The organism is Alkalimarinus coralli (genome assembly GCF_023650515.1).
GTDB lineage: Bacteria > Pseudomonadota > Gammaproteobacteria > Pseudomonadales > Oleiphilaceae > Alkalimarinus > Alkalimarinus coralli.
The window spans coordinates 1,255,343-1,312,601 of sequence record NZ_CP096016.1 but is presented as its reverse complement, the minus strand read 5'-3'; the positions used below and the strand labels follow the sequence as shown (position 1 = coordinate 1,312,601).

The 57,259-nt window shown below is 44.8% G+C and carries 57 protein-coding genes, 2 pseudogenes and 1 riboswitch (2 of these 60 cut by a window edge); of the genes and pseudogenes, 20 read left to right on the top strand and 39 right to left on the bottom strand.

From position 1 onward, the window contains the following. From MY523_RS05805 to MY523_RS05740, 14 genes are all read right to left on the bottom strand, one after another. On the bottom strand, positions 1-1,192 hold the 5' portion of the coding sequence (locus tag MY523_RS05805) for a succinylglutamate desuccinylase/aspartoacylase family protein (RefSeq protein ID WP_250657852.1). The gene continues 386 nt to the left of window position 1, outside the view; the window shows 1,192 of its 1,578 coding nt (coding positions 1-1,192); its start codon is at positions 1,190-1,192; the stop codon falls past the left edge of the window. 2 nt (positions 1,193-1,194) lie between these two features. Further along, positions 1,195-2,136: an alpha-L-glutamate ligase-like protein gene (locus MY523_RS05800; RefSeq protein WP_250657851.1), complete on the bottom strand. Its 942-nt coding sequence runs from the start codon at positions 2,134-2,136 to the stop codon at positions 1,195-1,197. Between the two features lie 14 nt (positions 2,137-2,150). Continuing rightward, positions 2,151-3,677: an inactive transglutaminase family protein gene (locus MY523_RS05795; RefSeq protein ID WP_250657850.1), complete on the bottom strand. Its 1,527-nt coding sequence runs from the start codon at positions 3,675-3,677 to the stop codon at positions 2,151-2,153. Between the two features lie 24 nt (positions 3,678-3,701). Beyond that, a complete protein-coding gene (locus MY523_RS05790) occupies positions 3,702-4,214 on the bottom strand; it encodes an ATP-dependent zinc protease family protein (RefSeq protein WP_250657849.1) in 513 nt (170 codons plus the stop codon). 231 nt (positions 4,215-4,445) lie between these two features. Continuing rightward, entirely contained in the window at positions 4,446-4,754 is a 309-nt protein-coding gene (locus MY523_RS05785; RefSeq protein ID WP_250657848.1) for a putative quinol monooxygenase, read from the bottom strand. A 56-nt stretch (positions 4,755-4,810) separates the two neighbouring features. Next, the gene (locus tag MY523_RS05780; RefSeq protein WP_250657847.1) at positions 4,811-5,170 is read right to left on the bottom strand and encodes a MerR family transcriptional regulator; all 360 of its coding nucleotides are present in this window, start codon (positions 5,168-5,170) and stop codon (positions 4,811-4,813) included. A gap of 186 nt (positions 5,171-5,356) precedes the next feature. Continuing rightward, a complete protein-coding gene (locus MY523_RS05775; RefSeq protein ID WP_250657846.1) occupies positions 5,357-7,402 on the bottom strand; it encodes a DUF8754 domain-containing protein in 2,046 nt (681 codons plus the stop codon). Between the two features lie 74 nt (positions 7,403-7,476). After that, positions 7,477-9,165 (bottom strand): AMP-binding protein, encoded by a 1,689-nt coding sequence (locus tag MY523_RS05770; protein WP_250657845.1) that lies wholly within the window; start codon positions 9,163-9,165, stop codon positions 7,477-7,479. Positions 9,166-9,347: 182 nt separating this feature from the next. Next, positions 9,348-10,376, bottom strand: coding sequence for a helix-turn-helix transcriptional regulator (locus MY523_RS05765; protein WP_250657844.1), 1,029 nt, complete (start codon positions 10,374-10,376; stop codon positions 9,348-9,350). Positions 10,377-10,797: 421 nt separating this feature from the next. Continuing rightward, positions 10,798-11,883 (bottom strand): TIGR01620 family protein, encoded by a 1,086-nt coding sequence (locus MY523_RS05760; RefSeq protein WP_250657843.1) that lies wholly within the window; start codon positions 11,881-11,883, stop codon positions 10,798-10,800. Beyond that, entirely contained in the window at positions 11,880-13,337 is a 1,458-nt protein-coding gene (locus MY523_RS05755; protein WP_250657842.1) for a YcjX family GTP-binding protein, read from the bottom strand. The genes MY523_RS05760 and MY523_RS05755 overlap by 4 nt, the downstream gene beginning before the upstream one ends. A 245-nt stretch (positions 13,338-13,582) precedes the next feature. Then, positions 13,583-16,288, bottom strand: a complete 2,706-nt coding sequence (locus MY523_RS05750; protein WP_250657841.1) for a DEAD/DEAH box helicase family protein — start codon at positions 16,286-16,288, stop codon at positions 13,583-13,585. A 30-nt stretch (positions 16,289-16,318) separates the two neighbouring features. Further along, positions 16,319-16,657 carry a low molecular weight protein tyrosine phosphatase family protein gene (locus MY523_RS05745; protein ID WP_250657840.1) on the bottom strand — a complete coding sequence of 113 codons (339 nt, stop codon included), beginning with the start codon at positions 16,655-16,657 and terminating at the stop codon, positions 16,319-16,321. A gap of 81 nt (positions 16,658-16,738) precedes the next feature. Continuing rightward, complete coding sequence (locus tag MY523_RS05740; protein WP_250657839.1) at positions 16,739-17,368, bottom strand: GDSL-type esterase/lipase family protein; 630 nt, start codon at positions 17,366-17,368, stop codon at positions 16,739-16,741. Positions 17,369-17,870: 502 nt separating this feature from the next. On the opposite strand from MY523_RS05740, the gene MY523_RS05735 reads away from it, so the two are divergent. From MY523_RS05735 to MY523_RS05725, 3 genes are read left to right on the top strand one after another with little or no spacing between them, the layout of a single operon-like run. Next, entirely contained in the window at positions 17,871-18,455 is a 585-nt protein-coding gene (locus MY523_RS05735) for a nucleotidyltransferase domain-containing protein (RefSeq protein ID WP_250657838.1), read from the top strand. Positions 18,456-18,476: 21 nt separating this feature from the next. Continuing rightward, entirely contained in the window at positions 18,477-18,893 is a 417-nt protein-coding gene (locus MY523_RS05730) for a hypothetical protein (RefSeq protein WP_250657837.1), read from the top strand. A 33-nt stretch (positions 18,894-18,926) separates the two neighbouring features. Further along, positions 18,927-19,385, top strand: coding sequence for a hypothetical protein (locus tag MY523_RS05725; RefSeq protein ID WP_250657836.1), 459 nt, complete (start codon positions 18,927-18,929; stop codon positions 19,383-19,385). A 37-nt stretch (positions 19,386-19,422) separates the two neighbouring features. Here MY523_RS05725 and MY523_RS05720 read toward each other — a convergent pair whose 3' ends face one another. Together MY523_RS05720 and MY523_RS05715 are read right to left on the bottom strand one after the other, a co-directional pair. Beyond that, the gene (locus tag MY523_RS05720; RefSeq protein WP_250657835.1) at positions 19,423-20,601 is read right to left on the bottom strand and encodes a BaiN/RdsA family NAD(P)/FAD-dependent oxidoreductase; all 1,179 of its coding nucleotides are present in this window, start codon (positions 20,599-20,601) and stop codon (positions 19,423-19,425) included. A gap of 148 nt (positions 20,602-20,749) precedes the next feature. Continuing rightward, positions 20,750-21,673: a haloalkane dehalogenase gene (locus MY523_RS05715; protein WP_338021739.1), complete on the bottom strand. Its 924-nt coding sequence runs from the start codon at positions 21,671-21,673 to the stop codon at positions 20,750-20,752. Positions 21,674-21,818: 145 nt separating this feature from the next. Next, positions 21,819-22,071: riboswitch (cobalamin riboswitch) on the top strand. 43 nt (positions 22,072-22,114) lie between these two features. Between MY523_RS05715 and bluB the strand changes: the two genes are divergently transcribed. Continuing rightward, positions 22,115-22,897: a 5,6-dimethylbenzimidazole synthase gene (gene bluB / locus MY523_RS05710; RefSeq protein ID WP_250657834.1), complete on the top strand. Its 783-nt coding sequence runs from the start codon at positions 22,115-22,117 to the stop codon at positions 22,895-22,897. A gap of 15 nt (positions 22,898-22,912) precedes the next feature. On the opposite strand, the gene MY523_RS05705 is transcribed toward bluB, so the two are convergent. Genes MY523_RS05705 through MY523_RS05695 form a run of 3 tightly spaced genes read right to left on the bottom strand, consistent with a single transcriptional unit; the run spans position 22,913 to position 25,991 of the window. Further along, positions 22,913-23,422, bottom strand: a complete 510-nt coding sequence (locus MY523_RS05705; protein ID WP_250657833.1) for a YchJ family protein — start codon at positions 23,420-23,422, stop codon at positions 22,913-22,915. Next, a complete protein-coding gene (locus tag MY523_RS05700; RefSeq protein WP_250657832.1) occupies positions 23,412-24,683 on the bottom strand; it encodes an MFS transporter in 1,272 nt (423 codons plus the stop codon). Before MY523_RS05700 ends, MY523_RS05705 begins: the two co-directional genes overlap by 11 nt. A gap of 21 nt (positions 24,684-24,704) precedes the next feature. Further along, entirely contained in the window at positions 24,705-25,991 is a 1,287-nt protein-coding gene (locus tag MY523_RS05695) for an HD-GYP domain-containing protein (RefSeq protein WP_250657831.1), read from the bottom strand. Between the two features lie 508 nt (positions 25,992-26,499). Here MY523_RS05695 and MY523_RS05690 point away from each other — a divergent pair. The 6 genes from MY523_RS05690 to MY523_RS05665 all read left to right on the top strand — a co-directional run bounded on the left by MY523_RS05690 (position 26,500) and on the right by MY523_RS05665 (position 33,307). Beyond that, positions 26,500-27,531, top strand: coding sequence for an NAD-dependent epimerase/dehydratase family protein (locus MY523_RS05690; RefSeq protein ID WP_250657830.1), 1,032 nt, complete (start codon positions 26,500-26,502; stop codon positions 27,529-27,531). A 190-nt stretch (positions 27,532-27,721) separates the two neighbouring features. After that, the gene (locus tag MY523_RS05685; RefSeq protein ID WP_250657829.1) at positions 27,722-28,771 is read left to right on the top strand and encodes a methyltransferase domain-containing protein; all 1,050 of its coding nucleotides are present in this window, start codon (positions 27,722-27,724) and stop codon (positions 28,769-28,771) included. Positions 28,772-29,136: 365 nt separating this feature from the next. Then, positions 29,137-29,946, top strand: a complete 810-nt coding sequence (locus MY523_RS05680; protein WP_250657828.1) for a motility protein A — start codon at positions 29,137-29,139, stop codon at positions 29,944-29,946. Positions 29,947-29,996: 50 nt separating this feature from the next. Then, positions 29,997-30,713: an OmpA/MotB family protein gene (locus MY523_RS05675; protein ID WP_250657827.1), complete on the top strand. Its 717-nt coding sequence runs from the start codon at positions 29,997-29,999 to the stop codon at positions 30,711-30,713. 65 nt (positions 30,714-30,778) lie between these two features. Then, positions 30,779-31,393: a PhnA domain-containing protein gene (locus MY523_RS05670; RefSeq protein ID WP_250657826.1), complete on the top strand. Its 615-nt coding sequence runs from the start codon at positions 30,779-30,781 to the stop codon at positions 31,391-31,393. Between the two features lie 108 nt (positions 31,394-31,501). After that, positions 31,502-33,307, top strand: a complete 1,806-nt coding sequence (locus MY523_RS05665) for an ABCB family ABC transporter ATP-binding protein/permease (RefSeq protein WP_370301392.1) — start codon at positions 31,502-31,504, stop codon at positions 33,305-33,307. Between the two features lie 34 nt (positions 33,308-33,341). Here MY523_RS05665 and MY523_RS05660 read toward each other — a convergent pair whose 3' ends face one another. Further along, positions 33,342-33,707 carry a translation initiation factor Sui1 gene (locus MY523_RS05660; RefSeq protein WP_250657824.1) on the bottom strand — a complete coding sequence of 122 codons (366 nt, stop codon included), beginning with the start codon at positions 33,705-33,707 and terminating at the stop codon, positions 33,342-33,344. Positions 33,708-33,859: 152 nt separating this feature from the next. On the opposite strand from MY523_RS05660, the gene MY523_RS05655 reads away from it, so the two are divergent. Next, a complete protein-coding gene (locus MY523_RS05655) occupies positions 33,860-34,342 on the top strand; it encodes a DUF1499 domain-containing protein (RefSeq protein WP_250657823.1) in 483 nt (160 codons plus the stop codon). A gap of 86 nt (positions 34,343-34,428) precedes the next feature. Here the strand turns inward: MY523_RS05655 and MY523_RS05650 are convergent, their stop codons facing one another. Beyond that, entirely contained in the window at positions 34,429-35,694 is a 1,266-nt protein-coding gene (locus MY523_RS05650) for a hypothetical protein (RefSeq protein ID WP_250657822.1), read from the bottom strand. Between the two features lie 398 nt (positions 35,695-36,092). Here MY523_RS05650 and lexA point away from each other — a divergent pair, with 398 nt between their 5' ends. Next, positions 36,093-36,701, top strand: coding sequence for a transcriptional repressor LexA (lexA, locus tag MY523_RS05645; protein WP_250657821.1), 609 nt, complete (start codon positions 36,093-36,095; stop codon positions 36,699-36,701). After that, the gene (locus MY523_RS05640) at positions 36,698-37,198 is read left to right on the top strand and encodes a cell division inhibitor SulA (protein ID WP_250657820.1); all 501 of its coding nucleotides are present in this window, start codon (positions 36,698-36,700) and stop codon (positions 37,196-37,198) included. Before lexA ends, MY523_RS05640 begins: the two co-directional genes overlap by 4 nt. Before the next feature lie 105 nt (positions 37,199-37,303). Here MY523_RS05640 and MY523_RS05635 read toward each other — a convergent pair whose 3' ends face one another. After that, positions 37,304-37,726, bottom strand: coding sequence for a type II toxin-antitoxin system VapC family toxin (locus tag MY523_RS05635; protein ID WP_250657819.1), 423 nt, complete (start codon positions 37,724-37,726; stop codon positions 37,304-37,306). A 1-nt stretch (position 37,727) separates the two neighbouring features. Next, on the bottom strand, positions 37,728-37,973 hold the full coding sequence (locus tag MY523_RS05630) for a type II toxin-antitoxin system Phd/YefM family antitoxin (RefSeq protein WP_250657818.1): 246 nt from the start codon (positions 37,971-37,973) through the stop codon (positions 37,728-37,730). Positions 37,974-38,221: 248 nt separating this feature from the next. On the opposite strand from MY523_RS05630, the gene MY523_RS21795 reads away from it, so the two are divergent. Continuing rightward, on the top strand, positions 38,222-38,350 hold the full coding sequence (locus MY523_RS21795) for a hypothetical protein (protein ID WP_256469606.1): 129 nt from the start codon (positions 38,222-38,224) through the stop codon (positions 38,348-38,350). A 177-nt stretch (positions 38,351-38,527) separates the two neighbouring features. Here the strand turns inward: MY523_RS21795 and MY523_RS05625 are convergent, their stop codons facing one another. After that, on the bottom strand, positions 38,528-38,770 hold the full coding sequence (locus tag MY523_RS05625; RefSeq protein ID WP_250657817.1) for a hypothetical protein: 243 nt from the start codon (positions 38,768-38,770) through the stop codon (positions 38,528-38,530). A 96-nt stretch (positions 38,771-38,866) separates the two neighbouring features. Beyond that, positions 38,867-39,388 (bottom strand): DUF6586 family protein, encoded by a 522-nt coding sequence (locus MY523_RS05620; RefSeq protein ID WP_250657816.1) that lies wholly within the window; start codon positions 39,386-39,388, stop codon positions 38,867-38,869. A gap of 228 nt (positions 39,389-39,616) precedes the next feature. Between MY523_RS05620 and MY523_RS05615 the strand changes: the two genes are divergently transcribed. The 3 genes from MY523_RS05615 (at position 39,617) to MY523_RS05605 (ending at position 43,279) form a co-directional block, all read left to right on the top strand. Then, a complete protein-coding gene (locus tag MY523_RS05615) occupies positions 39,617-40,978 on the top strand; it encodes a DUF1329 domain-containing protein (protein ID WP_250657815.1) in 1,362 nt (453 codons plus the stop codon). 269 nt (positions 40,979-41,247) lie between these two features. Next, the gene (locus MY523_RS05610; RefSeq protein WP_250657814.1) at positions 41,248-42,300 is read left to right on the top strand and encodes a response regulator; all 1,053 of its coding nucleotides are present in this window, start codon (positions 41,248-41,250) and stop codon (positions 42,298-42,300) included. Positions 42,301-42,310: 10 nt separating this feature from the next. Beyond that, entirely contained in the window at positions 42,311-43,279 is a 969-nt protein-coding gene (locus MY523_RS05605) for a sensor domain-containing diguanylate cyclase (protein WP_250657813.1), read from the top strand. Between the two features lie 118 nt (positions 43,280-43,397). On the opposite strand, the gene MY523_RS05600 is transcribed toward MY523_RS05605, so the two are convergent. The 11 genes and pseudogenes from MY523_RS05600 to MY523_RS05550 all read right to left on the bottom strand — a co-directional run bounded on the left by MY523_RS05600 (position 43,398) and on the right by MY523_RS05550 (position 52,118). After that, positions 43,398-44,285, bottom strand: coding sequence for a Dyp-type peroxidase (locus MY523_RS05600; protein WP_250657812.1), 888 nt, complete (start codon positions 44,283-44,285; stop codon positions 43,398-43,400). A gap of 407 nt (positions 44,286-44,692) precedes the next feature. Further along, the gene (locus MY523_RS05595) at positions 44,693-45,424 is read right to left on the bottom strand and encodes a Fic family protein (RefSeq protein WP_250657811.1); all 732 of its coding nucleotides are present in this window, start codon (positions 45,422-45,424) and stop codon (positions 44,693-44,695) included. Positions 45,425-45,441: 17 nt separating this feature from the next. Beyond that, entirely contained in the window at positions 45,442-45,933 is a 492-nt protein-coding gene (locus MY523_RS05590) for a hypothetical protein (protein WP_250657810.1), read from the bottom strand. 10 nt (positions 45,934-45,943) lie between these two features. Next, positions 45,944-46,309 (bottom strand): hypothetical protein, encoded by a 366-nt coding sequence (locus MY523_RS05585; RefSeq protein WP_250657809.1) that lies wholly within the window; start codon positions 46,307-46,309, stop codon positions 45,944-45,946. A gap of 118 nt (positions 46,310-46,427) precedes the next feature. After that, entirely contained in the window at positions 46,428-46,799 is a 372-nt protein-coding gene (locus MY523_RS05580) for a nucleoside deaminase (protein ID WP_250657808.1), read from the bottom strand. 15 nt (positions 46,800-46,814) lie between these two features. Then, a protein-coding gene (locus MY523_RS05575) for an IS3 family transposase (RefSeq protein WP_250655574.1) occupies positions 46,815-47,983 on the bottom strand; the annotation gives its coding sequence in 2 pieces (ribosomal slippage) (positions 46,815-47,722 and positions 47,722-47,983; 1,170 coding nt in all). Positions 47,984-48,044: 61 nt separating this feature from the next. Continuing rightward, a pseudogene (locus tag MY523_RS05570) lies at positions 48,045-48,131 on the bottom strand (nucleoside deaminase); the annotation flags it as partial. A gap of 150 nt (positions 48,132-48,281) precedes the next feature. Beyond that, the gene (gene htpG, locus MY523_RS05565; protein WP_250657807.1) at positions 48,282-50,189 is read right to left on the bottom strand and encodes a molecular chaperone HtpG; all 1,908 of its coding nucleotides are present in this window, start codon (positions 50,187-50,189) and stop codon (positions 48,282-48,284) included. A gap of 132 nt (positions 50,190-50,321) precedes the next feature. After that, on the bottom strand, positions 50,322-50,753 hold the full coding sequence (locus MY523_RS05560) for a PaaI family thioesterase (RefSeq protein WP_250657806.1): 432 nt from the start codon (positions 50,751-50,753) through the stop codon (positions 50,322-50,324). Then, positions 50,753-51,259, bottom strand: a complete 507-nt coding sequence (locus MY523_RS05555; RefSeq protein WP_250657805.1) for a PaaI family thioesterase — start codon at positions 51,257-51,259, stop codon at positions 50,753-50,755. Before MY523_RS05555 ends, MY523_RS05560 begins: the two co-directional genes overlap by 1 nt. 154 nt (positions 51,260-51,413) lie before the next feature. Next, positions 51,414-52,118, bottom strand: coding sequence for a DUF599 domain-containing protein (locus MY523_RS05550; protein WP_250657804.1), 705 nt, complete (start codon positions 52,116-52,118; stop codon positions 51,414-51,416). A 311-nt stretch (positions 52,119-52,429) separates the two neighbouring features. Between MY523_RS05550 and MY523_RS05545 the strand changes: the two genes are divergently transcribed. Continuing rightward, on the top strand, positions 52,430-53,977 hold the full coding sequence (locus MY523_RS05545; protein ID WP_250657803.1) for a M48 family metalloprotease: 1,548 nt from the start codon (positions 52,430-52,432) through the stop codon (positions 53,975-53,977). Between the two features lie 47 nt (positions 53,978-54,024). On the opposite strand, the gene MY523_RS05540 is transcribed toward MY523_RS05545, so the two are convergent. Then, a complete protein-coding gene (locus MY523_RS05540) occupies positions 54,025-54,915 on the bottom strand; it encodes an alpha/beta fold hydrolase (protein ID WP_250657802.1) in 891 nt (296 codons plus the stop codon). Positions 54,916-55,142: 227 nt separating this feature from the next. Here MY523_RS05540 and MY523_RS05535 point away from each other — a divergent pair, with 227 nt between their 5' ends. Beyond that, on the top strand, positions 55,143-55,718 hold the full coding sequence (locus MY523_RS05535) for a hypothetical protein (protein WP_250657801.1): 576 nt from the start codon (positions 55,143-55,145) through the stop codon (positions 55,716-55,718). Here the strand turns inward: MY523_RS05535 and MY523_RS21910 are convergent. Continuing rightward, positions 55,685-55,858, bottom strand: a pseudogene (locus tag MY523_RS21910) (helix-turn-helix domain-containing protein); the annotation flags it as partial. The gene MY523_RS05535 and the pseudogene MY523_RS21910 sit on opposite strands and share 34 nt — an antisense overlap. A 57-nt stretch (positions 55,859-55,915) precedes the next feature. Next, entirely contained in the window at positions 55,916-56,311 is a 396-nt protein-coding gene (locus tag MY523_RS05530) for an acyl-CoA thioesterase (RefSeq protein WP_250657800.1), read from the bottom strand. Between the two features lie 874 nt (positions 56,312-57,185). Between MY523_RS05530 and MY523_RS05525 the strand changes: the two genes are divergently transcribed. Next, positions 57,186-57,259, top strand: partial view of an IS110 family RNA-guided transposase gene (locus MY523_RS05525; protein ID WP_250657799.1) — the 5' end (the start) only. Its footprint extends 970 nt past the window's final position; the window shows 74 of its 1,044 coding nt (coding positions 1-74); it begins with the start codon at positions 57,186-57,188; its stop codon lies beyond the right edge, outside the window.

Below are 57,259 nucleotides of genomic sequence, written 5' to 3'. Positions count from 1 at the left end.
CACTTTCAACTTGTCCTTCTTGAAGCCTTAATGATTCGCCTATTTCCAGTGTCACTGCGGGTATCCCCGCCTCTACGGCTGCATGGCGGAGCATCCCCGGGCTTCCGGCACCATGAACAACAACCATTTCATCAAAATTTTCAGTGAACTTCACGACCAGCGGGTTACTCATATCTGCACGAAGTTGGGGTAAGTTTGTTCTCCTGAGCGAGCCTGTATGTAGGTCAACTAGCGCATCACAGTGAGCAATAACTTCATGGTACAGCGAATACGCAATACGGGACGCCAGACTCCCCTCTTCATCACCTGGAAAGTGGCGGTTCAAATCTCGACGATCAACCAAATACCTGGAACCCCGTTGAAAGCCTTGCAGGTTAACAATTGGTACACCGATAATACTACCACTTAACTTATCTGGGTTGATGTCATACATCACTCGCCTGACAACCTCGATCCCATTTAGTTCATCGCCATGAATTGCAGCAGTCAGGCAGAGCGTATTACCAGGATTTTTGCCATTAACAACAAGAACAGGTACTGGTAAGGTCAACCCGGTAATGGCCACTTCAGGCGACCATGCCAGCCGCGTTGAAGTTCCAGGAGGAACCTTCGCTCCAAGCAAAATCAGATCTTTAGCTTGCTGTTTGGCATCATCAGCGTCCTGTTTAGCGGACTCTGTTTTTCTATCAGACGGGACGTTAATTTCGGAAGACAGCTCCGCATCCGGCAAATCACTTTTCACCGTACCGTAAGAGTTCTCTTCACTTCCAACCAGTGCTTCCGAACCATCCTGAGCTCCTGGGGGCAACCCCTCGGTTTTACCTTGCAGGCTCTGCTCTACCTTTTCTGAACCTTGATCAGAAGCAACTGACTGCTTTTGAGTGTTTTTAGACTCATCATCGATTAGCACTTTCTTTTTGGGGCTGGTTTTTTTAACCTTTTCAACCACTTTGGGAAGAGGTGCAACCTCTTTAAGATCTACATTAGGGGCAACATAGCTAGCCGGTAGCTCTTCTTCCTGCTTAGCCATCTCAGGGCTCAGGTTCTCGCTAATCTCATTGTCAGCAGCAAGCAACGGCTGCCCCAGCCAGAAAAATAACAAAGCAACCCAAGCCACTCCTGACGGGCTGCTCAGTTGCACTATATTCTGCCGAAATAACAACTTTTTTATAAACGAATAATAACCCTTCATCGCTATAACCCTTCTGCTAACGCCAGACGTTCCTCAATACTTTTGGGAAGCTGCTTAATATTTTCTACTTTTTCAAGTTTCTTTAACAGCCCCGCCTGATTTGCCAACTGTACATTAAGGCCCGGCCGCGCATTCAACTCGAGCATCAGAGGCCCCAAATTACGATCCATCACAATATCAACACCAAGGTAACCTAGCCCTACCGTGTCAGCACAGTGCACCGCAATATTCAGTATCTGCCTCCAATGGGGTATCTCAATCGATTCAACAGAGTGTCCGGTATCAGGATGGTGAGTCAGTGTTTTGTCATGATGCACGCCAGAGCAGCTGACCCCACTGGCAATATCAACGCCAATGCCCATCGCCCCCTGATGTAAGTTTGCCTTGCCATCCGACTCTCTGGTTGGAAGCCGTATCATCGCCGACACAGGCACCCCCCTGAAAACGATAACCCTGATATCCGGCACGCCTCGAAAAATAATGTGCTCAAAAAAAGGATCAAATTGAACACAGTATTCAATAATAGCCTTATCAGGAATCCCCCCCAAGCTATACATTCCGCTAAGAATATTGGACACATGGTGCTCTAGGGATTCCAAAGTGATCGGTTCTCCACCAGCCTTACGAAAACCGTTCCCCATTCTGCCTGTCACGACCATAATCCCGTTTCCACCGCTTCCATGAACAGGTTTGATCACAAATTGACTATACGGCGCCAACATTTTTTCCAGATCTCTCAGTTGGTGCTGGATTTCAACAACGCCATATAGCTCTGGTACTGCTATCTGGTTTTTAAGAGCGAGCCGCTTAGTCAACAGTTTATTATCAACCAATGGATACAGGCGTCGAGGGTTGTAACGCATAATAAAGTCAGCGTTTCGCTTGTTCATCCCCATGATGCCTTTTTGGCGCAGTTTGCTGGGTGAGACAAACCAGCGTGGCATGCTCAACATTCCCATCATTTGTCCTCTGCAACAATAGCCCGAAAACGTCTCAGTTCAGATAAGCGATAACCAGTATAACGACCCATTAACAAACAAAGCGACAACACAACAAGTAACAATTCTGGGAAAACAAACATCGCGTACATTAACTGCTCGTTAGTCATCACGATATATCCAAGACAGGCTACAAACATGCTTCCCAAGCCTTGCAGCATCGCTTCTTTTGCGCCGTTCTCTTCCCAGACAATAGACATTCTCTCAATTGTCATGGCAAGAATAACCATTGGAAATAACGTCAGTGACAGAACCCGTTCAGCACCAAACTTGGTCGAGATCAAACTGATCAACACCATTAGAATAACCACAATGACTAATATTGATGCCAACCTGGGTATGAGCAACAGCATCATTCGCTCCAGGTAAAAGCGAATCATCAAGCCTAGAGAGACAATAACGGTGAATAAAAAGAGCCCCCAATATAATTGAGTTTCACGAAATGCGAGAGCAATCAATATAGGCATAAAGGTGCCAAAGGTCTTTAATCCTACAAATGTCCGCAAGAATACAACCAGAAGCGCCCCCAGCGGCACCATCAAAAGCAATCGGTATACATTTTGGTTCTGGACCGGCAGTGTCAGCAATGAAAAATCCGCAAACACGGAATCCATCTGTACCGCGCCCTGCCTTGCGATATCTATTAGTTCTTCGTAGGTTTTGGTTATTGAAAACTCAAGCTTGGCTTTCTTCCCACCTTCGAGTTCAAACAAGGGCTGGTTGCCGATCTTCCAGGCTAAAAAGTTAGAAGGGATACCCATCGCGCCGGATTCAGGATCATACGTTAACCACTTCTGTCCATTATGAACCTGTAACAACGGCTCTAGCACTGCACTATTGCTGGCATCAGAGACCCTCAGCCCCCACAAAACCCGTGACGGAATCCGAACACCCTTAAGTATCTCAATAATTTGTTCTACCCAGCTGTCACCCTTTCCCGCTCTATCTCTTATAAGCTTAACGTTCTCATTCGGCTGCTTAGCATTCAACTGCTGCAGTAGCTCGCGAGTGTAGCTTCCCACGTCTGCGGATTCTTTACGCACATCATCAAGAATTGCATGAATGGCTGAGGCGTAAGGTTCTTCATATTGGGGCGGTGTTGGGTAGCGAGGGACGGAGTTCCAACCCTGCTCCTGCTCGCTCCTCGATACAATCACACGATAATAAAGAGCTTGTTCTCCTTTCGCCCTTCGCACAGACCAGTCTGCGCGCCGGTTATCCTGAGACTTATCAATGACTAGACCAAAACGGCTTGATATAAAGTCTTCGTCAAGTTTAATAAACCCCGGTGTTACATCAGGTACATGAAAGCCCACTTTTGCTGGCCCTCCTTGTCCCTGAAACACCAACCTTGCTTGCACAGTCCACACTTCTGCGCTTTGCTGTGGCGTTATGGGTAGCCCCATATAATAAATTTTATAGGCAGCAATGCCTAAACCAAGGATCGCTAGCAGCAAAGCCCAGACCCTAACAACAACTTTATTCATTCGGGTGCACCTGTTTATTATGTTTTATTTACACTGTGGCTGTGTAAGAAATGTGGCACCCGAATCAACAACCGCGACGCCTTCCAGGAACTCTCTACCAAGCAAGACAGAGTATATGTATTCGGAACGGTCGGCGAGTGTAAACTCCGCAATATGGTTCTTGCCATCAAAGCAAAACGGGAGCTCTACCACCATGCGCTTGTCATGCACACCATCGTGGTTTTTGATTTTAACGCGACGGGAGCGTGGCGCGTCCATATCAATTTGATGAACCTTTCCATGTTTATCTTCTAACACCAGCGTGAAGGCGACCCAGTTCTCGCCATCCCGCTTAAACTTCTTTACATTAATAGCATGAATTGATGATGTTTTTGCACCGGTGTCCAGTTTCGCTTTGACTAAAGCAGGCTCTTTACCAAAGGCGATTAACTCAACCCAACCTGCAATAACTTTTCCTGACGGCTTGCTATCTGCCAAAACCGATGTTGAACCGATTAGTCCTATCAACACAAACAGCCCATACACCAATGCTTTCATAGCTAATATTCTCCTTAAGTAATAAATTTACACTAATAAAGGTTGGCAGAAGTGCACACGAAGGCACTTCACTAACATCGAAGAGCGACGCATTATACTCATTCTGCTCTGCGAGTCCCAACCCACCACTAATTTAGTCACTTAAGAGGAGAATTTAAAGTCAAACCAGGAGCTGGTTATCAGCCAGCACTCATTTATCGATGAGTACTGGCCAGTTATCAACGATCTGCGTTACTGTGTTGACGTTGTACAGACAATATCCGACTGGAAATATTGCACAATCTCAGTAAGGTCTAACTCAACATAGTCTTTTGTGTGCTGTTCAATAAAATGCTGCTTGAAAGCGGCTTCATCTTCAAACCTCTCCCACAGCAGGAAACGGTCTTTGTTCTCACTGCATTGATGCAGCGTAAACAAACTGCAACCTGGCTCCTTGAGTGTTTCTTCACATAGTTTTGTCAATGCAGCTTTTGCTTCAGAGATTTTATCCGTGTTTTTTACTCTTAACTCAGCAGTAATGTAGTAGCCTTTTTTAAACATCTTTTATGTCCTTTAAATTTAATAAGGGACAATGATGTTACAAGCTAGAGTAAACTCTAGGTCAAGCGTTCTTTTTCTTTATAGGCCTCAATCTTATACTCGACTATATCTAACTCATTTGTGAGCCTTTGGATATCTGCCTTTAGCTGTTGCGCATGATCTATCAGCATATTCTTCCTGGCTGATATGCTTGTATCACCCAATGACCTCAGGTCAGAGAACTGTTTGATTTTGTCGAGGCTCATTCCCGTCGATTTTAACCTCTGAATCCAGATAACCCAGTCAAGGTCATTGCCTGTATAGACTCTTCGCCCTGAACCGTTTCTAGAGATATTATTTAGCAGCCCTTCTTTCTCATAGTATCTCAAGGTATGAATGGACAGCCCTGTACGCTCCGAAATGTCTGATATGTACACGGAATCTCCTAGGTCTTTTATTAAACAATCTGCCACGCAGTCATTCGGGCACAAAAAAGGGGCTACAAGATAGGCTTATTGCCATCTCATTGCCCCCTTCTCTATCTACTTACATCAGCCTATTTATCCTTGGCCTACTTATTCTCAGCGCACTATTTCTAAGCCAGCTCGGCTAAGTCGCTTCGACTATTTAGACTTCCAGGTCTTTCTGGCTTCTAGCGCCAACTCACGCACGCGGGCCAGATCTTCATCGGTATAGGCGCCGTTCACGCCTGAGATTGCTGCTAGCTTCATACCGTGTTTAAGCCCAAGCTTGTAGATTTCTTTAACCTTTTCCCATTCAGTATTTCGGCCAATGGTAAAGACTTCAAAACGACCTTCAAGTGCCAGTACTATCGTTTCCGCCATACACGCGAATACAACATTCTCAGGTAACTGAATACTCTTCATATCCAACGTACCAGGGACAAGAATTTCACCTGACTCAATGACTAGCACGTCTGGGCGTTTTGCCACCTGCTCTGCCGGCAAATCAAGCGGACGAGCTACGTCGGTGATAATACAACCCGGCTTAACTTTCATGATATCAAGTATCTTCTTACCCGCTCCGGATGTTGACGTGACCACGACATCCATATCACCCAACTGCTCGTCCGGATCAGTGGTAATAAATACCTTGGCATCCGGCGTATCTTTGAGAATGGAGTCTCTCAGCTTGTTGAGGGTTTTCGCATTACGACCACCAAGATAAACCTCATCAAACGCCATCGCAAGCAGTCGCGCAGATACAGAACCGATCGACCCAGTGGCACCGATAACCATCGATTTCGCTGGTATACGCTTACCTTCTTCGGTTTCAACAAGCTTTAACCGTTTCATGGCATCTGCCGCAGCCCACAATGCACCGGACGCACTGTAGCTATTACCGGTAGTAACCGGAATAGTTGCACGTCTTGCAACCGTAATACCTGCATCACCGACAACCTTGGTAAAGGCTCCCAGACCTATAATCTGAGCCCCTAGTTTTTCAGCCATTTTGGCAGCTGCAAGCAGGCGCTTGTAGGTAAACTCCGGGCTGTGAGAAAGCATCTCTTTTGGCGTGCCGCCCACGGTAATCAACCAGCCTTCAGCTTCTGCCCCACAGGGTGATTTAATACCTTTAACCGAAGAGTAAATAAATGGAGGTGCTAACGCGGTTGCTTTCTCCACCGCATTCATCAGTGGCGTATGCGCAAACCGTTTAGGAATCGGGGTCACATTACGAATGTACTCTTGCGATAGCGGGTGAATAACAAACGCGAATCGTCGTATATTCTTGAATGTGCCTGTTGGGTGCAATAACCGTGGTTCTATGTTGAGTTCTTTAATAATGTCTTCAAGGTCTGCCGTCGACAGTTCTTCTGCATCCATGTCTGATGCACCGAGAATCATCGCTTCGAGAACATTCGCGCCAATCACCTGATCAAACATATTTGGCGTCACATCAATAACCAGATTTACTTTGGCTTCTTTGAAGAATTCAAAGTCGTCATCGGTCACAAATGATGTGATGATTGTTTTATCAACCAGGCACTCTTTGTCACCATATTTCTTAAGGCTTGAACAGGTTCCCACAACGACATGAGAGTCTTTCATCGCTTTTTTGATGAGGTGTTTTTTAACCTGTGGTAGCGATGGCAGGTGACTTTGTTCAGTATCAAATGGAGAGAGCTTATTGAGGTTGTAACGTCCTCTTGCATATAACTCAAGCGCGTTAATAGACTTAAGCATCTTAGGGATGCCGGCCTGGATAATAGGGTCTGCAAACTTTAAGTTTGGCGTATATTCGGCCATCAGTGTGGCCATTTCATAGTTAGCCATTCCTGACAGGAACAGCACTTTGTTGTTGTTGAAGTAATTTCCCAGTTTCTTTTGGGTATAGCGTATCGCCTGGTTTTGAAGAATCCGCCTGACTTTTGCCCCTGTTGTAACGGGCACACGAGTAACAACACGCGTTAGTTTCTTGGTTCCTGAGTTCTCAAACTTGTACTCACCGACATTGTATTCATCAGGCACCATCCCTACGCCCATTACATCACATTTGCTTTGTAGTCGCTGGAGCTGCTCCCATGCTTCGGTTTCGTCTCCATTGGTTCCGATTCGTTGAACCGTAAAATCCTCGTCGAGAAAGCGAATTTTAAACTCATAATCCTGTTCTGAGGAACCTAAGCTAACATTGATTACTTTTTTCATTGTATAGTCCGTTTACCTTGCTGTCGTAGCGCAACACAGCGGTGTTGCGCTGAAGAGATCGTTAAAAGAACGTATCAGGCTTCTTCTGATTCCCACACGAAACGGGTTTTGGATTCCCGGTACTTGTCGCAAAGCGGAGAGTACTTTTTCTCTACTTCGTTTCGTTTTATTTTCATTGTTGGGGTTAACATTCCATTCTCTGGCGTCCATACATCATCAACCACAAAAATTCGGTCAATGACTTCATGGTGTTCAAGCTCTTTATTGACCTCAACCACCGTGCTCATAATATCGTCTTCTATTTCTTTAGCGCCTTCTGGCAACCTTGATTTTGCGTCTTCAGTCAGTTCAACCAATACGATAGGCTGAGAGTGGCCTGAACCTGTTACACAAATTTGCTCAATATTGGTATTCCTCATCAATAGCCCCTCGATATTGTTGGGCTGTACAAACTTCCCTTTTGAGGTTTTAAAGACGTCTTTGACTCGGCCCGTTATTTTTAGGTATCCGTCACTATCAATTTCACCTCGATCACCTGTATGCAACCATCCATCTCTGATCGTTTCGGCTGTTTTCTCTGGTTCCAGATAGTAACCTTTCATTAGAGATGGTGAGCGAACCGTAATCTCGCCATCTTCAGTAATACGAACCTCACTGTGTGGCAAAGCAGAAACCGAGCCAACTGTACCTAACTTAACGGCACCCGGCATATTGATCGCAGGGCCATAGGCCAGGTTTTCGGTCATGCCGTAGCCTTCGTTAATATCGATGCCGATTTTGGCATACCATTCCAGCAGACTTTTGGCGATCGGTGATGCACCAGACACGACCATGCGTGCTTTGTTAAGGCCCAGTGCCTTTTTAATCTTCCCTTTAACAACGCGGTTCAATAGTGGTATTCGTAGCAGCTTGTCGAGTTTTTCCTGAGGCATTTTGGCGGTAATCTGCTGCTGGAATTTCTTCCATAGTCGAGGTACAGCAAAGAAAACTGTCGGCAGCGTTGCTTGCAGGTTTTCAGCAAACGTATCAAGAGACTCTACAAATGAGACCTGGGCACCTGAATATGTGGCGCAACCCAACACCATAAAACGCTCTGCAATATGTGATAGCGGCAAGAACGACAAGAACCTGTCGTGAGAGCCGACGGGAAGCGTTTCAACCGCATTTTGAGCACCAAAACTAAATGTACCATAGGTATGCATCACACCTTTTGGGTTACCTGTTGTGCCTGAGGTATAAATAAGCGTCATCAGATCGTCCATTCCATGAACAGGGTTTTCCTGACTAGGCTCATATTTTGCCAACAAGTCATTCCACTTGTGGTCTAGCGTCATATCAATCTCGTAAGGCATACCAATTTTGATAACCCCTTGTGGTATACCAGGCTCCATTTCCTTGGCACCGTCAAGTTTACCGATGATAATCGCTTTTGATTCACTGTGATTAATGACGTATTCGATGGAGTCTGGCGACTGCATTGGGTAAAGCGGCACACTAATCAAACTCGCCATTTGAATCGCGTAATCGGTAATAAACCACTCGGCTGAGTTCTTTGCCAAAATCGCAACACGATCACCCTTCTCTAAGCCTAGCCCCAACAGCGCAGATGCAATTCGGCGTGCCTGGTTATCGACTTCTTTCCAGGTAAACTCTTTGTACTGGCCGTTAATCGGCTGACGGAGAAATACGCTATTGGGTGTTGTTTTAACCCAGTGCGCAACTTTTTCCAATGGAGTGGGATAGAGCTTGTTACCGTTGTTCATTTCAAGTCCTTTTATTTCTGTTATTAGTAGATTATTTGATAGATTCTTATTTTAGTATTAGCGAGCGCTCGCGTATTGACCAAAACCTGGAGTTATTGACACTGCACGCCATACACTCACAATTTGCTATATATTATCTTTATTTATATGAAAAAAATTATACCAATTCCTCAGTATTTAAGTCACTTGCAGTCAGTACCAGAGTCATTTTGATACAACTGCTGAAACTCCTTTGGGGTACAGCCCTGCCAACGTTTAAATGCTCGCTGAAATGCACTTTGTTCAGAAAAACCCAGTTTAATTGAAATCGCCATCAAAGAGTGGCCTGCGCGAAGCGACTCCAATGCCACGGTTCTTTTTACCTCGGTGTACAGTTCTTTTAAGGTATAGCCGTTTTTTTGCAACTGCCGCTGCAGTGTTCTAGGGCTAACTGAAAGATCTTTGCTCAAATGGTCGAGTGATAACACATCAGGTAGTGCATTTTTTAATAATCGGCTTACCTTGTCGACAATGCTTGCGTGAGATTGGGCGACCAGTTTTTTCTGTGCTAGCCTCTCATAAAAATGGCGTAAGTCTCGATCAGGGGACTTTAAAGAATAGGATAAAGATGCCTTGTTGCAGATAATTTGGTCAAAAGGCTGGTCAAATTTGGCCGAACAGCCTAGCAGCGACTCAACATGCTCTTTATCACGACCATTAAGGCCATGACTAAAATGAACCTCCTTAAATATCTCTTGGTCGGAACTTAGAACATATTTGTGAATAAAGTAGCTGCGGCGTGCAAATATTTCTTCTACAAGATGAAAGCTGGCTTCTGCTTCACTACTCCAGCGGATGAGCAGATCGTCACCTTCTGTAATGAGTTCAAACTGGTCAAAGTTACGAACTAATACAGAAAACCGTAGCTGATACTTAAGCACATCGGCCACGGTATCGCAGGTGCTGGCGATTAACCCAAATTCACTACCTACATCAGGGTCTGAGTCTGCTCCGAAGGCAAGGCCGAGGTAACGGTCTCCCGTCTCCTGTTCGCCAAACCGGTATAGACTGTTATAAACAGTAAGAGGAAAGAAATAATCGGGGTTATTTAAGTCTGATTCGCTTATATTCAGTTGGCGCAAAATAACATCACGAGACAGACGTTTTTTCGCAAGGTGGTTAACTAAACCCCTAACCACCTTACTAACTACTTTTGCTTGGTCCAAACTCATTATTCTAATTTTCCAACATCGCCGCTAACCGCCCATTCTGTCCGCCTATTTGCGCGGAACAGAAAGAACCTTGCCGATTGCAGCCTTATTATTATAATTGAGCGCTAATACAACGTTAATTGAGCACTAAAACAACTCGCTCGTTTGTACTCGCTCTATGTGACATATTGATATGAAGAATAGCTAAGGTCAGTGCAGTCTGTAAACCTCAATAACTCATCACCTCACCTAAATGGCAAAATACCGGTTAGTGCCGAACGGCACTTACTTAAGACATAATGACCCACTACTGTCACTCCCTAGTCTTAAAAGTCATTCCCGCGAAGGCGGGAATCCATTTGGAACAGAGTCTACAACCCTATCGATCCCCCCGTTCACTAGGATGACAAGCTTAAGTAAGTGCCATTCCGGTCAGTGCCCCTTAGTTTCTAAATCGTTTAACCATCATCTTCAAGTTTTCAACCATCGGATGAATAACGGATTTAGCCTTAGGCATATTTTCCTTGTTAAATGCTATTGGTCGACTAACTTTCATTGCCGCAATACCTATTCTGGCTGTATAGATACCCGCCCCCAATCCCTGGCCTATCCTGGCCCCCGCCATGCCTACCAGCGTCGATGAACCGAATTCATCCATCACTTGGTCAATCAACACCTCACTGACCCCGATAAACGCTAGCTGGTGTATTACCAGCTTCAACAACCGATAGCGATTAGCAAGCGAAGGCCGTATACCATAAACCTGCGCGATTTCATCTATCATTTTAATGCTGCGCCATAATGAAAGCAGCATATCGAGCGTGGCCCAAGGGCTAGCTGCCACCACAGCACCAGTTTGCAGGCTAAAATTGGATATTCTTCTCAACGCTTCTTGATCAAGCGGCGCTAAAAATACCCTGTTAAGGTGGTCAACCACTTCTCGGTCATTACTGTAATCCGGGAGTTTCTCTATCGATTGTTGAAGATAAACAAATTGAGGTTTATTGTCGTAAAATGCCTGTAGCTGTTTCACATACTTACCTGCATGCCCTACATCGTTCACCTCACTTAAACGAAGCGATACCTGCTGAATCTCTTCCAGCATAGCCAAGCTCTCATGATCCCGCATATAGCGCCACAATAAGCGCCCGCCAAGAGATAACACCAGTGTGATCATAAGCGAGAAGGCAACAGCAACTGACCAATGAATGTCCATTGCGCGGTTAAAAACAGAGTACACTTCAAAGCCCATTAAAACGAGCATCAGCAAGCCAATGCCATACACAAAAGACTTTACACCTTTCAGGGGAATAGCTTCTATTGATAAGCCTGAATACTCTGAAACATGAGGTAACCGCTCGCCATCAGTAATGGCTTCTGGCACATCATTCAACGCTTCTTGTTCATTAGGGATGAATATCTTGCCCTGGCGTTGTTTGACGACCTGCTCACTTGAATCAGCAGACTCTTCAAACAGTCGACCACTCTTTCTTACAGGCGCATTATGGTTCTGTTCCTGGGTACTCATAAGCATTTATCCCCGATCAAGGCATTTAATACAGTATCAAGACGAATATGAGGTATGGCATCCGCATTCTGGTATGACAGACCTTTCGGTGGCTTTAATGCCGGTATTTTCCAATCCAAAAACGGTTGCCATTCGTCGCCCTCCGGAATACGCGACGGAATAGATGGATGAGTATATCCGATAGCCGCCCCGCCGACCTCAACGCCCGTTATCCCGTGCTCTCCCTGATGCTCAATTTCCTTTGAAGAACGCACTGCCGCAGTCGCCTCAAAAAGTGGTTTTACGCCTTCATGTTGCGCATTTTTATAGGCTTGACTAACCACCAGCGACAGCAACTTTCGAACTGCTTCATGGTCTTCTGATACTACTTGGTCAATCTTGGTAGCGGCAAACACCACTTTATCGATCTTTGAGCTAAACAGCTGAAAAAAACGATTACGCTGGCCATAAGCAAAACTGTCGGTAATATTGGCAAGCGCCTGACGCATATCGTCAACGTATTCTGGCCCCGCATTCAGAGCGTTAACTACATCGACCAATATAAGCTGGCGGTCTATGCGGCTAAAAAACGTTTTATAAAAGGGTTCTACCAACTCCTTGGTGTATCTTTTATAGCGTCGTTCACTCACTTTAAAATAACTATTGGCACTTGCAGCCTTCAACTGCCCTTCTGTGTAACTGCTGCACTTTAATAGCGGAACAAAACACAAGATGCTGGGGTCAACCACATCGCCGGGGATCAAGAAACGGCCTGGCTGAATTAAGCTAAGGCTTTTGCCGTTATATTTGCAGTTATTGAGAAAGCCGATAAAGCGTTTATTCAGCCTTTCCAACTCCGACTCATCAACTTCTGCTAACGGGTCAAGTTGCTTAAGTTCATCCAGTAAGCTGCCTAGTAATTCTGAGCGGGGACGCTGGTTATATTGCGCACTGCACTGGGCACACCAACGGGAATAACTCATCTCGCGCAGGGGTAAATCCAAGAGCCATTCCCCAGGGTAGTCGCGTATTTCCAGAAACAGCGAAAAGTGCTCTCGCCTAAACGGGTTGAGCTTTCTGGCTTTTCGCGTGAGCCTTAGCTCCAGCAAGCAACCGCTGGTATTTTTTGTTGACTCCGGCCATTGGGGTTCTGGGCTGGTTAGCTTCTTATAGGCGTCTTCATAAGGAAACGGCGTTAAAGTATGGTCTTCCAAGGGGTGGACTTTTACATTTAATAGCCGCTCATTTAGTACAGGTAAAAAGCCGGGTAAGTGCGCATTTTTATGCTGCAACAATTGGTTTATTAAGCTGGTAATAAAGGTTGATTTACCACTTTGGCTTAGACCCGTTATACCGATACAAAAACGACGATCCCTCAGCTTGTCGATATTGACCAAACCACTATCTGTCAGTTTTTTCATTCTACTCGAGCCCTCGGTACGACCATCGGGCGTCATATTTTCTAAATCACTCATTAAATTACGCTAACTTTTTAACATAGTTTTATTTTGTAGCTGTTCATTCAGTTTAGTGTATTCAGCACTAGATATGGACATTGCATGCAAACGACTGAGTTGAACAGCTTTAAATAGTTTTAAATCTGAATACTCAGCCTTGCCGTCCCTTCATGGTAGAGCGTTTCAAACGCTAAGTGTAGATAGGTTTTATACTTAGTTAAGTGTTTACAACTTAGCACTTTGCGCCCTTCTGTCATCAGCGTTTATTGCCATCGATCCTGGCGTTTGATCTTACGGCTAAATGTCGACGAAAAGGCTTTCATTCTTGCCTTCACCAGTTCTTTTCGCCCTTCAGCACTGCGTGTATAAATCATTTCTGTTGGCCCCACATACTTGCACCATGACTGATAAAATATCTGTGCAAATTTCTTTTTAACCGCCAGCTTAAGAGGGACTGCATGATAGTCGTTACGAGCCATACCAAAGAGCTTTCCCTCTCGGACGACGAGGTATCGAGGGTTTTCTATCGGAGCAAGTATTTCCGCCAGACAGTCTGAGAACAACGACGACTCATAGAATGTACTCCCCATTAATGAAACATAAAACCGGCCATCTCCGCTTTCTGTGATATTGACCTTCATCCGCCAAATTGACGTCTCGATTAACCCTGCCTGGCAAAGCGACTCACACAACGCCAGCGCTATTTGCTTCAACGAGCCTTCAACTGGCAAGTGTTTCATCAATATCTTTACAGCAGATATCGTCTGAGGCAGCTTATAAATCATCATGCCGATTAAAGCCATCGTCATAATCATGAATACGTTTTCTGCCCCCGCCGGCATCGCTTGAAGTCCAAACATAATGACAATGCTGACTGCGGCCCACAGCTGTAACAGCAAATACTTTAGCGTGTGTTTTAAATGGTAATGCCTGATGCTGGGTATTGTTGGTGTCTCAACCGATGGCACAACTCTGGCTGATGCATCCAGTGTCAGGGCTTCGTTCCAACGTGCTTGAATAGTTCCTATTCTGCTATAGCGTTTGCGCATCATTTCGTTGTTTGTAGTTATAGGGTTGATTTTAGTAAGGGAACTTCCTGTGAAAGCAGAGTTACTATTACCCCTCCTGGTCACGTCAAAGCCCGTTGCATTCACCCTATCAAAGCCACTTTCGATGGTCGGCTTCTTTTCCGATAACCCCACAAATGTTTCAAACCGATTTCGTAAGTCATAGTAGTCGCTCCAACCGGAGTACCAAGACGAGTTATCAATCGCAACCAGATGCCAGATCGAACTTATTTTTTCTGGTTTATTTTTATCGATGCGTATTGCTCTACCGCGCATCTGATTAGTCAGCATAAACGAACCCACCGAGCTGGCCAGCACCAGTGAATTAATTGCTGGGGCATCCCAACCTTCACCCAATAGCGAACGAGTGCCTACCAACGTTTTGATTTGCCCTCGCATGAGAAAACATGTCATCGCCGTTGTTAACTGGTTTAATGGGCCTGTTACTTTCTGATATTGGCCCTCACTTCCCATTGGCTCGGTCTTGAACCGGTCTCTATCAACCAATGCGAGCAGGTCTTCCAACAGTCGAGTATGGACAATACTTAGTCTCCCGGTTAACAACGCAATTTGATCAGCAATAGGCGATGATGAAGTGATACCTTTAAAAATCGGCCAGGCACCCAAATTAATTTCACCAGTATCAATACCGGTTACCAGCGCTTCGTCTCGAATATAATCGGTCAATACCACCTGGCAGAGCGCATCACCGCGTTGCTCATATTCAAGGTGATGCAGGCTGATACACGCTTTCACCTTCGAGACACTTTGCGATAGTGAACGCCCTAACCTTCTGGAACGCTGCAAAGACAACTCTCGTTTATGAAGCAACTCGGAAGAACGAAGCTGTTTTTTAAGTTGACTCACAGACTCTTGATGGGCATCACTATGCTCAAATGTTTTTGAGAAAAGTACCGACTCGACCAGTACTTGCCACCAATGTCGGCTCAGCTGTGGAATATCACCTTCTGTAAGGTCTAGCATCACAAGCAACGGTTGCGGCAATTGAAGCTTTTTTTCCTTAATGAAGGTGAGTATTGCGATGGCAATTTCCGGTGCCTTTATCACCTCTTGCTCAATGCACTCCTTACTTAACCACGGATGTGCCAGTACGATATTTTCAAACTCCTGTTGCTCCATCAAGGTAGCACACAGGGTGAACACTCTCTGGTCATACTCCTTAACTTTCTCTTTTTCGGTCGAGCTGACATCTACTGCCCAAATATAATCCTGATGGGCGCAAAGTGTACCGGCTTTAACCAACTCAGGGATCGATATCTCTTCATCAATTGGGCCACATAGCTGCTCATAACGACTCCATTCATGACCTTGCGCATCGTATGGCGGCGTTGCAGTCAATGAGACCAGAACGATATCGGGAAGTGCCTTACAGACGTTGTCTAACGCTCGCCACCACTCTGCCCGTAAGTGATGCGCTTCGTCTAATATGATGACGCTGATGCTATTGTTCTTCAGAGTGGATATAAATGAATTTAACTCACTATCACTGACGCCTTCATCAAGCGCCAAAGACTCGGCTTCATCATCTATCACAGCCAGCTCTTCACTGAGTTGAGCGTGCAGAGCCTGATAAGTAATGGATGTTAGCGTTTTAGGCTCATGAATTGATTTGCTCACCCAGGGCAAACTGGCTGCTTCGCCTGACTCACAAAAGTCAGCTAGTCGATCAATCCACTGATCTCGAATCACTCTAGTCGGCGATAATACCAACGTGGATTTGCCGAGCCGCTTAAACACCTCAAGACCTAACGTTGTTTTTCCCGCTCCGGGTGCCGCCACAATATGTAAACGATCATCATCTAAGTGCTTGTCAATGGCATCAAGTACACGCTGTTGATACGGGCGCCAACGGTAACGAAAATTGAGGGTGTTGAATGGCATATTGTTTGTTTAGTCCTTTAACTATTTTGCTTAGACATCTAACAGCGGCGCTACGGTGGATTCCAGCTCATCAATCAGGTTTGAATCCATATACTGGTATTCATCCGGTATATCGAGAACATAGATCGTCTTGTGTGACAGCATTCGGGAAAAGTCAGCTTTAAGCCGGTTTTTGTGCTTCTCTTCCATAACAAAGATAACATCGGCCCAGGCAATATCTTTTGCGTTAACTGTTTTTCTCGCCTTTTGACTCGTTCCAGCCGACCGCACATTTAACGATGGATGCTTGCGCCAGATAGTTTCGGCGGTAGGGCTTCGCCACTGGTTTTTACTACAGATGAATAAAATATTTCTTTTGCTTTCGTCCATATATGCCCTTAATTGAACCTCAACGTCACATGCTTTACATCTTCTCTTGATGTTTCATGCATAGCTCTTCGCGCACAACACTCACTGCAACGCCCCATTATCTTCTAACAACTCAAAAATATCGCTGGCCATTTTGCGATACCCTTCTTCATTAAAATGAACATGGTCAGATTTCATTGATGGGCTGCGTTGCAGTTCGGCAATTAACGAGTCATCAAAGACGAGCTGACATTCATCTGCAAGCTCACCATAGAGCGGTGCTGAGTTGGAAAACAGCGCCTTTTGCGGCACACCAATCAATACGACAGGTATATCTCGGCTTTGCGCGAGTTCAATCATTGCTGCCAGGTTCGCCTTTGTTTCACTCATATTCCGATTTCGAAGAATATCGTTGCCACCTTCCAGCAGAATTAACAGGTCAGGGTTTGTATTGTCTAAAACCTCTCTTAGCCGTATTAACCCATTGTCAGTGGTTTCACCAGAAACGCCTGAGTTAATCACCGTTAGCCCGGTCAGTTCTGCGAGTACTGAAGGGTAACTATTAGCTTCGGTCGTTCCAACACCCACGGTCAGGCTGTCACCAAATGCCAGAATAGTGCCGTTTTTTGGAATAGGCTCCAGCTTGGAAGAGCCGCAGCCAGCTAATACTGCAAATAAAAGAGCGATAACAAGTGAAGGAAGGGCACGATTTCTCTGAAAGGTGCTATTCATTTGATATTCTCCTTCTGGGCTAAGAGTCATAAGCTGGGCCTTCATTACATTTTGCATGATAATAAAAAGCCCTGGAAGGCTAAACATCAATGGACGCTTACAGAATATGCATTAATTATTGTCGATTCGCTATGCCTTGTGCTGCATTGATGCAGCACAAGGCATAGCGAATAAAAATAACTGCTAGATTGAAGTGTCAGTGACTAAACATTACAAACCTTCTCGTTCAGAACGCTACCGTGATTGAATGGATACAAGACACCGCTGACTCCCAGTGACAACACATATGGCTATCGCAGAACTGATTACACCGAGTTATGAGCGCAGTAAAGTTAATAAAAATTTTAAGTGTTAAGACGGTACCGTAATTGACTCCGATACCAAATCACTGATTTTCGGAGCGTACATTTTCAATTAATAGTTTTGAACTGAAAAAATCGACAAGCCCCAATCTGGGGCTTATAATACCCAGATTGGGGCTTTTCAGACTGAATTGAAATAAATGAAGACAAATATCGGAGATGCACTTTTTACTAAGGCGCAGCAAAAGCTATTGGCATTATTTTTTGGTTTGCCAGAGAAAGACTTTTATCTTAATGAAGTGGTGCGTTTAGCGGATATGGGTCGAGGTGTAATTAGTCGCGAGCTGAATAAGTTTACAGAAGCAGGTTTGCTAGTGGTAAGAAAACAGGGTAACCAAAACCACTATCAAGCGAATAAGGCATCACCTATTTTTGATGAGCTGGTAGGTATTGTGAAAAAAACCTTCGGAGTAGCAAATGTTTTGCAAACTACATTGGAACCATTATTACCAGCGTTAAGCAAGGCTTTTGTCTATGGTTCGGTTGCCAAAGGTGAAGATCATGCTGATAGTGATATAGATGTGATGCTTGTAGGGGAAGATTTAAGCTACAGCGAGATTATGCAATTACTCGAGGAGGCTGAAGCTCAATTACAACGCCCCATTAACCCGACAATTTATTCTCCAGATGAGTTTGATGAACGCTTGGCTGATAACCAGAGTTTTTTAACTAAGGTGATGGCTCAACCAAAAATAGATTTATTAGATTTATTAGATGAACCGTGAACAAAAAGCGCAGGATGCGATATGAAAGAATTGGAAAACCTTGTAAAAATAAATCAACTCAAACGTGAACCACCCGATGCAAAAGAGTTTGCCGGGATGTTGCGTGCCGGAGATACAAAACTAAAAGATGCGTTGATTGATGGACTAAGTGAAGACAGTCAGTTCTCTTTATCTTATGGCGCGGCTCATGCGTTTTCTCTGGCGGCATTGCGTTGGCATGGCTATCGATCAGATAGTCGGTACTTGGTGTTTCAGTGTTTACAGCACTCCTTAGGGCTGGATAAGGCTAAGTGGCGAGTTTTAGACAAATGTCACAATGTGCGCAATCTTGCCGAATATGAGGGGCATTTAGATGTGAATCCTCAGTTATTAAAAGAGCTAATTAGTATTACCAAAGAGATTCAAACGCTCGTAAAAGCTTTAGAGCCAATAGAGTAAAATAGGAAGAGGGGAAAGGATTAAAGAGTTGATATGACGATTGATTGGAATGCTATCAGTTCAATTTCTACCGCGGTTGCTTCAGTAGCCACAGCCATTGGCGTCTTATTCGGCGCATGGCAAATAAGGTTGTCAAAAAAACAAGCTCAGGCTGAATTTGAAGACTCCATGGATCAGCAGTACAGATCCCTTTCAATGGATTTGCCTGTCGATGTATTGATAGGTAAAGAGCCTGCTGAAGAAGACAAAGCAAAGGTAAGAGAGCTAGTTTTTAACTACCTTGACCTGTCGAACGAGCAGGTCTACTTGAGAGCAAAAGGCCGCATATCTAGGCACACATGGGAGTCATGGTGTTTAGGGATAAAGGCTCACTTAGAAAGACCAGCATTTAAACAGGTTTTCGATGAAGTAAAAGTAAATAGCGGGTTTACTTACCTAGAAAGACTCGTTGATTCAGGGTATAAATCAGACCCGGATGACTGGTTCAATTAAGCGTATTTTAGTATGGCTGCTTCATTAAACACCTTAGCTAAACCCTCTCCCCCGCTGCATGCCCCGAGCTCCATGCCCACTGAAAATTAAAGCCCCCTAACCACCCCGTCACATCAACCACTTCCCCAATAAAATACAAGCCATCAACCTTATTAGACATCATGGTTTTGGATGAGAGTTCATTGGTATCAACTCCACCAATAGTGACTTCTGCGGTTCTATACCCTTCTGTCCCTGAGGGGGTAATTTTCCATTCACTCAGTTGGGTGGCGATTTTCTCAAGCTCTGGCGCGGTATATTGTTTCATCGGTTTTGATGCAAACCAGTTTTCACAAAAAAGCGTTGCCATTTTCTTTGTGAATACATCAGACAATACGGTGCGTAGCTCAGCATTGGGGCGTGCCGATTGTTCTTCGGTAAGCCAGCTTTGCGCTTCACGGTCTGGCAGCAAGTTTATCTCTACTTCATCCCCTTCTCGCCAATATGAGGATATTTGAAGGATGGCCGGGCCGCTAATCCCCCGGTGGGTAAACAGTATATTTTCTCTAAAGGTCTGGCCATTACAGCTAACAGTGGTATCGACCGAGCTGCCAGATAAGGCTTCACAAAGGGGTTTGAGTTGATTGGTAATAACAAATGGAACCAACCCGGCACGGGTGTCATGTATGGTATGGCCAAATTGTCGGGCGATATCATAGCCAAAACCAGTGGCTCCCATGGTGGGTATCGATAATGCGCCGGTTGCAATCACGAGGGACTCACAGGTGACGTCTGATGTATTGGTTTTTAGTTCAAAACCTTGTTCCGTTTTTTCGATACCCTCTACCGACGTATTGAGCCGTATCGTTACATCGGCCTCGTCACTCTCTCGCAACAGCATCTCTAGAATATCGCTCGACTTGTTATCGCAAAATAACTGGCCTAACTTTTTTTCGTGATAGGGGATGCCATGTTTATCAACCAATGCGATAAAGTCCCATTGGGTGTATCGCACCAATGCAGATTTACAGAAGTGAGGATTATGTGAGAGGAAGTTCTCCGGTTCTGAGTACATGTTGATGAAGTTACAACGCCCTCCTCCCGACATGAGTATTTTCTTACCGGCTTTGTTTGCGTGGTCAACCACGAGAACCTTACGTCCTCTATTGCCTGCCGTTATGGCACACATTAGGCCAGCAGCACCCGCTCCAATTACAACAACATCATAATGCGACAACAGAGAACTCCTGATATAAGGCGTAAAGTTAAGGCTGTGACAGGCATGGCCGAATTAGATGGGCATTCTAACAGAACCGCTTAAAAAGAGGATCACCTGAACGTAGATTCACACTCAGGTGAACGCAGCACTAACCCCGGTTAAGCTATTAGATCGACGCTAACAACTCATTTACGGCGCCCGCAAACTGCTGAGGGGAGTCTTCTTGCAAAAAGTGCCCGCCTGATAACGTCTGGTGATTTTGGTCTTTACTGCCTGGGATGCGGTCGCGCATATATTTATCGCCGCCGCGGGTAATCGGGTCACCATTGCTAAAGGTTGTTAGAAACGGTTTTTCCCACTGCTCCAACACTTTCCATGCGGCCCGGTTTGCTTCTGTAGCAGGGTCATTCGGTGAGACGGGCACCAGTTTAGGGAAGGCGCGGGTTGCCGCTTTGTGCTTGCTCGAAGGAAACGGTGCATCATAGGCCTTGCGCTCTCCTCCTGAAAGCTTTTTAAAGGTGCCCATATCGATGATTCGACTTATCGGAAACCAGGGGCTATATAGCGCAAATGTCTTCCATGCATGAAACGCCATTGGCACCGGTTGATCACCGGTTGGCAACATTCCATTCCCTACAACAATCGCTTTGAAGCGGTCTGCATTTTCAGCCGCAAGCCGCAGACCAATGAGCGAGCCCCAATCCTGACATACGAGCGTGATATTGTTCAGGTCGAGCTTATCAATAAAAGTCTGCACCCAGTCCATGTGCTGTTGATATGAAAACAGGGAGATATCAACCGGTTTATCAGATTTGCCAAAACCAATCAGGTCTGGAGCTATTACACGATGACCTGCTGCAGCACAAATCGGGATCATATTTCGATACAGGTATGACCAACTGGGTTCACCATGCATCATAAGTATCGGGTCGGCGTTTCTATCGCCTTCATCGACAAAATGCATCTGTAAGCTTTGAGACTTACCGCCCCCTACTTCCATGCCTTCATCCACTTTTACGTAGTGAGGTTGAAATGGGTAACCGACCAGACGATCAAAACACTTTTCAGGTGTACGGAGATACTTGATCATTGTAGTTCCTTTTATATTATTCTTTTATCAGCGTTAACTTTATAACGATACGATGATGATTTCACCTCCCCTTTGAGCAGCCCAGAGCTAATTATTTTGGTTTTCGCGGCACTCAATATTGACAAGACTATAGGGTTTTGCAAAAGTTCCTTCCTCGCTTTTAGGTGCCAATACCTTTTTAGATTGATTAACACACTAATCAGGTATTGGAGAATCGGGAAACCGGTGAAACTCCGGTACGTGCCCAACGCTGTAATGGTGATTGTTCAACGCTCTGTTTTTGGTAGACATAAAGTCAACACAGAGTGAGCCACTGGAATACTGATAGATAACTTCCGGGAAGGCCGTTGAGCAAGACGACCCTAAGTCAGAAGACCGGCCTTTAAGCCAATAGAGACGTTTGGACAGGCGTACTCAAACTTTTCCGATAAGGGGAATACTGTGGAAAAGAAAGATACTGTTAAACCGAAAGAAGCTGTAGAAACAAAAGAAACCCAGCACCAAGACGAACTATTTTTCACCCAAGGCGAACGGGATGGTCTTTATAAAACCATCTTCAACCGGCGCGATGTTCGAGGCCAGTTCAAGCCAGATCCAATACCCGACGACGTACTGAGCCGGGTTCTTTACGCCGCTCACCATGCCCCATCTGTCGGTTTTATGCAGCCGTGGAACTTCGTGGTGGTACGTTCTGATGAGGTCAAACAGAACGTTCATAAGGCATTTGTAGAGGCCAACGAAAAAGCCGCAAACATGTTTGAGTCTGAGAAAAGTAAAACCTATCGCACGCTCAAGCTGGAAGGCATTCTTGAATCACCGGTCAATATCTGTATTACCTGTGACCGAAAGCGTACCGGCCCTGTTGTGATTGGCCGAACATCAATGAAAGAGATGGATCTTTATAGCAGTGTTTGTGCGGTGCAGAATTTCTGGTTAGCCGCCAGGGCTGAGGGTTTAGGTGTTGGCTGGGTGAGCATTATTGAGCAACAGGCGTTGCAAGCAGCTTTAGCCATGCCGGATGACATCGTCCCAATTGCGTATCTATGCGTGGGGTATGTCTCCCACTTTTTTGATAAGCCGGAACTGGAAACAGCCGGCTGGTTAAATAGAACGCCGCTCGACGACCTGCTCTACTTTGACCAATGGGGCGCGCAGAAAACCAAAGAAGAAGAGACCTTAGTCTCACAGGTGATTGACGATAAACACTTTCCTGGCAACTGGTAAACCGTCGTAAAAGCGCTATCCGCAGCATTTTTTATATTTCTTGCCGCTCCCGCAGGGGCACGGGTCATTCCTACCCACTTTGGTTTGACCCGCCGACTCGACATCACCATCCAGATAGAACCATTGATTCCCAACTTTTTCAAAGCGGGAGACTTCATGCAAGCCCTGAATCTCTTTCCCTTCACTGCTGCCACTTGCATCCCGCTCTTTAAAGTAGGCATTAAATTCTACAGTCCCTCTTTCGCCCTGTTGCTGACTACTGATAACCTGTAAGCGTAACCACTCTGTACTTTCTGCTGACTGACGCAAACTGGCTTTGTCCAGCTCCTGCTGTTTAGTGGGGTGCCAAGTCGCAATTAAGTAATCTACCTTGCCCAGCGCGTATGCGGTATAGCGAGAACGCATTAACTGCTCACAGCGATCAGGCTTGGCTGCACCACTAATAAAAGGCTCACAACATTCGGCATAAGTGAGCGAATTACCATTGACTTGATACCCACAAGGGCACTCAATTTCACGACTCATTCTCTTTAGCCCCATCAACTGTATTGGAAAAATAAACGTATATCGGTATCAGCGCTAGTACACCCAACACCCCGGCCAACATATAGAGCACCTCATAACCGGCGAGTTTAGCGACAAAACCACTCAGCGCACCGACAATACCCGACATCACCACCTGAATGCAGGCTTGCACGGTGTAATCGCTGCCTTCATGCCCTTTTCTACACTGTCCCATCATGAGTGCAAATAACGCAACCGTTGACATGCCGTCAGCGGCTTGCTCGACGAGTGCTATAACAAAGACCCCATCGTTGCTAACGTTGCCTGTAGCCAAAAGCCCATAAGCAGCAATACCAAGCGCTTGCATCAAACCGAACAGTATAAGCGACCACTTTGCCCCAATTCGATAGTAGATAAACCCTGCCGCGACAGCAGCGAGCAACCCGCTGATTGAGGCCCAAAAGGTGAGTTCAGCAACCGCGGTCAGGCTGTATCCATTATCAATAAGCAGCGGTTTAATCATTCCTGAGCCCAACGAGTCGGCAATTTTGTAGGTAAACAATACAGCCAACCAATAGACAATGCCTGGTTGAGAAAAAAAGCCTTTGTAGGCGTCAAACCAACGCTCATTGCTCATCGAGGGGAGGTTTTCAGCATGTGATTCCGGGTAGGCTGATCGCTCTTTAAATAAGAACGCGGGTAGCAGCAACACAAATAAGATCAGGCCCATGAGTTGAAATGACATTGCCCAACCGAGTTTATCAACGCTCACTAGCAAGAGGCTGCCACTCAAGATCATGCCAATTTTAAAGCCAGACACCTGAATGCTATTTCCCAGTCCGCGCCAACGCTCAGGCAACATTTTTACGGCTAAACCGTCCGTTGCTATATCCTGCGTTGCCGCGGTTGTGTTTATCATCAAAACAATCACAAAGAATACGATAATTAACGATCCAAACAGAGCGCTGGGTGAAGAGAATGATAGCAACATCATTAATACGACAAGCAATGACTGCATCAACAAAATCCAGCCGCGGTGTGGCCCCTGCTTGCCTAGCTCTGTACGATCAACAAAGGGTGCCCATAGGAATTTTAAAAACCATGGCAGCGCCAACAATTTTAACAGGCCAATATACTCTACCGAGACACCGTATTCACGAAGCAGTGCAGGCAATGCGTGGGCTAAAAAGCCTGACGGCAAACCCTGCGAGAAATAGAGTGAAGATAGAAGAACAACGGTAAAAACAGGCAGCGACCTGTTTCTTGAGTCTGAAAATAACATTAAGTCAGGAATGCTCGTTGGTTAGTCGCACATATTTAAAATTGTAAATTCTTCAAGATCAAACGTTTCTTGCGGCGGTTTCAAGTCACCACATAATCTTACCAGCATGGCGTGCTTAGCCTCGTCCAGTTGGTTTCTCGCTAGCCCCGTAAACGTTTCCAGTTTGTGCTGATAAGTAGAGATAATGCCATCCAGTTCATCCAGTAGTACGTCTAACTCAGCAAGTTCCGATCTCACTTCTGCTGGGTTATCTACCTGAGTGAGCCACAATAACAGGTCGTCTGAGAGTATTCCTGCCGTGGTAGCCAATATCCAGGCCCTTCTGGCAATCTGCTTTAACGCCATAACAGGCAGATTATCTTCCAGGACAGACACTTCAGCGGCTGCGGTAAGCAGATGAGGCCACACCAAAAGCAAACTATTCTGCCTGTCTATTAACGATTGAATGCTGAGATTACGATGAACGTAGCTATCTGAATTGCTCCTAGCCGTTTGTCCCGTGCCGCGTTGCTCTGATGCTTCGTAATCATGCGATTCCTGTCCACCATGCAGTTCCTGCCCAGCGCTTAGCAGTTTAAAAGCCGCGCAGTAGATCTTCCGGTCATAGACTGAGGCATTTAACCTCAGAATCGGCAACACAGGCATAAAATCATAAAGCGTGGCGGAATATCGGCCACTAAGCTCGATTACTTCATTCGCTACGACATGAACTTTCTCTACCAGTGAAAACAAGTGCTCTACTTTACCACTTGGAAAACCCGTTCCATCAAGGCGCTCGTGGTGGGAGCCTACAATAACCTTTAACTGTTCAGATAGCCTGGGAATACTATCTAAAAACCGTCTCACCTCATCGGCTGTAGTGACCTGCCCCAACGTATTAGTTTCATTATTTTCACCCCCCACCTCACCAGCGGGCGAATCACCTAACTGCGCCTGGCCTGCCTTTGCAAGCTCCTGAGCCAAGCCTGCGATAAATAAATCTTTGGTATCCACTACCGACAGTTTTAACTGATCCGCCAGCAAAAAGGAAAACCAACTGCAAAAGAGCGACTTATCAAGCAACGCCTCGTCATTGCTGCATAGAGCCCTAAAGGTTTCTACCAAAGAGGGGTAATCAGACAGTTGATAGCAGAGAATGCGGAGTTTTTGCTCATTACCATATTGTTGATGAATTTGGGCAAGCTGGTCATATTGATCAAATAAGCGGGTAAATTCGTTGAACAGAAATTCGCCATGTTGAAGCTTGCCTGAGTAAGACGGCCCCAGCCCAATGTCAGCGGCGTTACTATTGGCTTTAAACGAATTCATACATCTATTCCAACCTAAGTGGTCTATTGTTTCACACAGCATTATGCTGTCGGCAATATTGCTCACGTATTATTAGAGGCTTTTGCACGACGTTGCGAGCGAAGCACAGACAAGGCAAAAAATGACGAAAAAGCGGAGTTTATTATTCATAAATGAGCATTTTGAGTCATTTTTTAACGCCGTATTTGCAAGCACAGTAGTCGTGCAAAAGTCTCTATTTTATATTCTTCTGATTCTAGCAAAGCTAACCTAAACTTACCCATCTATAGATCGTTATCTTTGGCCTTGAAATATAAATGGCCAAGGGTCATTATATGATTTTATATTGCCCCATTAAAATAATAAGAGGCCTTTGCACTACGTTCTGAGCGAAACAAAGACAAGGTTCTGAGCGAAACAAAGACAAGGTTCTGAGCGAAACAAAGACAAGGCAAAAAATGATAAAAAAGCGCAGCAGTCTTGCAGAGGTCTCAAACAATTCAATACGGTTTCAGATAAGGAATGTATCATGAAGGTTCTGGTTACGGGTGCCAACGGGCACATTGGCGCTAATGTCGTACGCGCCTTGCTTAAACAAGGGCATCAAGTTAGAGGGTTTATACGACAGGCCTCCGACACCCAGGGCATTGATGGGCTCGATATCGAACTTTTCTATGGCGACGTGATGAATGCAGACAGCCTGCAGCAAGCAGCAATTGGCTGTGATGCGATTATTCACCTCGCAGCCGTCTATAAGACGATTGCTAAAACAGCCGATGAAATTGTTGAGCCAGCCATTGAAGGTGCAAAAAATGTTTTCGCTGCGGCCAATAAGGCAGGCATTACGCGTATTGTATACACCAGTTCAGTTGCCTCAATCGGCTTTTCATACGACCCTAATGCCAAACGTACCGGCAACGATTGGAACGATGACCCACACAACCCCTACTATATAGCAAAAACCAAAAGCGAGCAGGCTGCACAGGCACTCGCCAAGCAATATGGAATTCATCTCGTTGTCATCTGCCCTGCAATAGTACTTGGCCCGTATGACTACAGAATTACACCATCAAACCAAATGATAATGGATTGGGTTAACGGTAAGGGTCAAACCTATGTGGGCGGTCTAAATTTTGTTGATGTACGCGATGTAGCAGATATTCACGTAGCCGCATTAACCAAAGGCGAAAATACCCACCGCTATATAGCGGGCGGCGAGAATATGGAAGTTAAAGCGGCCGGGCAACTCATTAAAAAGCTGACCGGCGTTAAACCTCTGCATCTGGGAATGAGTCGCAAAGTAACGCTTCTAACCGCCAAGGTCGTTGAGTCTCTATGCAAACTGACCGGGGTTACACCGCCCTTTACCTATGACTTAGTTTACGAAGTGGCAGAGCGTTATGCCTACTATGAGTTTCAGGATACTATCGATACTCTCGGCGTTAAGCCAAGAAATGCAGAAGACGCTCTTAAGGGCTGCATTCAGTGGTTGTTAGACAACAACAAAATTAAACCTTCAATAGCAGCAAAAGTTAAACGTCAATTGGCAAGCAACGATTAGCCTGCGGCCAAAAAAAGTTTAGACCGGAAATTTTGAATAACGGGAACCAATTTCACTTTGTCCGGTCTTTAATCTGCATTATCATTGAACAATCGTTTTATCCAACGCTATCCCAATGCGAATACTGGTCTTGTTCGTTAACGCGAGACCTGAACAGGTTAACCATGTATTCGCCAAATCAGGAGTATTCATGCACGACGACGTAAAAGACTATTATGGTAAGGTGCTGCAACACAGCGATGATTTAAAAACCAACGCATGCTGCACAGACAACAATATGCCACGCCACGTTAAAAACGCCTTATCCCAGGTGCATGATGAAGTCATGGCTCGTTATTACGGATGTGGTCTCATTGCCCCTCCTCTATTAGAGGGTACTCGTATCCTGGATCTTGGCAGTGGCTCAGGTCGAGACTGCTACGTATTGTCCCAATGGGTAGGTGAAAACGGCTCGGTACTGGGTGTCGATATGACGGAAGAGCAACTGAATGTTGCTCAAAAGTATGTCGATTACCACGCTGAAAAATTCGGCTACGAAAAACCTAACACTGAATTTCGACTAGGCTATATCGAACGCTTAAACGAGCTTAACTTGCCCGACAATAGTTTTGACATCATTGTTTCTAATTGCGTTATTAACTTATCACCCGACAAAGAAGCCGTCATGCGCGAAGCATACCGACTACTTAAGCCCGGTGGTGAGCTTTATTTCTCTGACGTGTACGCCGACAGGCGCGTTCCTCAAGCGCTCGTTAACGACCCGGTATTATATGGAGAGTGTTTAAGCGGCGCGCTCTATTGGAATGACTTTATCAATCTGGCCAAAAGTGCCGGGTTTAATGACCCACGCCTGGTAGAAGACAGCGTTATCACGATTGACAATGAAGACGTTGAAGACAAAATCGGCCACATCAACTTTTTCTCAGCGACCTACCGCCTGTTCAAACTGCCTGAGCTGGAATCTCACTGTGAAGACTACGGCCAAGCGGTCATTTACAAAGGAACTATCCCGCACCACCCTCAAGTCTTTTGGCTTGATAAACACCATGAAATACAGAAAGGAAAAGTATTTCCTGTTTGCGGCAACACCTGGCGAATGCTTCACGATACTCGTTTTAAAGACCATTTTGAGTTTATCGGTAATTGGGATACCCACTACGGCATATTCGATGGTTGCGGTACGTCACTCCCCTTTGACCTATGGGAAGTTTCTGGCGACTCCGGTGGAGGCTGCTGCTAACCAGTATTGCGCCGCAAGGTGGCCAGTATCTGGCCACCTTATTAATCCCATTCCCGCTTTGTACTCGCTAAACGTGCCCACTCTCCTTAGCTAAACACATGTGTTTAATCCACTTATATCTATCGTAATCTTACAGGCAAAACAGTGCCGCTTGGTATCCCGCTAACATAGCACTTAGCAGCTTAAGAACAGACCCAACCTGTTCTGCATATTGCCATTTACTTTTTTCTTTCAGTACCTTGGCTCACTTCCTCCATTCGCTCAGACACTCAAGGCATACTATTTGCTGTTCACTTATTGATCAATTATTACATACAAGAAGCCTTAATTCTTTTTGAGTCACAGATAACCCGCGGGAGAACGGCATGTTACATCTACCGGCATTGGCCATTGTTGCAGGTTTAACGGCAGTTATTGCAACCATCATGTTATCAACAAAAAACCCGGGGTTATTTTTAAACCTGCCAGGGTTAACAATTATCATTGGTGGCGTACTCACATCACTGTTTGTTAGTTACTCCAAATCCGATATCCAGTCTGCAATTAACGCAGTTAAATTACTGTTCAACGACACACCAATAGATAAACCTAAAACGATCAAAACGCTCACACATATTGCTTATTTATGGGCCAGACATGACTTACGTGAAATCGAAAAGCAGCTATCCACTTTAGATAACCACTTTGTTAAAACCGGTATTCAAAAAATAATAGATGGGCATCATTCAGCCGATATTGCCGCAACACTCAACTGGAAAATAGAACAGCTCCGCAATACGGAATATGGTGCCGCCAAAATGTTTCATTCACTAGCCATGTTTGCACCTGCGTTTGGCATGGTTGGTACCCTATTGGGCTTGGTCAACATGATGTTTCTAATCAATGAGCAAGCGAGTACCAGCATCGCAAACCATCTCGCTGTCGCGCTTGTCACCACGTTTTATGGCCTGGTGTTCGCGAACCTGTTCTTCAAACCTGTCGCTATAAAACTCGAACGCAGGGCTGACCTGCTAGTCGAGTGGATGAGAGTTGTAGGTGAAGGAATTATGATGATAGAGAAGCGCAAAAGCCCCGGCTTTATTCAACAAACGATGGACACCCTGGCCCCGACTCACAAAAGCAACCCCAACCGAAGCCTGCTGTCTCGCGAAGTAGAGTTACTGCTTAATAACTAGTCTCGCAATCTACGTGCGCAAAACAAGCGACTTACATCAGGAGAGCGACCGTGGCTCAACGATATCATCTCAACTCAACACCCACTAACACTAAAGCTCCGTTACCAGAACTATTGCTAACCTTGGACAGCAATTCTCCTTTTCAAAGGCGTGTAGAAGGCGACGCCTGGTTACTCAGTTATCTTGATGTATTTCTACTGATCATTGCGTTACTGGTTATTTTGCTTGTTCAGCCCCCCAATAGCGTCACGCTACCGGATTCAGCCGAGTTCCCGGTATCAGGCATGGAAGATATTCCAACCGCACATCAACCGCAAGAAGACAAAAACAAACCATCACCATTAGACTCGGTGCTGAAAACGCTGAGCTCGGATTATAGAATCAACGTTGTCAGTAACGGCAGTCGCATTAGCGTCCGGCTCGATGAAGCACTGCTGTTCGACTCGTCAAAAGCGGTCATTAAACCAAAAGGCAAGTTAGCCATTCAGCAGCTTATCCCTGTATTAAAAGAGTTAGGTAGACCGTTGGTGATAGAGGGACATACCGACAATACGCCTATTAGCACGTCGCTTTACCCTTCTAACTGGGAGTTATCTGCGGCAAGAGCAAACAGCGTTTTGCACTACCTAAGCTCACAGGGTATGCCAAAATCTCTGATGAGCACGGCCAATTACGCAGATACTCGACCACTGGTATCAAATAACACTGAAACCAACCGAGGTATTAACCGCAGAGTTAACCTGTTAATTCTCTTGAACGAAGGTTAGCCGATCAGTGATTTTCAGCCTTAAAAGAGGCATAATGGCCACAAATTTTTGAGGTCTATTAGATTATGAGTACAGAATCAATCCTGTTGCAGCGCGGCGATTCAAAATGCGAGCTTTGTTCATCTAGTGCTAACCTGAGTGTGTATCAAGTCCCACCAGACTCAACCGGCAATGCAGATAAGGGCTACGCAGATAAGGACAATGCAGATAAGTGTGTAATGATCTGTGAAACCTGTCGTGGACAAATTGATCAACCTGATACCATCGAAGCTAACCACTGGCGCTGCTTAAATGACAGCATGTGGAGTCAAGTACCTGCCGTTCAGGTGATGGCATGGCGTCAACTAAAGCAGCTGTCCACTGCGGGTGAGACCTGGGCAAATGATCTGCTTGACATGCTATATCTGGAAGAAGACGTTAAAACATGGGCCGAGTCTACCGCAAATGACGATAGTGATGACGACACAACGCCCACTCTTGATAGCAACGGTGCGGTGCTTAAAGCGGGTGACACGGTCACGCTAATTAAAGATCTGGATGTAAAAGGCGCAGGGTTTACAGCCAAGCGCGGTACAGCGGTTAGAAATATCTCGCTGACCTCAAACCCTGAACACATTGAAGGGCGCGTTAACGGAACACGCATCGTACTGCTAACCTGCTTCCTTAAGAAGTCGAATTAATCTCCATCCTGAAACGCTATTTGCACGTCATTCTCGCAAAGGCGGTGAACCATGACTCCTTGAGGAAAATGGATTTCCGCCTGATACCCTTCACAGAGTACACATCAAATGCGACATCGTAACTACGAGGTAGAACCAGGCACAGGCATGAAATGGCATGTGATCAAAATGCTGGTTCCTTACCTGCTTGAATTTAAGAAGCGAGTATTTTTAGCATTGAGCTGCCTTGTATTAGCCAAGGTGGCCAGCATTATCATACCGTTTATTCTAAAGCATATTGTAGATGCCCTTGATACTCAGGAGCTGGGTTCAGGCGCAATACTGGTTGCACCTTTGGGCCTGGTCGCCGCATATGGTTTAGCGCGGTTTATGAATGTGGTATTCAATGAAATCAGGGATACGCTCTTTGGTCGGGTGACCGAGCGCACCATCAGACGCATTGGGCTACAAACATTCAAACACTTGCATAACCTTGACTTGGACTTCCACCTGAACCGCCGTACAGGTGGGCTGTCGCGAGATATAGAGCGCGGCACGACGGGCATCAATATGTTGATGCGTTTTCTAGTCTTCAATATATTCCCGACATTATTCGAAGTGGTGCTGGTCGTCGGGCTGCTGTTTTACAACTATGGCATTAGTTTCGCGCTGATTATTCTGCTCTCTGTTGTCGCATACGTCGCTTATTCAATTATCGCCACCGAGTGGCGAACGCGATTTGTACGTGAGGTTAACGTCGCTGACTCCGCATCCAACTCCCGCGCTATCGACAGCCTGCTCAACTATGAAACAGTAAAGTATTTTACTAATGAAGCGTACGAGTCAAACCGCTACGACACCAATTTAGCCTCGTGGGAGCAGGCAAAACGAAAAAACCGACTCACCATGTTTGCGCTAAATGGTGGCCAGGCATTTATCATTGCCGCTGCAACGACCAGTATGCTCGCTCTCGCAGCAGTCAGAGTCGCCAATGGAACAATGACAATTGGCGACTTTGTATTGATTAACGCATTTATGATGCAAATTTTTATCCCTCTGAACTTTCTCGGCTTTGTCTATCGGGAAATAAAAGGGTCACTCGCCAATATTGAGCAGATGTTCGAGCTATTAAAAAAGCAACCCAAAGTGGTTGACTCACCAGAAGCAGAAGAGCTCCGCATAGAAAAGGGCAAACTTGAATTTAGCAATGTATCATTCCGCTACCACCCTGAACGTCCAATTATAAAAAACATCAGCTTTACCGTGAACGAGGGGGAAAAAGTTGCACTTGTAGGCGAAAGTGGCTCGGGCAAATCAACATTGGTAAAACTGCTATTCAGGTTTTATGACTGTAACGACGGCGCAATTAAACTTAATGGCCGAGATGTACGCGACATCACGCAACACTCGCTACGCAAAGCAATCGGCATTGTGCCGCAGGATACAGTGCTTTTTAACGACACCATTTTAGAAAACGTTCGTTATGGCAACGTCAATGCGACGGACGAAGAGGTTCTGGAAGCCATCAGCCACGCTCACCTCGACAGCTTCATTGAGGAGCTCCCCAAAGGCGTGCTAACCACGGTAGGCGAACGAGGCTTGAAGTTATCAGGCGGAGAAAAACAACGCGTGGCGATTGCCAGAACAATTCTTAAACACCCTCCTATCCTGGTCTTCGATGAAGCGACTTCGTCCCTTGATAGCCACTCTGAACAAGCCATTCTGGAAGCAATAAAAGAGGTCTCTGAAGGTTACACCAGTCTGGTTATCGCTCACAGACTATCAACAGTGGTCGATGCAGATAAGATTATTCTGATGAGCCATGGGGAAATTGCAGAGCAAGGAACCCATGAGGAACTCCTTAAACTTAATGGGCAGTACGCTCGTTTATGGCATATTCAACAGAAAGAGAGCCGCCATGGTGATAGTGCCTGAATAGCTACAACGAAGGTGGCGGGAGAGTGACGACCTAACCGCCTGCTTTTTTAACAGTCCAGCCGAACTTTTTGAGCTCTTCAACTAACAGATCTCGGTGGTCTCCTTGTATCTCAATAACACGGTCTTTGATCGAGCCCCCGACCCCACACTTCTGCTTCAACTTCTTAGCGAGTTCCTTCAGCTCCTTCCCAGCCAAAGGAACACCTGTGACTAATGTAACCCCCTTGCCTTTTCTCCCTTTTGTCTCTCTAGAGACCCTTACGACACCGTCGCCCACATCGACTGTATCATCATCGTTACAACGACACTGAGACACCGCTTTGCCACACCCCGGACACATCTTTCCAAACTCGGTTGAAAAGACTAAGCCGCCTGAGTCTCTATTTTTTCTGGACATAGAAAGATAATCCTTAGGTTCATTCTGGGTCTCGTATTCTATTTTAATTCCTGTTATTTTCCTAATAACTCAGTGCGCAACCTACATTTATAGTAACAGGTCTGGTTGCTATAAATACGGTATTTGCCATAAAAGAAAAGAAGGGAATAGGAATGATGAAAAGTACAGGACAGAAACAAGCCGGGGTATTGGGACTACTGCTATCAACGGCATTGTTAACAGCATGCAGCGGAACACGGCCCGTTGATATAGGCGTTATGGATAACAAACTCGCACCCTGCCCGGACAGCCCAAACTGTGTAAGCAGCTTTGAACAAAAAAGCGATGAGACGCATTATATTGATACTTACGTATTAAAAGGCAGCAACACCCAACAGGCATGGGACTCACTACAGTCGTTAATCGAGCAAAATGACAGTGCCGAAATTATCAAGAAAAGTGATTCATATATTTATGCTGAGTACACCAGCACGATAATGAGATTCGTAGACGATACGGAATTTTTGCTGGACAAAGATAACAACCGCGTACAATTGCGTTCGGCATCTCGCCTCGGTTACCGGGACTTTGGTGTTAACCGGGAACGTTTAGAATCACTGAGAACAGAGCTGAAAAATAAAGATCTTATTGAATAGATAACGGCGTAGCCTGTGTGTTTTTGCGCTAACCAGTCATCCCGAAGCTGCTAAGTCTGGAATGACTGGTCGCGATTTTCAACAGATTAGAAGTAACGGGTCAACTCCAGCTGAATAAAGCTATCATCCTTGAAAAAGTACGTTTTGCTGTTTGGGTAGGGTACAACCAGCGACGTTAGTGGTGTGCCGGGGTTAAAGTCATAGTGCTCACCGCCTGCGAATGCCCTGCCCTCAATCGACACTTTCCAGTCCTGCCCGATACGCCTATTGGCCTCTACCGAAAATATTTTCTCTTCTGACTCCGGATCCCAGAATACACCAAATAGCGATTCGGTAGAGTTTGCATCATTGAGCGTCCAGCGAATGCCCAGAAACAGATCCTGTTCGAGAAACGTCTCCGCAGCTTCGCCTCGGTCATCAAATAAATATTCAGCAACCCAGCCGATATCGTAGTTGGTATCGAAAACGCCCACCTGTGTATACTCAAAACCCGCTACGGCGGTGGCATAACGATCTCCATAACCTGAACGGGTATATCCCTCAAACTTTAACAACCAGGAGTCGAGAATATACTGCGCATCCAGGCCGGTTTGATCGATAACCGTGTAGATAGGAATAAGCTTGGGATCAAGAACATTACCATTAAACGTGAGCAGAGGGTCGCGACTTGCCCCTGAAAAATGTGACAACCCGAACTCCAGATCACCAATATAGTGAGAATAGCGGATAGCCCCATCGACTCGATGCTCGCCAGCACCTGACGCGTATTGCGCATTGTCGCCATCAATAACGATAGGCGTTCTAAATCGCCCATCCTTACCCGGGAACGTCCTTTCTCGATGATACGGCAACACAAAAAGATCAACCGTACCCCAGTCCTGCTCAATTGAAAATGAGGCCATCGGTTGACCTAACTTGTCCTCGCCATCCGGGTTTTCCACCAAGTCTGTCTGGTTGATGATATCGACCAGGTGTTGGGACTCCGTGACCCCCCAAAACACCTTACTGACACCAACCTTTGTCTCCCATCCATCCCCGACATGTGTCCAGGTTGCTTCGCGGACATCGCCATGGGTTCGCTCCGAATCCTGTTGATCCCAGCGAGCGAAAAGAATAACTTCTACACTGTCCTCGCCGCTATCAAATGAATGAACGTATTCAGGTTGAACGCGAGCGGAGATATTTTCTTGCTCCTGACCAAACAATCCTTCATCAAAAAAATACCGCCCTTCAACCCCAACTTCAGCCTCAAATCCATCTGCAAAAGCTGAATAACTTACTAGCGAGCCCATTAAAATAACTGAAGAAGCTGCTGTCGCTTTTATACCAAACCGTCCTTTTCTAACTCTCACACTAATGACCTTACTCTATTATTGTGGCAAATGAACATGGGTCACTAATATAAGCAATTGAATTGCAATAAACCATACCGGAACAATGAAAAATATAACTAGAGAGTTTTGCACGACTACTGCGCTTACAAATACAGCGTTAAAAAATGACTCAAAATGCTCATTTATTCCAATAAACTGCGCTTTTTCGTCATGTTTTGCCTTGTCTTTGATTCGCTCATAACGTCGTGCAAAGCTCTCAACTAATCGAGTGAGCCAAATTCATCTTTAACTTCCCTGTTTCAAGCAACTGTATTTCACATAGCTGTCCAAAATTTTTTATCTATAATGTTTACTTTTTAAATAATACTGTATACATTCACAGATACTGTATAAAGACACATGAATAAGCGGCCGTTATGATCAAACTAACAAATAGACAAACTGAAGTGCTTAACCTGATTCGACGCAATATTGAAGAAACAGGCTATCCACCTACTCGCGCTGAAATAGCCAGGGAGTTGGGTTTTCGCTCAGCCAATGCCGCAGAAGAGCATATTAAAGCGCTCGCCAAAAAAGGGGCTATCGAAATAGTACCAGGGGCAAGCAGAGGCATTAGACTTCCTGAGCAGCATAAACCCGGCATTCCTATTGTCGGCCAAGTCGCTGCAGGTAACCCAATACTGGCTGAAGAGAATATTGAGGACTACTGCAACCTCCAACCTGAGTTTTTTGCGCCAAGTGCGGATTACTTTTTGAAGGTAAAAGGCATGAGTATGAAAGACATCGGTATTCTGGACGGTGACCTTCTGGCGGTTCATAAAACAGAACAAGCCAGAAACGGGCAAATTGTTGTTGCAAGAATCGAAGACGAAGTGACCGTTAAGCGTTTTCAAAAAAACAAGCACGAAGTTCAACTTATTGCGGAAAACGAAGAGTTTGAACCTATTGTAATTGACTTAAGGGAACAAGAGTTATTTATAGAGGGGCTTGGCGTCGGCGTTATCAGGAAGGAGCAAATGTCATGAAGCAATTGAGTTTCTATGATGAGCAGCCTAGTTACGAACCGGAACACTCCCTCTACGCAGTAGAAGACAGTTCGGCCAAGTTCCTCACTAACAAGCGTGCAGCGGGCAACTCAGAAGCAGGCAGTAAACAACGCATTGCTTCAAAGGGCAATGTCACGGAAATTATATTATCCCCCGAGCAGGCAGATAACATTCAAATGTTGCTACCGATGATGACTCAATTAAATCAAGAGAACAGATGGCTGGCATGGGTCGATCCACCCCAGAGCCTGCTAAACCGATGGCAACAACAATCGGGAATCATTGCTGACCAGATTATGATATTGAGGTCAACGGATATAAAATCAACGCTGGAGCTTGCTCAACAAGCCCTATCAGCAGGCACTTGCCATGCAGTCGTTGCATGGACTAACAAACTGACTAAAAAAGATTTTGGCTTACTGGAATCAGCATCAGCTAAAGGAAATAGCCATGGCGTAGTAATGAGATATCGCTAATAGTGTTAGGTTAGGCGGTATCTCCTGTGTTTTGTGTGATCGTTCACCACCATAGCTCCTATTCCGTTCTACTTTGACTTTACACGGTAGTTCCACTGTTTTCCGTTAGTTACTTTCCCAAGGGTTCAACACCTTGAGCCCATCTAAATTAAAATCATCGACATTGCGTGTAACTATCGCCATATCGTGAACGATAGTCGTAGCCGCAATCAATGTATCCCTGTAAGGCTTCGGATCAGGAACATGGTACTTAGCGCTCACCAAAGCCACGTCTTTATCAACTGGCAGTATACGGCCTTCAAATGCTGGCAAAACAAAGTCGTTCATCCACTTTCTAAGTACTTGCCCTTTTGTTGGGTCTGATCGTTCAGCCAGAAGAATACCCAACTCAAGTTCATGAATAACTATTGACGAAACATAAAGCAACTGAGGATCAACTTGAAACGACCAGTTCTCAACATTCTTGTCTGCTTTTCCACTCTTCACTTTTCTAAGTTCAGAGACCACATTGGTATCTAATAAATACATTCTAGAATTCTGCAGCCGCTGCCTTATCAGTTAATTTACCCGGGGCAAATTCAATGTCCTCAACTCCATCCATAGAGAGCATTTCACCGATTGAAGCCTTTTTCTCCGTCATCGCTCTATACTCTTCATATGACAATAAAACATGAGACGGCCTTCCTCGATCAGTAATATATACAGGCCCTGTTAAAGCTTCTTTCTTAGCTCTCCCTGTGTCCTGATTGAACTCTCGACTTGTTAGCGTAGACATAATTCACCTCCACATCTGCCAATGTAGCAATGTTACTACCTTGAATTTAATAGATCAACACTGTTTACGTTTACTGATTCTATATGGATCTAGGGCTAAAGCTACAAATAGATCCGATAGTAATCACGATTTTTATGCTGTTTATTTTGACCGCGCAACTAATGTTATAGAGCCCTATTCGTCGGATCATCTTTATTTTTTATGCCGAACAGGCAAAATTCTATGGACTAGAAGTATAAGGTTGGAAAATGGAGAACTTTGAAGAAGTCAAAAGACTGCAACTGAAAGGAAGGGAAAAAGAAATTGCAACAGAAGCCTTTAAGTTAGGGGTTGATGCACATATCAAGATGGCAGAAGAGGTGTCAGATTTAGTCTGAACTAATTCACATTAGCGAACCTTCAATGTCAGCTCAAGTGAATGAGTCTCGACTTAATCTCTACCACCTGCCCGTTTCAATAGTAAATCAGATTTCAAGCTCGTCACGCCTTTGCCAGAACAGCCTTACCAGATAAACTTATCAGAAGTGCTTTCAAGTACTTCCACTGAGCAACAGTTAGTGAACCGTTCTAAACTCTTCGTCCATGTCGCTCTCGGCCATCTGCTTAGATATCACTCCAACAGTTTGAATTCCAGCATTTATCATCGCTTTGGCAACGGTTACGTTGTGCTCTTTCAGAAACTCTTTCGCATCTTTTGAAAAGGAAATAGTCACTAACGCATCTCCATTTTCATCAGCCTTTTGTAAAGCAAAATCGCCATCGGGTAATTCTATAATTTCTAAAAACGCACTACTCATAAAACAAACAGCCTTGAATTCAATTGGTTACTAAAGGAAACTGGATCAGCCTTATAGTTCCTGACGACAGTATACATCTAATCCCGATTTAAATCCTTACCATTCCGACATTCGTTCTCTTACCTCTTCCAGGTAGCACTTAAACTCGTCCAGAATACGGCTTATATTATCGATTGAATCAACAGGTTCCACACTACCTGACGTCGCAATAAGTGCGTTTTCTGCCAACTCAGTGCCTGATGTACTCTTTGCCTGAGGAAAACGAATGAGGCTGATTACTTTTAGAAAGTCGCATATCCAACTCCCTTCAAACCGGGAAAGTTCAAGTAGATGGCCAATTTCTGGAGATTCTTCTCCAACATGTGCCAGCAACTGTTGCAGATTAAGTATAGGTTCAGGTGTTCGTTGCTGGTGGTATTCGGCAATTTCATTTAAAAAACTTTCCCACCCCATCAGCATTAACAATATGGTGGACTGCTTAAGTGACTCCTCTTTAGGTTTAAAGCCACTACAATTACCTTCAACACGACCGCTTTCAATACACGCTTGCCATGCCTTACGCTGAATATCTGCGAGAAACAGCTTTTTAGAAGTTTGGGTACGCCATCTATTGGTCATTTCTAGAATTTCCCCGCAATAAACATTAGCCGTAATAGAGCCTTTCATTATACTTAAGTATCAGTCACGATAAAGAAAACTCCCGTTACAACTCGAAACATAAAGATATTTCAAAATAACGTACTATTATTAGTAATAACTTTTGACGAACTATCAGCAAGTTATCGCTTGCAGAAGACAAATAAAATTAAGAACGACTTATTAGTAAGCATGTGAGGCCGTAGATATATGAAATTATCCAAACTGGTTACAGCGGTAGCTGTCCTGACGCTGTCAACATCAAGCGGCTTATCCTTAGCCAAAGTTGACGAGACCACCGCCAAACGGCTGCAGAACGACCTGACACCGGTTGGTGCTGAGCGCTATGGTAATTCAGAAGGCACTATCCCGGCCTGGGATGGTGGCATAACGAAGATTCCAGAAAATTACGAAGAGGGCGAGTTTCACCCAGACCCTTTCGCTGACGACAAAATGTTATTCAAAATCACAAGCGCCAACATGGCAAAATATGAGAAAAACCTGACTGATGGCCAAAAGGCGCTGTTAACCCAATATGCACCGGGTTATGAGATTCCTGTCTACCCTACCCGACGTTCCGCCTCCTACCCAGAATGGATATATGAGAAGCTTGCTGAAAACGCGTTAACCGCAGAACTGCAAGAAAACGCCAACGGTGTGAGAAATACAATTGCAACCAGCCCGTTCCCTATCCCTAATAATGGAGTAGAAGCAATATGGAACCATATCTTGCGCTTTAGGGGCGAACAGGCTGAGTTTAAATCTGCAATCGTAACCCCCACCAAAGACGGCTCTTATAACCCTATTCTTACTAATTACAGTTACTACTTCACATACGCAGAGCCCGGTATTACGCTAGATGAAATAGACAACAAGATTTTTTATCTCAAAACCAAGATCAATAGCCCAGCCAAACTAGCGGGCACATTGACATTAGTACATGAGACACTCGACCAGGTTCGATCTCCACGTAAAGCATGGCGTTACCAAGCAGGTGAACGACGCTTAAGACGCGTGCCGAACCTCGAATATGGAACCGACCTGCCAAGCTCTGAGAGTCTTCGGACGGTAGACCAGAAAGATATGTACAATGGTGCCCCCAATCAGTACCAATGGAACCTTCTCGGCAAAAGAGAAGTGTACATTCCCTATAACTCTTACAAGCTGAACGAAGCCAGCACTGACGCCTCAAAAGTAGTCAGCCCCAAACATATCAACCAGGAACTTACACGCTATGAACTCCACCGAGTTTGGGCAGTAGAAGGAATTCTGCGAGATGGTTTGAGACACGCTTATCACAAACGTCGCTTTTTCTTTGATGAGGATACCTGGCAAATCGTACTGGCCGAAGATTTTGATGAAGATGGCAACCTTTGGAGAGTATCAGAAGCGCATCCTGTGAACTTTTATCAGATACCCGTTACCTGGACGACGGTCGAGCTGACCTATGATCTTAAAGCTGAACGTTACTACATTGAAGGTTTGGATAAGCAAGGCACAATCGATTTCAACCCAGAATTCAAAAGAAGAGCATTTACAACATCTGCTGCACGTAGGGAAGCTAAGCGTTAGCACTTCATATTAGCGTCTGACCCTCAAAGAGCATCCGTGATTTAATTTGCTATTTCAAAGACAGCCTTTTTTGGCTGTCTTTGTGCTTAGGGGGGGCAATCTCAACATTCCACTTGCCGCACAGCCATTATTGATCTTTACTTATCGTTAGCAATCCATAAATTATCGAAGCGCGTTATAACCCGTTTTAATGGTGAATATCTCTGTATCTCAATGCATGGCTATCACGATAAGCATGACCACCACTCACAAAGAGCAAACTACTAACAATGACAACACCCGTCTTAATTTGTGACGATTCCAGCGTTGCCAGAAAACAAATGGCTCGATCTCTACCTGCCGACTGGGACATAGAAATCAGTTATGCCGTACATGGCGAAGATGCAATAGAGCAGCTTAAAGAGGGCAAAGGCGAGATTATGTTTCTTGACCTAAATATGCCCGTAATGGACGGATATGAGACGCTTGAAGAGATCATAAAAAACGATATTCAAACAATGGTTATTGTTGTTTCTGGGGATATCCAGCCAGAAGCCCATCAGCGAGTTAAAGCGCTAGGTGCACTGGAGTTTATAAAAAAACCTATCGGTGTTGATGATTTAACCGTCATTTTGGAAAAGTTTGGGCTATATGCCAAACCCACAAGCCCTCAGGCCGAAGCGGCTGAGGCGAAACAAGCCACCAAACCCGCTCCAGCGCGCAGGTCAGATAAGGAGCTTGAGGCCGCCGGTTCCGTTCAATACCGTGATTGTATTCAGGAAATTGCCAACGTCGCTATGGGACAAGCGGCGGATCTTCTTGCCAGACTGCTTGATGTATTCGTAAAGCTGCCAATTCCCAATGTCAACATCCTTGAGGTCAGCGAATTAAAAATGGCGCTGTCACAAGCCGAACAAGGCGATACTTACACCGCGGTTTGCCAGGGTTTTATTGGTTCAGGCATTGCGGGAGAGGCACTTCTGGTATTTAGTGATTCCAGCTACACCGACATGGCAAAGCTGCTTAAATACACCGGAGAGCTTAACGATACCGCCGAACTCGAACTCATCATGGATATCGCCAGCATTCTCGTTGGCGCCTGCACGGGCGGGATTGCTCAGCAACTGGATATCGCCTTTAGCCAAGGCCACCCAATGGTTCTTGGGCAACATGTCAAAGTCAGCGACCTTGTTAAAACAAATGAAACTCGTTGGAAGCAGGCCTTAGCGATAGAGATAACGTACGAGATCGAAAACTACGATATCACGTGTGATCTAATGCTGCTTTTTACAGAAGACTCAATCGACAATCTAAACCAGCGACTCTCTTATCTGATGGATTAAACAACTCGTTATGGCAAATGATAATTTAGATATAAAAGAATTCCATTGGTTGATGGATATGCTACAGACCATTGATGTAGGTCTGATCGTTCTTGATAGGGATTTTAAAGTACAAGTTTGGAACAACTTTATGGAAAACCACAGTGGTATCAACCCTATCACTGTGAAAGACCAAGTACTGTTTGAAGTGTTTGAGGACATCCCAAAAGATTGGTTTACCCAAAAAGCAGAGTCTGTTTTCTTGCTGAAAAACAGAGCATTTATCACTTGGGAGCTGCGCCCTTACCTCTTTAAGTTCAAAAACTACCGTCCAATTACCGGTACTGAAGAGTTTATGTACCAGAACATCAACATCAGCCCATTGGCCTCAGCAGACGGCACCGTTAACCACGTCTGTGTGATCATTTATGATGTTACAGATATTGCCAGCAACAAGAAGGCGCTCGAAAGCGCCAACAGAGAACTGGAATCACTCAGTCGCACAGATCGTCTAACGATGCTCAACAATCGTGGCTACTGGGAAGAGTGCCTGCAAAATGAGTACAGCCGTTTGCAAAGGTATGACACCACCTCATCACTGGTCATGTTTGATATTGACCACTTTAAGAAAGTAAATGACACCTATGGCCACCAGGCGGGTGACGAAGTAATAAGAACCGTATCTAAAATATTACGGGATTCGCTCCGCAAAACGGATATCGCTGGCCGTTACGGTGGTGAAGAGTTTGGCATTATTCTAGGCCACACCAGTGCCGAAAATGCCTTTATCTTCTGTGAACGTTTACGTAAAACAATTGAAGAAACAACCGTAGTCCACGACAACATCAGCATTCAATTTACGGTAAGCCTGGGGATTTGCGAAGCATCAAAAAAACTGGACGATTACAAACAGTGGCTAGAAAAGACCGATCAGGCGCTGTACCAATGTAAAGAAAATGGCCGTAACCAAACCAGGATATTCGATTTGTCGACGCTTTAGTTAGTTAAACATCTGGAAAGCCCCTTCGATCTCGAAAGTCCATTCCTGTCAGTGCATTTGCTTCCCCGCCTTGGCGGGGATAACAAAACCATGCGATATCATGAAGAGCATTAGGTCGTTATTTACCTAATTTCAATGCCGTAAGGTCAAGTTTACCTTCCGCTATCGGGGGGCACCAAAAATACCCGCCAGTGATCGGTCTGGTAAAACGAAATAATGCATCAACAATTTGGTCATCTCGGCCGGTCATTCGGTTTAGTTGAGCCTCAAATGCATCGAACGACTTGCCAAACGAGACAAAATTCAATCCCTCTCCAGCTTCATTAGCCCAAGGCATAGAGCGTCTAATAACAAATGCCTCAGGACTAAAATCTTCTTGCGCAGTTCGTTTTACGTGAGCCGAAGCAGGTGCATCATCTAGCTCTTCATTATCACTTTTTCGACGCCCGATGGTATGGTCCTGCTCGATGGGTTCCATATCATCAAATGTATTTAGGTCATGTATCCACTGCTGCACTGCAACAAAACTACTACCATCCATCCCCTTTTCTTTAGAAGACACCAGCGCACAGGCTATCGCATCGTCCCCTTTAGGGTTTTCAGTCCCATCCTCATAACCACTCAAATCCAGACCCTCGCCATGCCTGAATGCATCTACAATGTTTTCAATCGCAAACGCTGGCGCTAGAGCTTGCGTAATCTCGCGTTCTTTGTGTATTAAGTCGCCTCTATCGCTACCTCGCACCCAGCACCAGAGGGCTCCATGGGTGGCAGGTATTTCGATACCACAACTCACGAAGGATGGAAAAGTCTTAATTCCCTCTATATCAGCGCCTAGATACGAAATAGTGGAGTGCCCTATGCCAACAACGACATTATCTCCATCAGCAAGCGATGATAGCCGAGATAACGCTTCAGAGACGCTATATTGGTCTTCGATAGAAAAGATTAGATAGCGTGCTGAAATAGGTATCGGCTTTAAAATACCGGGTTGCGAGTTGTTCATTCTCTCTCCTACAAAGACATATAATATTGAAAATATTTGTTAATTCTAAATACGAAGTATCTCAAAATAGTAAAGTAACACCTCTAATCTAATATCTTTACGCTTATGCGCTGTGCGAAGCATGGCGTATAAGCGTCTGTTGGACTAAGCTGCAACACGACTGTATGGTGCGCCGCGCGCACCAGTGCCAGTAAGTAGATGATATGCAGGGGCTTTCCACACCTCTATTAGTTTGCAGTTTGAATCGACCAGTCTTTTCTAGACTAGATATTGGAGAATTATTTCAATTCATCAAATGATACCACCTAGTATTCATTGGATGCTGATCTTTGCCCCAATCAGTAAACTTAGAAACTGGCCTGACTTCTTTATAACTCGCTTCCCTTCAGATGCCCCTAAGTTTCTCTCTAGTCACAACAGATCAATTCAAGATATGTATTAAGCATCGCAATTTCAGCATTAATCACCATTGTGATGAAAAAACTGTAGTCGTTCTTTGTATGGGCGGTGTCAAGCGCATCATAATAAGACAACCTATCTTTAGCCTTTATTACAACAGGCAAATACCCGTTCCGCATCAACTCAAAATTCATCAGCAACCGTGCGGTCCGACCATTTCCATCAACAAACGGGTGTATCTTAACAAAGTCAGTATGCAGTCGAGCTGCTGATTCAACGGGGTGAATCTCCAACCTATTATGGCATTCTACAAGCGTCTGCATTTCATCAGGAACCTTGATACAACCAGGTGGCCTATGTTCTGCACCAGAAATAACAACATTTTGCTGCCTGTAAACACCCGCATTTTCATCATCAATTTGTTTAAGAACTAAGTGGTGTATCGACTTAATCAGACTCTCACTTAATGGCGCTTTGTTACTTACGATATCCTCAACAAAGTCTATAGCTTCCTTATGATTAATAGCCTCACAGTGCTCTCGCATAGACTTACCACCCACAGTAATGCCTTCTAGAACAACTTTTGTTTCTTTTAACGTTAGCGTGTTTCCTTCAATCGCGTTGGAGTTATAAGTCCAGTCCAACACCAATTGTTCGTGTAAGCTCTTAACCGTGTGCTTTGGCAGAGGGCGCAAAGCATCTAATTTTGCTTTTAAACTGTCTAATTCGGTAAACATCATTGCTATCGTCTATACCTTTAGTCGCCCCAGAGGCTTATGGGGTTCTGACTCGGCCTTTTAACGCTCGTCCTGGCTTTGAGTTTTAATGACTCAATTAGCATATCGTATTGATCTTTCTTAATACTGACAACGACCCAGTTTCGAGTGTCATTTTGTGTGGCAATAAATGCCGTACTAAAGTCTATAGTATTTACAACAAAGCCATATGAACCTACAGGTAAACTCAATATTGAGGGCTTATTGGTTCCTTTTTGGGCCTCTTTAAAGCCTTCTTTTAAAGATTCAATCGCAGTTTTTCCTGGCTCGGGGGCAGGCACACGCTGCATAGACCCAACCAGTTGTTGCTTTCTATATAGAAGTAACTCGTTTTCCGCCATCTCAATAAGATCAATGGTTTCGACCGGAACAGCGAATTCTATCCCTAAAGTTGGCTTAATAGTGATAGGGCTTGTGTTGACACACGCAGAGAGAGTAAAAAGCAGTAGACCTAGAATGCAATATCGAATCATGAGCCACGCCTTAGTATTTTAATGAAAATAGGATATCTGTTTTGAATTGCGCTGCTCGAAAGTTTTTACAGGCAATCGTGACGCCTTCAGCTCCCTGAAGAAACGGCTCCCCAGCTTCCCTAATTAGTCTTAATGCCCACTTTTGCAAACTTTTTGTAGGTCTTATAATATCTTCGGGGTTGGGCACTGCATCCATCCATTGACTACAATCTACAGTTTCAGACAGTAATATTGCGATTCTATGCACTGTTTCATCACTGATAGAGGACGTAGTGAAACGCACTGCAGTTTCCTCCCCATAAAAAGATCTGATTATAGCTTTGATCTTTCTTGTGTCCTCATATGAAACTCCTCCATATTCCGAAACTTCACTCATAACATTTATTTCCATTTAAATGATTAAAGGGGAAATTTTATCAGATCAACACATTATTAGTAGCTGTCAAATCGGCAAATTGTGAACAATATTTCTATAGCGAAGGCCCTTTTCACTTTTACTCACCAATATCTTCATTCCATAAAGAAGGTTGTTTCTCAATAAACGTTTTCATCATGCGAATACACTCACCATTCTGCAAAACGTCAACGTCTATGCCTTTTGATTTTAAATATTCTTCCTCTCCTAGAAAGGTCACATTCTCGCCAATAACGACCTTTGGTATTTCATATAGCAGAATGGCTCCGCTGCACATGGGGCATGGTGAAAGCGTTGTATACAGGGTGCACTCCCGATAAAAGTCAGCTGACCGTCTACCACAGTTTTCAAACGCATCCATCTCGCCATGTAAAACGACACTGCCCTTCTGTACTCTACGGTTGTGCCCTCTTCCTACGACTGTTCCGTTATGAATGACGTGGTCAACCAAAGTTGTACAACCCAGTTAAGCTACTTTTCTTAGTTCAGTCATTTCTTTTTCAAATTCCGCCGGGCTTCGATAGCCCAGATAGGAATGCATCCGCTGATTGTTATAAAACACTGAGATGTACTCCAGGATGTCTTGCTGAGCTTCATGTCGTGTTTGATAGCTTTTCCATTGAACACGTTCTTGCTTCAAAGTTCCAAAGAAACTTTCAACAACCGCATTATCCCAACAGTCACCTTTCTTGCTCATACTTCCATTAAAATTATGCAGCGTTAGAAGTTTTCTAAACTCCTTGCTGGCGTACTGGCTCCCCCGATCAGAATGATGTATTAACCCGGCCTGCGGGCGTCTTTGCCAAATTGCCATCTTGAGTGCATCACAAACCATCTGAGCCTTCATTCGCGAACTCATGCTCCAGCCAACAACCTTTCTTGAGTAAAGGTCAATCACAACAGCTAAATACAGCCAACCTTCTTGTGTCCAGATATACGTGATATCTGAGGCATAAACCTGATCAGGCTTTTCAACTGCAAACTCCCGCTCTAACAGATTATCGAATACAGGTTGCTTATGATTACTGTTTGTCGTGACCTTATACTTTTTCTTGTGCTTGACCTTAACACCAGCTTCTTTCATTAACTTTCTAGTTTTGTTCCTGCCTACCCGATAGCCAAGAATATTCAGCGCTTTTTTCATTCTTCGGTAGCCGTATGTATGCTCACTTGACTCTGCGATATCTTGTATCCATTCAATCATTTCGGTATGAGTTGGATCGTCAGACATAGTAGCTTGGCGTTTTAAAAAACTATAATAACCTGAACGTGTAACACCCAATTGTTGGCACATAATGCCAATAGGCCACACCTTTTTATGCTGGGCGATGAAAGCGTATTTTACTTTGCTTCCGTGGCAAAAAAGGTGGCTGCTTTTTTTAGGATGTCGCGCTCCATCTTGAGCCGTTTGTTTTCTTCCCTTAAGCGGCGAAGCTCTTCTTGTTCCGGTGTCAGCTTTCCATTGCCGCGGAATGCGTGACCATCATCATTTTCGTGCTCTTTGATCCAGCGCCCTAAAACGTTAGGATTAATACCAAGATTTCTTGCCGCTTCAGCCTTCGAATAGCCCTGGTCAATTACCAGACTAATCGCGTCTAATTTAAACTCTTTTGAGTACTTCTTTCTTGCTGCCATTTTTCACTCCAGTTTTTAGGATTATCTCTTAACTGGTGTGTACAAATCTATTAGACCACGTCAGAACGATGACTGAACCAATAGGAATTCCTCCTTCAGCTAAACCACGTTCAGCCTCCTCTATAGCGGCTTCCATAAACTCATCCATATGCATTCCTTTTTGGTAATTGTTTCTGTAAGTATAGAGTTATTCTATCCGATATGAATAACTCCATTCCCAAAAACAAAAAAGGCAGCCTATACAGACTGCCTTTTATCGAGTGAACGTTACCGTTCACTTGCTTATCAGTAAAACTTGTTACTTGCTCAGGTCAAGCAACAGCTTGTTCAAGCGACTAACAAAAGCACCCGGCTCTTTCAGTGCATCGCCACTTGCCAACGCTGCCTGATCGAACAATACCCAAGCCAAATCGTTAAAGCGGTCATCGTTTTGCTCTTCGTTTAACCGAGTAACAAGTGGATGCTCAGGGTTCAACTCAAAAATTGGCTTGCTATCAGGAAGGCTTTGACCCGCCGCTTCCATGATACGTCTCATTTGAGCGCCCATATCCTGCTCGCCAACCACTAAACATGCTGGGGAGTCAGTCAAACGGCTGGTCACACGAACATCGGCTACTTTGTCTTTAAGCAACTCTTTAATTTGAGTGAGTAAGCTCTCTAGTTCCTTAGTCGCTTCCTCTTCCTGCTTTTTAACTTCTTCGTTCTCTACATCACCCAGATCAAGTTCGCCTTTCGCGACATCCTGGAACTGCTTGCCATCAAACTCAGTTAAGTAAGACATCATCCAGTCATCAATGCGGTCTGACATGATGAGCACTTCGATGCCCTTCTTGCGGAAGATCTCCAAGTGAGGGCTGCTGGTCGCGGTACCGAAGCTATCAGCGGCGATATAGTAGATCTTATCCTGACCTTCTTTCATTCGGCCGATATAGTCTTCAATTGACTGATCCTGATCGGTCTTACCGGTATGTGTAGAGGCAAAGCGGAGCAACTTGACGATTTTGTCCTTGTTGCCCATATCTTCTGCTGGGCCTTCTTTAATAACCTGGCCAAACTCATTCCAGAATGCCTGGTATTTTTCAGGGTCATTTTTTGCGAGTTTGGTCAACGTATCAAGGACACGTTTGGTCAATGCACTACGCATGCTGTCAACTGCTTTATCGCTCTGCAGAATTTCACGAGAGACATTAAGTGACAGATCATTTGAATCAACCACACCTTTAATAAAACGCAGGTAAAGAGGTAAAAATTGCTCAGCATCATCCATAATGAAGACACGCTGCACATATAACTTAAGCCCTCGAGGCGCTTCGCGGTTATACATGTCAAACGGTGCTTTTGAAGGGACATACAGCAAGCTAGTATATTCAAGCTTACCTTCTACACGGTTGTGAGACCATGTCAAAGGGTCTTGGAAGTCATGGCTTATATGCTTATAGAACTCTTTGTACTCTTCGTCTTTTACTTCAGAGCGAGAGAGCGTCCAAAGGGCTGTTGCTTCGTTAATCGTCTCATCTTCAGGCTCTTTCGCTTCTTCACCTTCTGCCGCAGGCATTGGCTCCGACAGCATAACTACCGGGAAAGAGATATGATCAGAGTATTTTTTAACCAGGCTACGCAAACGCCACCCGTCTGCAAACTCTTTCTCTTCATCTTTCAGGTGAAGTACAATCGATGTACCGCGTTCTTTCTTCTCGATGGTCTCAAGCGTAAATTCGCCTTCACCTTCAGATTCCCAGCGAACACCTTCCGATGCATCAAGTCCTGCACGACGAGTAAAGACTTCTACACGCTTTGCAACGATAAATGATGAGTAGAAACCAACACCAAACTGACCGATCAGCTGCGAATCTTTTTGCTGGTCGCCAGACAGACTCTTCATAAAGTCTGCAGTACCTGACTTCGCAATGGTACCTAGATGGTCAAGCACATCCTGACGGGACATACCAATACCATTATCTGTAATGGTAACTGTGTTGGCTTCTTTATCGAACGCCAAACGAATATTAAGTTCACCATCATCTTCGTAAAGCTCTGGCTTTGATAAGGCTTCGAAACGCAATTTGTCTTCTGCATCAGACGCATTTGATATTAGCTCTCGAAGAAATATCTCTTTGTTACTGTACAAAGAGTGGATCATCAAATGAAGAAGTTGTTTAACTTCGGTCTGAAAACCTAAGGTCTCTTTTTTTGTTTCTACAGTCATATTTAACTTAACTCTCTTTTCATTTGGGAGCGGGTTTATTAAGTTAGCAACTACTGTCTAACCCTCAAGTAGCATGCTGGTGAAACCTTATCTGGGGGCAGTGAAAATAATTTCAAGCATGCTAACCAAAGATTAACTGAACAAAAAGTGAGCCCTGGCTAAAGCAATCGGTTCATCGCGGGATTTTTGCCAGGCAGTAACAATAACATTGGCAACTCGACTCCCTTGTCGAGTCAATTTGCACTCTACATAGGTATCTTTGTCCAAGCCCGCCCTTAGGTAATCCAATGATATATCGACTATTTTTGGCAGCTTAGGGGTATCTTGAAACATCAATAGATAGAGTGATGCCGATATTTCCATAAACCCGCCGATTACTCCGCCATGGATAGCCGGTAAAATGGGGTTCCCTATATTGCTTTTCTTTCTGGGCAGCTTAAATAACACTTCATCACCAAACCGCTCACACTCAACACCGATAGTCACGGCGTAAGGAATAGTGGCAATCAGCTCTGAATAGTCACCGTTTTCGTGAGCACGGGCTACAATATTTCTTAAATCCATTACACACTCCCCTCTTTGCTCAAGCCATCAACTATTTCTTCCCCCATAATCATCTGTCTAAATGGCAAAGGGGTTGCTTCTGCGCCTATTCTCATAAATGTTGCAACGCACTGGGCAACCGGCTCTTCATCGGTCTCCTGATACGCCAAGCAGCGAGTAAATATAATATTGCGGGTGATTTTGTAGCAGGTTGCCTTTGCAAATACCGGTTTACCCGGTTCTGCAGCGTGCATATAGTCAACACGAAGGTCGAGCGTTGGACACAGTTCAAACTCTTCCAGCCCGCAAATAACAACAGACCCCGAACTGGTATCCATTAGTGTGGTAATGGCTCCGCCATGAATAACCCCCGTATCCGGGTTGCCAATAATGGCTTTGGAATACGGCAATTCCAAGATCAGCTCATTTGGAGCAGCAAATACCGGTTTAATACCAAGCTCTCCACACTGGGCGAGTGAGCCAACAAAACGCTCTACCTTACCTAATAAAACAGGATCATTTTTCATAAAATATTACATCTCATATTCAATATTTTAGTCGTCGTATTTATCGGTAGAAGCTCTTGATCCTTGTACGAGGGTGCCCCGCGCCCGATTTACAATTAACAAGATACTCGCACGAGGGTGCCCCGCACCCGATTTACGATGAAGTCAGTTTCTACTAATCAAAATCTTTGCCTGCCCGTAAAACCTGTAGCGCTTCAGAACGGAACTCCCGCTGGTATAAAATAACGACCACCGCAGTTGACGCCACCATAAATGCAGCTGGATGGATAAACCATGCCAGTACAGCAAGCGCATAGTAGTATGATCTCAGCCCAAGATTGAACGTGTCGCCAGCTAAATTGGCAACTTCGGCTGCACTGTTTGCGAATGCTTTACGCGCGGCCGGGCTCACTTTTTCCTCATTAGCCAATGGAGCACTCCCTACCAATACAGAGCAAAAGTTGTACTGTCTCATCGACCATGTGAATTTAAAAAACGAGTAGATAAAGACCACCAGCAACGTCGCTAGCTTAAGTTCCCACATTGTGCGCCCATCAGTCGCAACCACGGGCAAGTCTTGAAAAACAGCCATCGCCTGATCGGCATAACCGATTGCGGTTAAAATACCTGCCATAATAAGCAGGCTGCTTGAGGCAAAAAAAGCACCATTCCGCTCAAGGTTTCCTAACACTGAGGCATCTGCAATACGGTTCTCTCGCATCAGCACGCGCCTCATCCAGTCCCCACGGTAAAGGTCAAGGGTACTGGATAAGGTAGGCCTTTTCTTACCACGATAGTCAGCGTAATAACCATACCCTGACCAAAGCACAGCAAACCAGCCGATGGCGGCTATATCAAATAGATAATCTGGAAACATCATTCCTGCTTATAAATAGCGAAGATTTATACGTTTGAAAAATACAGATACCATAATCAGCCATTCCCAATCTACCATTTCCGGTCGATTGAGTTGTTAGGTATTTGGGTGGCACTATAGCCCTCACGAGAGTGACTTTCAACGAAACAGTATTTCTTTAACCTCGATTTAGTCTGCTAAGTAAACGTTTAGGAAACAATATAGTCATGAGCCTATTGCAGACCCATCTTAAAATTGGTCAAAATAGCCCTGATATCACAATGCTCATCACACCATATGGTGACCAATGAATTCACAGTAAATTAGGGATAACAATGCTAAGACTTTTTACCGTACTATTATTAGCTGCTTTGTCAGTGGGTTGTGCCGTAAACCCGGTTACAGGTGAGCAGCAGTTGATGTTTGTTCCTGAGAGCCAGGACGCCCAGATCGGGCAATCTCAGTACAAGCCAGCACAGCAGTCACAGGGGGGCTTGTATTACCTTGACCCAGAGCTAACGCTATATGTGGCCAGTGTTGGCAAAAAGCTCGCTGCAGTGAGTGACCGTCCCGACCTACCCTACGAGTTTGTGATACTTAATAATTCCGTACCCAATGCCTGGGCACTACCATCTGGAAAGATTGCGCTAAACAGGGGCTTACTGGTAAAGCTGAAAGATGAAGCACAATTGGCCGCCGTGCTAAGCCATGAAATTGTTCATGCTGCGGCCCGCCATAGCGCGCAGCGCATCCAGCAAGGAATGATCGTGCAATACGGCATGATGGGGCTAGGTATGGCCGTGGAAGGTACAGACTACAAAGACCTGATTATTGGCGGTGCAACCATGGGCGCTAGCTTAACCATGGCGCAATACAGCCAGGAGCATGAACTGGAATCAGATAAGTACGGCATGAAATATATGGCCAAAGCAGGCTATGATTTAAATGCCGCCGTAGAACTCCAGCAGCTATTTGTCGAAATGTCGAAAAACCAGCAGTCAAATTGGCTGCAAGGCCTGTTTGCTTCCCACCCTCCGTCTCCAAGTAGAGTAGAAGCAAACCAGGATCATGTGTCTCGCTTTGCGTCTACCGGAAACTACCGTGGTAAAGCTGAATTTCAAAAGCATATGAAATACCTTCTGAGCAAAACTGACGCCTACCGCTCACAAGACAAAGCCGCCGCACTGATTGCCAAAAAGGATTTTTCTTCGGCCATGACTGAAATTAACAAAGCGATTAAGTCAGAGCCTAATGAAGCGCTTTTCTATGCCACAAAAGGCGACATATACAGCGCTCAGGGCAAAGACAGTTTAGCAGTAAAACAGTATGAGAAATCCGTCTCACTGTTCCCAGAGCAGTTCTCAAGCTACCTGAAGAAGGGCATATCAAACGAAAAACTAGGGAACTATGAACAGGCCAAGAAAGACTTTTCCCGCAGTGCGCAACTGCTTCCGACCTCTGTGGCAGCACTTGGTTTGGGTAATATTGCGCAACTTCAGGGCAATCAACGAGATGCAATACGCCACTTTGAACAAGCCGCGCAGGCTCAAGGTGACAACGGAAAAAGTGCGAGAATCAAGCTCGCTAAACTCGAACTGCCCAACAACCCGGAGAAATATATCAAGATTAAGCATAAGCTAGGGAAAAATAGAGCCCTTCAAGCCTATGCGGAAAATCACAGTGAAATATCCGTCATTGAAGTAGAAATCGAGTCAACTGTAGTAAACCCGGCAGGCCAGACAGTGAGCACCAAGCGCTGGAGCATCAAACAGAATATAAAACCTAGAACTAGAAGCCGGCTTGTTAACGACCCCGTTGTGGAGACGCTAACAGAGGGCTATCAGGTGCGTTCTAAAATACTCTCTGCCAGTATCGTCAAATAGCAGGAGTCAACCCGTTGAGCAACTGTGTTCAACGGGCTCTTTCATAATTAGTCTAGTGATTTAGACAAAAACGCCAATATTCTATCAGCCGTTTGTTTCGGCTGCTCTTGCATAAAACAATGCCTGCCCGGCACAGCTTCACTCGTCACAAATTTGTTCGTGTCGTGCAACACATCCGCAGACTTCAAAACAAAAGGATAACTCCGCTCGCCGTAGTATAGTTGTGTTGGTGTTGCAAGCCGGTCTAATGAAGACCATAAACGTTTTGGAAATGACGCAAATATCGCAGATTCTCTACGCGGAGGGCACTTGAGCTTTAGCCCATTGGAGGTTTCTTTAAGTGCATGATTGATATAAGACCACAGACAGGCGTCTTCCCAACCTTTAAACATGCCTCGCTGGTGAAAGTAGTCAAACGCTTGCTGCTTGTTATCCCATTCGCTTCTTCTACTTTTTGCTCTGCGAGCCAGAGAGCTAAATTTCAGCAACCCAAAAGGCTCAGATAACACAACAAACCTCATCAGTGTTTTGTTGAGAAAAACCGGGTCTAACAATACCCCTTGATCAAACAGAGACGGGTTATTTACCATCATCAAAGTAGATATCACACCACCAAAACTATGCCCCATTGCAACTGATTGTACATCGGACCAAAGCGTTTGACGGTAGTGCTGCCAAACCTCTGCACAGAGTTCGGCATTCCGGTTCCAGCCTCGAAAATGCCCTCCAATATCACTATCACCATGGCCCTGGATATCGCTAATAAAGATATCATAGTGCTCAGTTAACGGCCGCAGCATTTCCTCATAAACCAAACCGCAATAGCCATTGCCATGAACAAAGTGAATAACAGGTTTCCCAGTCACCTCGGTATGAAAACCTCGGACAGTAAATCCAGCGGAAGTTTTATACTCCCATTGGTTAAGCTGATTTAACATTAACGATTTCTCTATCTTGGTAATAAAATTCTATAGGTGTTATTTGAACGAGTGGCCAGGCAGTCAGCGGGGAACGCTAAAACAGCTAGCGTTTGGAGCGAGGTATTAGCCGCCCTCTATCAAAGCCTTGAAAGTCCACACAGTCTCATTAATGGAGAAGTAGACAGTATAACTAGATGCCTAATAAAATGGTAAATTTAAAGGAATGATTTGAAGTATGAGGGAAAATGGAAAAAGATAATTACTACATGTTGTCATCTAGCATTGATTCTGTTGAGAATGGCATGATGCTTTGCAATATGCCTGATTTACCAAATGATCTTAACGATGATTGGTGTTTTGGCACACCCTTTACCGAGGAGCCAAAGGTACCCATTCCGGTATATATTCAGGAGGGCTATGAAGAAGGAACGCCCCTTAACTATTATGATAGCCTCCCTGTAGCCAGTAATGAATTTATAGAGGCTTTGAAGGAAGCGGGTGTTAGCAATATCATCACTTACGATGCCACTTTAGAAACAGAAGACGATGAAGTAAAACATACCGGCTTTAAAGCATTTAATCTTATTAGCGTCGTAAAGCCCGCAGGCGAAGGAAACGTTTACATTGGTGATAAAAAACTATTTAGCAACTCGGCTGAAGAGCTGGGGCTAGCCCCAAAACCAGTAACGGGGATGCTAATGTTTCGAATAGCGAAAGGCATGGGTGAAATCATCATTCATGAAAGCTTGAAAAAACATTTGGAGTCAAAAGGGTTTAGCGAACTAGTTTATATTGACGCTAAAGAGATTTTTTGTCCGTAGTCTACATACTTCTTTTTATACGCTGCAATAAAATGAGATATATTTTCGTAACCAACTTCCGCCGCTACTTCTGTTACATTGAGATTAGAATTATTCAGTAATTCTTGCGACTTACTTAGTCTTTTTGAAATTAACCATTCAGCGTTTGAGAAATTTGATACTGGAAAGTCTACTCTTGTAGAACACGAACAATGCGCCTATTTTTTAACTAGATGTTGAGATAATTTCTCTCGAATATCTTGAGGAATACTAACGGATTTATTAGTTTCATAATCAAAATAGATCAATATAGCTAGACCTCTAGCAACTAACTTTTCTTTTTGTCGTGCCTCTTGAATAATGTGACAGGACGAACTACCAAGCTTTCCTATATATGTTGTTATTTTAACCTCACTGCCCCAATAAGTTTGAGCTAGGAAATCAATCTCTGTCTTAGCCAAAATCAGAGGCCAAGTCTCAATATCTAGAGAAGGATGAAATATTTCAAATAAAGCGGTTCTAGCTTCCTCAAACCAAACAGGAAATGATGTGTTGCTTATATGACCTAAGGCATCAGTGTCATTAAACCTTGGCTGAATTGTTGTTGTAAGCATAAATATCCTATTGCGTATAACGATCCCGTAGATAGATTAAACGGATTAAACGAGACACCCATATTAACAGTTGACAGCACCTGCTCAACACTGGATATTTAACCAGCCCCATTTACAAGAAATGTAAACAGTTAACAAGACACCCATATTAACAGTTAGGTGAAAGAGGCTTATCAGGCACTGGGTTACCAACGTCATAGAGGGTTGCAACGTTGTAGGGAGTTATTGTCAGCCTGATAACGTGTTTTGGTCTTACCTACCAAGATGATCAGGCTTTCGCCTGAGGATTCATGACGATCTCGGACTGACCGGGTTTTTCGTCAACCTTACAAAATGTCTATCAGACTCCAACAGGAAGCGAGTAATGGCCTGTTGACTTACTCTTTTTCACGTTATTGAGAGCGAAATATCGAATGAATGATGAGTTATTGATTTTTTATAGAGTGAGTGTCTTGTTAGTGTCGCGGCTGAAGACATCTAGTAGATAGCCGTACCCCCCTCCTGCTTGATGCATTGGAGAGATAGCATTGGCACCAATTATCCAATAGTCTTTGCGATCAGATAAACGAATATTCTTGATCTCGAATTCTTTCTCGGTTCCGCCAATTTTCCTATTTATAAAGGCTAAGAACTTTTCCCTTGCTTGATGTTCAGAATACATAATGAATCTAACGCCTGCATTTGCGCGCACGAACGGAGTGCGGAATTTTGTGCAACAATGGCGAAGCCATGCACAAAAGACCGCGCGTAGTGAGTGTCCGCAAGATGCACTTGATACTAATGATGACCTCCCAAGGATTTTCGGGCTTGGTAGGTTGAACTACCATCCAAGATGTAACGTGCTCAAAGGCACATACCTCAGGAGGCCATCATTATGAAATTCTATACTAAACAGCACAAATTTCACTGTGGTATCGACTTACATACCAAAATGATGTTTGTCTGCAT

What these genes read in the sequence shown, in the direction of transcription:
- MY523_RS05590 (WP_250657810.1), bottom strand. Translation starts at nt 45,933, where the DNA reads ATGATTCGATATTGCATTCTAGGTCTACTGCTTTTTACTCTCTCTGCG.
- MY523_RS05685 (WP_250657829.1), top strand. Translation starts at nt 27,722, where the DNA reads ATGCACGACGACGTAAAAGACTATTATGGTAAGGTGCTGCAACACAGC.
- MY523_RS05620 (WP_250657816.1), bottom strand. Translation starts at nt 39,388, where the DNA reads ATGACCAATAGATGGCGTACCCAAACTTCTAAAAAGCTGTTTCTCGCA.
- MY523_RS05755 (WP_250657842.1), bottom strand. Translation starts at nt 13,337, where the DNA reads ATGAGTGATTTAGAAAATATGACGCCCGATGGTCGTACCGAGGGCTCG.
- MY523_RS05560 (WP_250657806.1), bottom strand. Translation starts at nt 50,753, where the DNA reads ATGGATTTAAGAAATATTGTAGCCCGTGCTCACGAAAACGGTGACTAT.
- MY523_RS05735 (WP_250657838.1), top strand. Translation starts at nt 17,871, where the DNA reads ATGAAGACAAATATCGGAGATGCACTTTTTACTAAGGCGCAGCAAAAG.
- MY523_RS05530 (WP_250657800.1), bottom strand. Translation starts at nt 56,311, where the DNA reads ATGCTTACAACAACAATTCAGCCAAGGTTTAATGACACTGATGCCTTA.
- MY523_RS05770 (WP_250657845.1), bottom strand. Translation starts at nt 9,165, where the DNA reads ATGAACAACGGTAACAAGCTCTATCCCACTCCATTGGAAAAAGTTGCG.
- MY523_RS05785 (WP_250657848.1), bottom strand. Translation starts at nt 4,754, where the DNA reads ATGTTTAAAAAAGGCTACTACATTACTGCTGAGTTAAGAGTAAAAAAC.
- MY523_RS05595 (WP_250657811.1), bottom strand. Translation starts at nt 45,424, where the DNA reads ATGATGTTTACCGAATTAGACAGTTTAAAAGCAAAATTAGATGCTTTG.
- MY523_RS05640 (WP_250657820.1), top strand. Translation starts at nt 36,698, where the DNA reads ATGAAGCAATTGAGTTTCTATGATGAGCAGCCTAGTTACGAACCGGAA.
- MY523_RS05705 (WP_250657833.1), bottom strand. Translation starts at nt 23,422, where the DNA reads ATGAGTCGTGAAATTGAGTGCCCTTGTGGGTATCAAGTCAATGGTAAT.
- MY523_RS05800 (WP_250657851.1), bottom strand. Translation starts at nt 2,136, where the DNA reads ATGCCACGCTGGTTTGTCTCACCCAGCAAACTGCGCCAAAAAGGCATC.
- MY523_RS05660 (WP_250657824.1), bottom strand. Translation starts at nt 33,707, where the DNA reads ATGTCCAGAAAAAATAGAGACTCAGGCGGCTTAGTCTTTTCAACCGAG.
- MY523_RS05730 (WP_250657837.1), top strand. Translation starts at nt 18,477, where the DNA reads ATGAAAGAATTGGAAAACCTTGTAAAAATAAATCAACTCAAACGTGAA.
- MY523_RS05695 (WP_250657831.1), bottom strand. Translation starts at nt 25,991, where the DNA reads ATGAATTCGTTTAAAGCCAATAGTAACGCCGCTGACATTGGGCTGGGG.
- MY523_RS05680 (WP_250657828.1), top strand. Translation starts at nt 29,137, where the DNA reads ATGTTACATCTACCGGCATTGGCCATTGTTGCAGGTTTAACGGCAGTT.
- MY523_RS05625 (WP_250657817.1), bottom strand. Translation starts at nt 38,770, where the DNA reads ATGAGTAGTGCGTTTTTAGAAATTATAGAATTACCCGATGGCGATTTT.
- MY523_RS05750 (WP_250657841.1), bottom strand. Translation starts at nt 16,288, where the DNA reads ATGCCATTCAACACCCTCAATTTTCGTTACCGTTGGCGCCCGTATCAA.
- MY523_RS05550 (WP_250657804.1), bottom strand. Translation starts at nt 52,118, where the DNA reads ATGATGTTTCCAGATTATCTATTTGATATAGCCGCCATCGGCTGGTTT.
- MY523_RS05655 (WP_250657823.1), top strand. Translation starts at nt 33,860, where the DNA reads ATGATGAAAAGTACAGGACAGAAACAAGCCGGGGTATTGGGACTACTG.
- MY523_RS05760 (WP_250657843.1), bottom strand. Translation starts at nt 11,883, where the DNA reads ATGAGTACCCAGGAACAGAACCATAATGCGCCTGTAAGAAAGAGTGGT.
- MY523_RS05715 (WP_338021739.1), bottom strand. Translation starts at nt 21,673, where the DNA reads ATGATCAAGTATCTCCGTACACCTGAAAAGTGTTTTGATCGTCTGGTC.
- MY523_RS05605 (WP_250657813.1), top strand. Translation starts at nt 42,311, where the DNA reads ATGGCAAATGATAATTTAGATATAAAAGAATTCCATTGGTTGATGGAT.
- MY523_RS05540 (WP_250657802.1), bottom strand. Translation starts at nt 54,915, where the DNA reads ATGTTAAATCAGCTTAACCAATGGGAGTATAAAACTTCCGCTGGATTT.
- MY523_RS05670 (WP_250657826.1), top strand. Translation starts at nt 30,779, where the DNA reads ATGAGTACAGAATCAATCCTGTTGCAGCGCGGCGATTCAAAATGCGAG.
- MY523_RS05795 (WP_250657850.1), bottom strand. Translation starts at nt 3,677, where the DNA reads ATGAATAAAGTTGTTGTTAGGGTCTGGGCTTTGCTGCTAGCGATCCTT.
- MY523_RS05635 (WP_250657819.1), bottom strand. Translation starts at nt 37,726, where the DNA reads ATGTATTTATTAGATACCAATGTGGTCTCTGAACTTAGAAAAGTGAAG.
- MY523_RS05585 (WP_250657809.1), bottom strand. Translation starts at nt 46,309, where the DNA reads ATGAGTGAAGTTTCGGAATATGGAGGAGTTTCATATGAGGACACAAGA.
- MY523_RS05535 (WP_250657801.1), top strand. Translation starts at nt 55,143, where the DNA reads ATGGAAAAAGATAATTACTACATGTTGTCATCTAGCATTGATTCTGTT.
- MY523_RS05740 (WP_250657839.1), bottom strand. Translation starts at nt 17,368, where the DNA reads ATGAATAGCACCTTTCAGAGAAATCGTGCCCTTCCTTCACTTGTTATC.
- MY523_RS05775 (WP_250657846.1), bottom strand. Translation starts at nt 7,402, where the DNA reads ATGAAAAAAGTAATCAATGTTAGCTTAGGTTCCTCAGAACAGGATTAT.
- MY523_RS05610 (WP_250657814.1), top strand. Translation starts at nt 41,248, where the DNA reads ATGACAACACCCGTCTTAATTTGTGACGATTCCAGCGTTGCCAGAAAA.
- MY523_RS05725 (WP_250657836.1), top strand. Translation starts at nt 18,927, where the DNA reads ATGACGATTGATTGGAATGCTATCAGTTCAATTTCTACCGCGGTTGCT.
- MY523_RS05690 (WP_250657830.1), top strand. Translation starts at nt 26,500, where the DNA reads ATGAAGGTTCTGGTTACGGGTGCCAACGGGCACATTGGCGCTAATGTC.
- MY523_RS05765 (WP_250657844.1), bottom strand. Translation starts at nt 10,376, where the DNA reads ATGAGTTTGGACCAAGCAAAAGTAGTTAGTAAGGTGGTTAGGGGTTTA.
- MY523_RS05630 (WP_250657818.1), bottom strand. Translation starts at nt 37,973, where the DNA reads ATGTCTACGCTAACAAGTCGAGAGTTCAATCAGGACACAGGGAGAGCT.
- MY523_RS05745 (WP_250657840.1), bottom strand. Translation starts at nt 16,657, where the DNA reads ATGGACGAAAGCAAAAGAAATATTTTATTCATCTGTAGTAAAAACCAG.
- MY523_RS05600 (WP_250657812.1), bottom strand. Translation starts at nt 44,285, where the DNA reads ATGAACAACTCGCAACCCGGTATTTTAAAGCCGATACCTATTTCAGCA.
- MY523_RS05665 (WP_370301392.1), top strand. Translation starts at nt 31,502, where the DNA reads ATGCGACATCGTAACTACGAGGTAGAACCAGGCACAGGCATGAAATGG.
- MY523_RS05700 (WP_250657832.1), bottom strand. Translation starts at nt 24,683, where the DNA reads ATGTTATTTTCAGACTCAAGAAACAGGTCGCTGCCTGTTTTTACCGTT.
- lexA (WP_250657821.1), top strand. Translation starts at nt 36,093, where the DNA reads ATGATCAAACTAACAAATAGACAAACTGAAGTGCTTAACCTGATTCGA.
- MY523_RS05555 (WP_250657805.1), bottom strand. Translation starts at nt 51,259, where the DNA reads ATGAAAAATGATCCTGTTTTATTAGGTAAGGTAGAGCGTTTTGTTGGC.
- MY523_RS05615 (WP_250657815.1), top strand. Translation starts at nt 39,617, where the DNA reads ATGAAATTATCCAAACTGGTTACAGCGGTAGCTGTCCTGACGCTGTCA.
- MY523_RS05545 (WP_250657803.1), top strand. Translation starts at nt 52,430, where the DNA reads ATGCTAAGACTTTTTACCGTACTATTATTAGCTGCTTTGTCAGTGGGT.
- MY523_RS21795 (WP_256469606.1), top strand. Translation starts at nt 38,222, where the DNA reads ATGGAGAACTTTGAAGAAGTCAAAAGACTGCAACTGAAAGGAAGGGAA.
- MY523_RS05790 (WP_250657849.1), bottom strand. Translation starts at nt 4,214, where the DNA reads ATGAAAGCATTGGTGTATGGGCTGTTTGTGTTGATAGGACTAATCGGT.
- htpG (WP_250657807.1), bottom strand. Translation starts at nt 50,189, where the DNA reads ATGACTGTAGAAACAAAAAAAGAGACCTTAGGTTTTCAGACCGAAGTT.